A 54704-nucleotide genomic window follows, 5' to 3' on the forward strand; every position below is an offset into this window, starting at 1 on the left:
GAGAGGCAGGGTGCCTAGCGGCAGGGATCATCCGAACGACGGTTGCGCCGATCTCACAAATGCTGCTCGTGGGCACGGCATGTTGTGATCGACAATGTTTTCTGCGAGTGCCGCGTCGCAGTAGTCGTTATCGCAGGATCAGCGGCAGTGGCCGCGGATGGGGCCCGTCGGGTTCGATGAGGAAAGGCCTTGCCAGGCGCTGCTTTTCGATCTGTGTCCAGACGTGGGCGAGGACGTTCAACCCCCGGGCCAGCGGGAACGCATCTCCGGTCTGTTCGATGATGGTCTCGGTGCGAGGGACAGTCGCGGCGATGACTTTCGGATGTGTGATATCCGGCCACGTCGGCGGCACTAGTGTCTTGCGCGTGGCGGCGTGGGAGTTGAAGCGGGCCTGCAGTGCATCACGTTCAGCAATGACGGCGTCGACCGTGGCATCGATATCGACTGTTCCTGCGGTGGTGATGTTTTCGCGAGTGATGATGTCGGTGTCGTTGCACAGCACGACGTGCCGACCGCGAACAAGGTTGACGATCGTACTGGTGTCGTCGCGTTCGAGTACCCACGCGCCGGACAGTCGGGGCAAGCCGATGTCGGGTCCGACATCGATGTGCCAGATGCATACTTTCCCGGAGGGTTCTTCGATCACCGCGAGTGGAAGAAGATATGTGTGTGGTGTGGTGGTCATGGGGTGCTCCTCGGAGAATGGATTGGGTATGGGCGGGTTGTGCTCTAGGCGCTGGCCGTCATTGTTAGTTGCGGGGTGTGCAGGTCGAGCAGCCGGAGGAAATGTCGCTGAGGCGTTCAGCGCTGATTCGTCCGCATCGACGGCACCGTACGTGGTGCGGGTCGTTCGGCAGTGACGGCGCCGTGAGCGGTCCGAGGTACTCGTACCCGTGTTCTTCCGCAACAGTTTTCGCTGTTTCGTGCGGAACAGAGTCCACCTTGGCGCACGCGCCCTGCATTTCCCGGGACTGCGCCGCCCACCCTCGCCAGAAGCATGCACGGCACGTCGACTCGGCGTAGGTATTTTTGTCGAGGGTGTACTCGAACCGGTAGTGCGCCCGGACGGTGCACGTCAGGCATTCGGTCAGTTGCCAGTCGTCGGGGTGAGTGAACGATTCCAGCGGGGCAAGTCCACCGCGGCGTTGTTGCTCGATGATGTGCTGCTCGCACCATGTCGGTTTCGTGCGTGTTTTGAATGCCGCGGTGTTAGTGCAGTTGTCGATGGAGCATGCCTGGGTGGTAGGGACGGGTGTTCGACGCAGCGCCCGGGGTGGCTTTGGTTGTTGTGGCGGTTGAGGTTCCGGGCGCAGCGCCATCGGAACCGTCCGGAGACGGTTGGGTATCGGTGATGCAATAGAACCGTCGACGACCTCGGTCGAGAGTAGAACCTCGGGTTCGTCGAGGAGTTTCCCACCCAGGCAGCGAAGGAAATCGTCCTCCGTCATCACCTCGATGTCTTGGCCCTTTTCCTGCAGTTCGAACGCTCGCCGAGCCTTACCGGTGATCTTCGAGCCCGGTTGTAGGACGGCAGGGTTGATGTCGCCGACGACGAGTACGTTGGTTCGTTTGGTCGTCGACTCGTTGGCGGCGGCACCGACGCGTGCGCATTCCTCCCACGCGATCTGCCGTGTCATCGACATCAGCGCTCCGGTGAACACCACCACGCGGCCGTAGAGATACCCACCGGGGTCGGCGTTCGGGTTGATGTCAGGCTGAAGGAGAGGGGAAGAACCGCCACCTGTGCTGGGAACAGTTGCGACGCTGCCTTTGTATCTGCCGCCGGCCATTCGGCCGATGCTGACACCGACCGAGGCAGCGAGCGCGTCGAGGTCCGAAACGCCTTGGGCGGCTGCGAGTCCGCGAACGACCCCCACTACGGCGCGGGCGTCTGCGAGCGCGTCGTGGTGGTCCACGATTACTCCTCCGAGCGCGTCGAGGACGTACGGCAGGCGGTAGGTCGGTAGCGATAGGGCGCGCCGCGCAAGGACCATCGTGCAGAGAAACCGAATTTCCGGCCATTCGATGTTGTCGACGGCGCAGGCATATCGGATGACGCCGATGTCGAATCCGGCGTAGTGCGCGACCACGATGTCGCCCGCAATGAAGGCGACGATGGCTGGTAGGGCGTCTTTCCATCGAGGTGCGGTGGCCACCATTCCTGGTGTGATGCCGTGCAGTGCGATGTTGAAGTTGTCGAAATGGTCGACCTGCTCCGGCGGCCGTATCAACCAGTGCCGTTCTTCGACTGGGATTCCGTCGCGGACGCGAACAAGGCCGATCGAGCATGGTGAGCCGCGGTACGAGTTCGCGGTCTCGAAATCGATTGTCGTGTAGTCGAGCATCGGGGTGTCCTATCTCGGCAGGATCGGGTTCGGTGGGGACATTCGGCACGTCCTTCGGGCACTGTCGTGTTGTGATGCGTGGCTCGAGCACCTGTCGAAGCGCTGATCGAATGGGGGCTGGAGAGCGCGACGTGGGTGGTGTGTTCGATCAGTGCGGTGCGACATGCCACCGCTTCGGTTTGATCCACGTTGCTGCGCAGAAACTCTCGAGACACTTCCCGTCTTCGGGGTCGTCGATGATGCGGAACATCCACGGCCCGTCGAACTGGTATCCGTCCTTGACAGCGTTCGTGACGGCCAGCCCGATATCGAAGATCAACTCTTTCAACTCGCACGGATCAGTGCGGACGCCGCCTCGCCATTCCGGCCGGTCCAGGTCGGAGCGATAACCGTGTTTGGTTCTCGTGCCGTCTTCTTCGAATACCATCCGGATGCCGTAGGGCGGTCGGGTGTGGCCGGGGTGGGCGGTAAATGTCATGCGGCTGGCTGTGTACTCGTCGATTTCGTCGGCTGGGTCGAATCCGAGTTCCCACCACGTGTTCTCAGGATCGATGCCTGTGTTGGTCAACGCGACCTGGAACATCTGCTCGAGATCGAGGTGAAGTATCTTGAAGCCTGCTGGGACGGTGTAATGGGATTCGGTGCCGCCACGGCGAACGAGGAATTCCTTCTCGACCGGATACACGGTGAGGACCGTCGATTCGGGAGGCGACGAGCAAGGACCGGTGGGCGCTGCGTTCGTCGTTTTCGCCGGTACAGAGATTGTGTCGGAGGGTTCCTCGTCGACAGTGATTCCGTGCGCGGTGACGAGGGCAGCCAATCCGGCTTCCCAGCCGGCGGAGATGTTCCGGGTTTTCCAGGCGCCGTTTCGGCGATAGATTTCTAACAAAATTGCAGCGCGCTCGGTGCTCAAACCCGATGCGGCGGCAACGATATGCCTTCCTGACAGGTCGGTGAGCGCGGCTCCGAGTCCTTTGATTGCGGCGAGCGTCCCGCTCGCCGATTCGTCCAGGGCGACTGCCACACGAAGGAACTGCACGTCGGAGGGCACTCGGTCGAGGTCGAGCTCTACGTGGTCACCGTTGAGTGTCACCGCGCCTTCCTTCGAGATAGGGGCGTTGAAGAAGATCAGGTCGTCGTCGGTGTGAGTCTTTTCGTTCATTCCGAGTTGGAGCACCAGCAGATCGACCGTCCCTGGTGTGACTCCGGTGGCCGTGATGCTGATTGCCGGGTGGGGAAGTGTTGTGTTTTCTCCCCGTGTGAGTATCACAGTCATGTTGTAGCCGAACGCGTTTCGGCTTTTCCTTTCTTCGTGTCCTTGTCGAAGTGTGTCAGAGCCAGCTGGCGACGCCTCCGTGTCGGGAGCAGGTGCCGCGTCGGCTTTGGCTGAAGCTGTAGGTGCCGTCGCTGCATTGCGCGGTGGCGCCTGCGGGTGCTTGGGGCGCTTGTTGTGGGGAGGGGATGCAGTTTCCTGCGGTGTTGATGTAGCCGCCGATGCAGTCGTCCCAGCCGCCTCCGGAAGTGCCACCGCCGGAAGTGCCGCCGCCGGTCGTGCCTCTCGACGGCGCAGGCGGTGCGGTGTACTCGGGTGCGGGTGCGGGTGCGGGTGCGGGTGCAGGTGCAGGTGGCACGAAGGGCGCGATCGCGGCTTCGGTCGACGGTGTCGGTGCTGGGACGAGTGACGTCGTCGCTGGCGGCGGGGGTGGTGTCGTGGTCGTGCTGGTCGGTGCCGCGGTGGTTGTCGTCGTCGTTTTTCGGGCGGTGGTGGTGGAGGTGCTGGTCGGCGGCGGGGGAGTCGATGTCGAGTTGGTGAGGTTTCGGTCCGACACCGAGGTGGCCGGGGCTGGTGTGAGCGCGCCGCCGGTGAGCATGACGCCGAACGCGACGAGGCTGACGATGACGGCAGTTCGCCTGTTGGGGATCCGAGCCCAGCCGATGTGGCCGCGCAGGAGCGCGATCACACCGATGACGAGCGCGATCAATCCCACGAGTATCAAGAAGGTGGCCACGAATTCTCCTGAAGTCAGCAATCGTGAAGCAATATCGAGGCAAATTCAATCACGTCGATATGGGTTGAATGTGAGGAGTGTCCCGTTTTGGGTGGCGTGCCCGCATGATTTCGTCGGCGGATTTGTTTCCGTAGAGAGGTTCGACTACCGGTAGGGCCTGTCGGTCGGCAGAGCCGACAATTCGAGATCACACGTTCGTATGCGTTTGCAATGGCGCACAGATCATGTTCGGGGTTGTTGCAATTGGTATTCCCGGTGGTGCTGGGTCTGCACAGTCATCCCGAGGATCGTCGCATTCCCGCCCGACTGTGAGGCTATGAACATGCCACATCAGGGGTGGTGTGGGGCGGTTGCCTTGACGGGTGAGTGTTACTCGGGCTTCGCGTTCCGCCTTGAGTGCCGGCCGTCTTGTTTACCCTGATCTGATAACTCTCAATCCCAATTGGCAATCCAAGAGCAAAGAGCGAATTGGGCGTTCGCCAGCATTATTCGAGTGAGACATGATCTCGTCGTGTGCCGTTGTCGATACGCAGGATGAACCGGTCTTCGAGATAGGTGTGCTGTTGCGTGGTCGATGGGCGCCGAAATGTCGAAAAGACTGTGCCTACAAGACTGTTTCGCGTTGAAGTTGACGGTGGCGTGATGGAGCGATACAAGATAACGCTCGCGGACGGATCGAGCGGTGACGAGTTCTTCGAATCCGACAGTCAGGCGATTCTTGCTGCAACCGCCGCCAACGGTGGAAGCAGTCAAGGGTTGCATGTGCAGCGGTACGACGATCGTGATCGATTGTTGCCCACGAAACTGCCACCGGGTGGGCATCGCGGAACCCGATGCTCTCGGACCTGAAATCAGAGTTCTGCCGGAACCTCGCTGACCCACCACGGGAGAAGCCACATTTCCTGAGCGCGTGAGCTGGATAATAATTCGGGGGTTGGTGAAGCAGGACCTGTGGTGGATGTCGGGGTGTGGAGGGGATCCGAAAGTGTGAAAGGTGGAGGCGCGAGATCTGGGAATCGCGCCTTCCGGAGACCTCCGTGTGGCAAGAGATGTCGGAGAGTTGCCGTGTGCCAAGGATTCCACGGCCTCCGCAAGGGACGAATCGAGGCCCACCGCGTTTAGCGGCATGACCGCTGCCTGACCGCCGGCCCGAACAGAGGGGTGGAAGCACGGCGCTGGAGATTGTTCTGTTGCTCGTGGTGCTGAGTATCGGCATGGGTGCGGTGATGTGTCTGGACTTGCGATGGCTTCGCCCCCTCGGCGCGAGATGATCGCCGCCGATTTGCGTATCGGCGACATGCGGGGACCCCAAGTCGTAAATCTACTTCTGACGACTCAGATCGCATACCGGGCGACCTCTCTGATTACCTCGCGCACTCCTGTGAGCGTGAACCGAACAGTCGGCGTACGACGCGTGGGGTCAGCGCCTGACTGTTCATGGTGCCGTTACGGGTTGACACGTCGTCGTCGCAGTCGATGATTGAAGAAACGTCGGATGGGGAAGCTGACCTGAATGGCTACTTACAGAGTGATCAATCCTGCAGGCGACGTCACCGCAACGCGCGAGATCGAGAGCGCTGACGATGCGCATGCTTGGTTCGTCGATGCCCGGGCCGACAACTCGGAACTGGGATGGCGCATGGAAGTTCGCCATGACGGCGAGTGGTCGTTCTTCGACGACACCGAGGGCGCATCCAGCTGAACAGTCGCTCGACGGTTGTGACGACGATGAGGGAGAACGTTCAAGCATGAGTCAATTGCTCGCAGGAAAGAAAGTGGCATTCCTCGTGGCGACGGAGGGAGTCGAACAGATCGAGTTGACAGACCCGTGGGATGCGTTGGTTTCGGAAAACGCTCAGCCATCGATCGTTTCGACAGAATCCGGCACCATCCAGGCATTCAATCATCTCGATATAGCTGATGTCTTCGACGTGGACGCGGTGGTCGAGTCGGCGGAGTCGTCTGAATACGACGCTCTCGTCCTGCCTGGTGGCGTGGCCAACCCTGATTTCCTTCGCATGAATCCCGGCGCGGTGGCGTTCGCCCGGAGTTTCTTCGAAGCCGGTAAGCCTGTCGCAGTGATCTGCCACGGACCGTGGACGCTGGTCGAAGCAGGAGTGGTGGCCGGTCGCACTTTGACGTCGTGGCCTAGTTTGCGTACCGATATCACGAACGCGGGCGGCACGTGGGTGGACGAAGAAGTCGTGGTCTGTACTTCGGGCCCGAATACGTTGATATCGAGCCGCAACCCCGATGATTTACCGGCGTTCTGCGCGACGCTGACCGACACGCTCGGGCAGTCCCAGGTATCGACGACGACTTCCGAGGGAAGTTGAGCGGGAGGTACGTCGTGACTTCTACACCGCCCGAACCAGATCCGGACAATACCCCTGACCTGGAACCCGGAGGCGGGGTCAAGCCGGGGAGCACCCCACCCGGCGCTCCGCAGACGTCGGGATTGTCCGAACCCGAGCCTGCGACCGTCAAACGCTTTCCAGTAACCGGGATCGCAGCGATGGTCGCGGTCGCGTTGGTTGTCATCGTTTTCGTCATCGCCGCGGTGGCCATACTGGCATGATTTCTGCGTTTCGGACCGAGCGGTGTCGCACGGCGATTCGTACACGGAAGCCGAGTGTCGGGGTGGACCTGACGCCGAGGGCGAGGTTCAGTGATTTCGGAGGGAATCGATCAGTTCGCTCTTCTTGAGTTTCGAGTAACCGCGAAGGTCCAGTTCTTTGGCACGCTTCTGCAATTCCTCCACCGTCCATTCTTCGTACGGCGAAGACGTACCCCCGGTTTTGCCCACACTCGACCGCCCACGATTGGCGGCTGCGTTGGAAATGCGTGCCGCCTTCTGCTTCGAATCCCCCTTCTTTCGTAGCTCTTCGTAGAGGTCCTGATCCTTGAGTTAGGGTTGTGAATCTTGGCGAGGCACTGGTGTGTCCTTCCACTGCGTCTTGGGGACTGAGGTGTCTGTCTCGTACAGGTGCTACCCGTGAGGGAGACGATCAAACCGGAAAACAAGGCACCGTCGGTTATCACCCGAAAACTGTCGAGTGAGTAGTCGGTGGCATCAGGCACGGCCGTACCCGTGCCCAGCCCGACCCGAGTGTTTGAGGGCTGTGACCAGCGGGTACGTCGCCCTCAACGGATGATCCGTGTCGAAGGAGGGTCCATGATCATTCTCGGAATTGTCTTGTTGATCGTCGGATTCCTGACTGGCATCTCGATCCTGTGGACGATCGGCATCATCCTCGTGGTGGTCGGGGTCGTTCTGTTCGCGCTCGGCGCCGCCGGACATGCAGTCGGTGGTCGGCGGCACTACTACTGACGCTGCGGCGCTGGCTCCTCGGTCACCGCGGAACCGACGTCCATTGCGCATCTGACATGTCACGATTGAGGAGTGGGCCATGTTCGATCGGAACGCAGCGCGACACGATCACGAGGACGCTCGCATCGACGATGACACAGGACGGGAACCCGTGACCGGAACTGTTCACGATGTGAGACCGCCCGGCCGGATGTGGGTGCCGCGCAGCCGGGGCGCTGTCAGCGGCATCTTGCTCATCGTGCTCGGACTCTGGGGAGCGCTCATTCCCTTTGTGGGACCGTACTTCTCGTTCTCTTTCGTACCGGATCAAGCATGGACGTGGACCTCGGGTCGAGGTTGGCTCGAAGTGCTCCCCGGGGCGGTCACCGTCCTCGGCGGGATTTTGCTGTTGCTCAGTGCGAATCGCGCTGTCGCCGGCCTCGGGGCGTGGTTGGCGGTCGTCGGGGGCGCGTGGTTCATCGTTGGCCCGACACTGGCGCCGGTGCTGCATCTCGGGGAGGTGGGGGCCCCGTCGGCGACCGACCCTGTCATGAGGGCAGTGCAGCAGTTGGCCTTCTTCGAAGGCCTCGGTGCGGTGATCTTGTTCCTCGGATCGGCGGCGATCGGACGGTTGTCGCTGCGCAGTCATCGTGATGTCGTACGCGCACAACGTCAGGTAGAGAACGAGAATGGGCCTACTGGAGTGGGGACAGTGCCGCCCACCACCTGAGTTCGGCCGCGCCCTCCTGGTGAGGTTCTCCGCTGTCGCGGCAACCGAACAGCCCTGGGGCTACTGGCGATTGCCACCGACTAAGACGCCTCCAGTACTAAGACGCCTTCAGTGGCGTGAGCGGGGGCAGGGTTATGATGCATGTCAGTTCCGGTCGGTGCCGGGGCAACTGACCGTTACGCCGCGCCCAGTGCATGGCGGTGTCGAGCACGGGTAGGACGGCATGCCTCTCACGAAGAAATTTTCCGAGATGTACGACGACGCGTTGACTGCACTGGCCGCGGCGTCCCAACGACCTTCCAACGCCGTGAATGTGCACGGCCACAACGCTATTCGCGTCGACCTCGGGTACAACCGTCGCCAGCGCTGCCTGAACTACGTTCTGTAGCGCAAGATTTGGCGATGCCAGAGCTACCCCAGGCTGACGGACCGGATGGGTGGGTAGACATCGGGGAGGGGGCGATAGTGAGTGATACAAAGAAGATGTTCCGGCGAGAGGACCACCAGATGAGTAGCGGGAACGAGAAGGCAACGAGCGAGAACTCGTCGGCGAAAGCGGAGGTGATGTTTCCTTCCGAGGTGTCGACGAAACTCTCCGTCTTCGACCGGTTCGCCACCTACGTCAGCGCACGCACCTCGCAGGCGTGGTTTTTCGTGGTGTGTGTGGTGATCGTGGTGCTCTGGGCTCCGTCATTTTTCCTGTTGGGCACTATCGATACCTGGCAACTGATCATCAACACCGTCACCACCATCGTCACTTTTCTCCTCGTGGCGTTGCTCCAAAACACACAGAAACGCTCCGACGACGCCGTTCAGCACAAACTCAATGCCATCGCAGACGGCCTCGCGGACCTGATGAAGCAGCTCTCGAAAGAGCACCCCGAACTCGACAAAGACCTCAAAGAACTACGCATGGCGGTCGGACTCGAAGATCACAAAAGTGCGTCCTGAGCCATCTTGTCCACCGTATGCGTCCGCTTCGCCTGCCGAACCTATGATTCGGTGCCGGATCAGGCCGAACTCATGGGCACACGATCGAATCGGGAGCACATCACAGCATCACCCGAAAGCAGTCGAGTGAGGAGTCGGTGGCATCAGGCACGGCCATCCCTGCACGCAGTCCGGACTGAAGGTAGTCGATGACTTCGGTGTCGAGGCGCTCTCCGGGCACCACGACCGGAATGCCGGGTGGATAGGGGGTGAGTTGCTCGGCCGCGATACGTCCGGCAGCGTGCGCGCCGGGGACCATTTCCGTTCGGCCGAAAAATGCCTCACGTGGCGGCGACACCGTTTCGAGCTGAAGGCTCGCAGGCGAGGGTAGCTCGATGCGCGGCGTGTCGGGGAAGCTCGGTGCTGCGCCGCAGAGAGCTTCGAGGCCGTCCAGCAGTCTTCGGGCGGTCTCGCGATCGTCTGCGGTGGAGACGGTGGCGAGAATGCGCCGGTGATCGCTCATGCCGACATCGATCGAGCGTTCGGCTCTGAGCCAATCCGCGCATTGATAGCCGGTGGCACCTGTCCGTGAAACGTCGATGAGCACTTGCATCGTGTCGAGGTCGTGGGAAGCCTGGTGTCCCAGCAATTCGGAGTCGAGAACCTCGAGATCCGGGAGTTGTTCGATGTCCTCGCGTAGCGAGGTGGCCAGTGTCAGCGCTGTATCCAACAATTCGTGGCCGGTCTCGACCATCTGACGGCGCCATCCGTCGAGAGCTGAGTAGATCATGACGTTGGGGCTCGTGGTCATCAACAGATCGGCGCACGCCGACAGGTGGGCAGTGTCGACAAGGTCTCCCTGGATGTGGAAGACCGACCCTTGTTCGAAGCCCATCCCCATCTTGTGCACACTGACCACGCAGATGTCCGCTCCTGCGTCCATCGCCCAGGTCGGCAGTCCTTCGTGAAAAGGTAGATGTGCACCCCACGCCTCGTCGACGATCAAGGGTTTACCTCTGCGGTGGCATTCGTCTGCGATCGCGGCTAGGTCTGCGCAGGTGCCGTACGGACTCGGGCTGACGATCAGCGCCCCCGCCGCGTCCGGGTTCTTCTCCCACGCGGCACGCACTTGAGAGGGGGAAGGGGGATGCGAAATATGGTGCGTAGCATCCCATTGCGGCGTGATCCATCGGGGAGTGATGCCGCCGAAGATCAGGCCGGCGACGATCGACTTGTGACTGTCTCGACTGAGCAGCAGCCCTCCGGGATCGTTGCCTGCGACTGCCAGCATTGCTGCCTTGACGGACAGTGAACTACCGCAGGTCGAGAAGAACGCATCGTCCGCGCCCACCGCGTCGGCCATCAATCGTTCTGCATCTGCAAGGTATCCGTTCGATGATCGGCGGTCGTCGAGGCCGGATGTAGCGAGAACGTCGTCGTGGAACGGTTCGCGCCCTAGAACGTCGAGTACCCGCCGGTCCGTGCCGCGCCCTTGTCTGTGGCCCGGTGGGGTGAACCCGTATCGATCCAATCGACGGTACTGCGCGAGGGCCTCCAACAACGGTGCTCGGGTGTGATCCATGCAGTCCGGGCTACCCACCGTCCGGTCGAGCCAATCGAAGCGTTCGTCACACAGTCTGCCTTGGATGTCTTTTCCGGCGCCCTTAGAGTTACCGCGGACCGGGGCGAGCTGACTATCTATCGAGCAGATGCCCGTATCCGCATCGGATCAAGCTGCCCCGTAGTGACTCGCTGGGCTTGTTGCTGTGAAGCCATTGTGCGACACCTCGCTCACGTTCTTTCGGTGATGCGCGAGAGAGGCCGAGCTCACTGATCAGGGCGCTCGCAAATTTCGGCGGCGGCACAGCGGCACCCGGCGTCGCGGAGGCGCCGTCAGTGCAGAGGTGTTCATTGTTCATCGGTCCTCACCTTTAAGGGTAGACCGCTGTCGGAGCGCAGGCTCGCCTGTTCCGAGATCGATTGTAGAAGTGGATCTTTGACGGAATCTGGCTGGGTGGTCTCACATATCCGTGTTACCCACCGTCTACGGCGTGTGAACGTACACCGCTACCTGTCTCATGAGTGGCCCGATGTCCGACGGTCAACGTGAGTGATGTTCGACGTCGATGTGACGCGTTTACGCACCGGAACTACCCGACCGCAACGGAAGATGGAACATTGATGGATCTCGAAGGAAAAGTCGCTCTGGTCACCGGAGGTAGTCGAGGCATCGGCGCCGCGATCGCCAAGGAACTGGCACTTCACGGTGCCGATATCGCATTGACGTATCAACGCCACGCAGTCGGTGCCGCAGAGGTCATCGCTGCCGTCGAGAGTGCCGGACGACACGCGATTGCAATTGCAGCGGACGCCGAGGACCCGGACACCATGCCCGCCGCAGTCGCGCAGACTGTTGAACATTTCGGCCGAGTGGACGTCCTGGTCAACAACGCCGCGATCTTCGAGGTAGCACCGGTCGAGGCATTCGGTGTCAGCGACTTCGATCGGACGATGGCAGTGAACGTTCGCGCCCCCTTCTTGGCGGCGAAGTCCGCGGCAGAGCAGATGGGCTCCGGCGGCCGAATCATCACGATCGGCAGCAACATGATCGGGCGCACGGTTTTTCCCGGATTCTCGCTGTACTCGATGAGCAAGACCGCCCTCGTCGGACTCACCAAAGGGTTGAGTCGCGATCTCGGCGCACGCGGTATCACGGTCAATCTGGTCAATCCCGGTCCGATCAATACCGATATGAATCCCCAGGACGGGCCGCTGTCTCCGACTATCAACGCCTTCACAGCACTCGGCCGATATGGTCAGCCGGAGGAGATCGCAGCAATGGTGCGCTTCCTTGCGAGTGAGGAAGCTCGGTATGTGACGGGAGCGGTCCTCGATGTGGATGGAGGTTTCACCGTGTAACCATCGCACCGACCGGGGTTCGCCTTCCCCGATGTTTCGGTGACCTCGCCGAGGTTCACGGTTGGTGGCCGATATGTGTACCCAGTCGAATAGCGATGTGGGAGTTGGGAAATGCTCCGTACAGGAACGGTATTCGCCTTACTTTCCGCCGAGTGAGTCGAAGACCGTTCCCGGGGTACACCGGGGGCTGGTCGACAGAGAGTGGCTAGGGCGGCATGTGCCGGCTGCGGGTGATGGCACACTCGATGGCTGACGAGATCGTCGCACCAGCTGCGCCGCCATCGCCACAGGCTATGAACGCACCGACGGCTTCCCTCGCGGGGTCGTCGATCAACTCGCCGATCGCGGTTGTTCCGAATCCCCTTCTCCAGCAGCGTGGGCGGTGACAACCTCGCTCATCCCGCCACCGCCACAACGGGCGGAAACGAAGAACTCGCCTACCACTGCAACAGCATCGCCCCACTTCAACAGCATCGCCGCGATCTTCGATGTCAACTGCATCTTGCAGGCAATGCCCTCATCACGGCACAGCTGATCATCAACGCACCTGGTTAGCGTCGTCGAGATAGTCGCGTTCGTCTCCGACGTTTTGTTACGTCCGCCCCGTTGATCCGCCGATCGTTGCGATGGTCTGCTGGGGTCATTCGGTTGTGAGGCAACCTCGGCGGAACGCGTAGCTGGCACCCGATCCGAGGCGGGCCCTCCACACGCTTCGCTGAACTTACGACACTGTCCAGAGGATCGTGTGTTCGAGGTGTTCGTCGAACAGTCTCGGCAATGCAATATTCGGCTGGCGGTGCTCGCGGCCGAGGTGGTGGATACGCTTCCCACGCGGTAGACGTAGGCGAGGGGTGTGCAGGGAGGAATGTGAGGGCGATGCGAGTGGACTGGTTCGTGTCGGTGCGGGACGAGGAAACCGGTGTCCACCGCTACCGCGGCGGTGCAGGGTTTGACCGTGCGTCGGTGATCGAGCAGGTGGTTCGTGCGGGGCGGGACATCGCTTACCGCGCGGACGGTTCGGTTGTCGGTGCCGTCGGCGAGGTTGTCATCGACGGCACTGCAGTGGGTGCGATCGCTTTCGGGGACCGCGCCGTCAGTGTTGAGGAGCTTTGCCGCGAGATCGGTATGCAGTTCGACAGGGTTCGGTCCTCTTCCGGCTTTCGACGGGACGCTAGGTGATCGCCGAGTGGGATGCTTCCCACTGATGTGCGCTTCGTGGGGTTAGGGTGGATGTCAGTTCTTCGTCATGGCTGTGGCAACGGGCTGTCTTTTACCTTGTGCTGTCTGCATGGGGCCTCGAATGAGTAGGACTGCGCTATGCCGTTGACGAAGAAGTTCTCCGAACAGTACGACGACGCGCTGACCGCGTTGGCTGCGGCGTCGCAGCGACCCGCTGCTGTGGTGAATGTGGACGGGCAGTACGCCATTCGTGTGGACCTCGAGTACAACCGCTACGTGTTGGCCACCAATTCTGCGCGAGGGTTGTGGGACGAGCCCGATGTGAGCGGTTCGTGGTGGGTGCGGATCGTGCAGACCGGTGACGACAATATGGAAACTCTGCTCGCGCAGGCGCAGATGCCGTGGCTTATCGACGCGTTCGATGCGGCGATCGACCAGCTCGAATCGGAGGGGCATGTGATCGCTGCCGATGCGGATTTCGGCGCCATCGCTCACGCCGACGTGGGGTCCCCGGCTTCCGGGACGCGCTTGGAAGGCGAGCTCTCTGCGGGCAGCTGACTGAGCTGAGCGATCTGTTCGGCCAGGGCCGCGTTCCGGTTTTCCAGGTCGAGGATGACACCGATCGCGGTCAGGTTGATGCCGTCGGCGATCAACGCGCTGATACGTGTCAACGTGGCCAGGTCTGCTTCGCTGTAGCGGCGGGTTCCCCCGCCCGTGCGGGCTGGGGTGAGCAGTCCGCGGCGCTCGTAGAGTCTCAATGTTTGCGGGCCGACGCCGGACAGTTCCGACATCACGGAAATCCCGTACACCCCGCGGCGGTCGTGGGCAGCATGGACGTGCGCTGCATCTGTCACTGCCACAGCACTGCTCCCTCAGCCCAACTGGATATCACTGGACTTTAACACGGCTCATCACTATCCCTTCGCTGGCCGATGCTGCAAATCTGATGGTCAAGACTGCAGATTTTCGCGCAACCGAACTTAGTCACGGCAAGAACGTACCCGCCCGGTAAGAATGGAAACACGCCTGAATGTGCAGGTGAGCTCAAGGGGAGATTGCTCACGGCACCTTCGTCTCTGCTTTCTCTGCCGCTCAAATTGTCGCTTATCTGCATCGGTTGGTATAGATTTACGACATCGGATCAGACAGCTGTGTGTGAGCACGTGGACCCCGGGAGTGTGAATGACAACTGCCATGACCTCCGCATATCAGGTCGGGCGGGCCTCGGCGCATCGGCGATCGCCGATCACGACCCCTGTCGCCTCCCGAGGTTGGTGGCGGCGGGTGACGCTCGATCTCGTCCTGGTGATCGTGATCGCCGGAATCTTGGGCGCAGTCGGATCCGTTCTTGCCGGCCCGCTGACGGGAGTGGCGTTCGTCCTGGTCGCGGCGGCCTCATTCCGCGTAGTCCTGCAGGCGATCAACCCGTGAGCGCGACTGTGAAGGAGAAGGCGATGGCCGCAGCACGATACGCACAGGTCGCGGGCTTGCTGGAAGAGTTGGCGTGCTTGCCTGGGGGTGATGCCCGCTGCGAGCGTCTGCGCAGGCAGATCATCGAGCTATGTCTACCGCTGACTCGCCATATCGCCTTGCGGTATCGCGGCCGCGGACAAGCGCACGACGATCTCGTCCAAGCGGCCAGCGTCGGTCTGGTCAGTGCGGTGAACCGTTTCGATCTGGCCAAGGGCAAAGACTTTCTGGCCTTCGCGATTCCCACGATGGTGGGGGAGGTGCGTAAGCATTTCCGGGATCGTGGATGGGATGTGCGGGTTCCGCGCTCGTTGCAGGAAAACTATCTTGCGCTCAACAAAGCACGCACCGCGCTCACGCAGGATCTCGGGCGTGAGCCGACGGTGCCGGAGCTGGCGAAAGAGCTCGGAGTCGAGCCCGCGGAGGTCGCGGAGATCGTTGCTGCCGGCGATTCCTATCACGCAGCGTCCCTCGATGCAGCCGCTGTCGGTGACGGGCGATCACTAGCAGATACGTTGGGAGATTTCGATGCTGCGCTCGATGGCATCGACAATCAGGAAACGCTGCGGCCGGCGCTCCTCGCTCTGCCCGAACGTGAGCGCACCATCGTGATCTACCGCTTCTTCGGGGAACTGACTCAGGCGGAAATCGCGGAGAAGATCGGAGTGTCGCAGATGCATGTCTCCCGGCTCCTCGCCCAAAGCCTCGCGAAACTGCGAAGCTCGTCCTCCTTTGCGCCCCGGCCGGTCGCGGTCACAGCCTGACCTGTCTAGGAAGAACGACGAGGACCGAATGCATTTTACTTTTCTCTACGACGGTGCTGCGCAGGGCACAGCGGAGTATCCGACCTTGGAGGAAGCCGTTCGGAGTATCGAGTTGGGGCAAGTGGATCGCACGCTCTGGAGCATTCAGTACACCGATCGCGAGGGTGGAATTCGGGTCTACCGATTCCCCACGGACCGCGAAGTCAGTGATGAATGACGAACGCGCAGTACTGAATACATCAGTACTGACTTCAACAGTCCAGCTCTCAACACGCTGAGCTGTATCCGATAGCCATTCCGGAGGATTGCGCCAGTCATGGGTTTGGTCCGCCCCGTGGGCGCGCCCGGATGCCGGGGCACGGAGGAAGTCATCGCCGTCGCCGCTATCTGTCAGGTGTGATCGTTCTTGTCGCGGTTGGCGCTGTGTTCCCGCCGCGCACGAGCAGCCTTCAATGCGCGGATGTTGTCGGCCTGTCGGCATTGCACCCGCATCAGAGCCGCAGCGGCGCCGCCTGCCACGATCGCCCAGGCGACGGAGGGAACCCACGCCCCTTGGGTCAGGCTCACGGCGACGCCCACGACGGCGATGATCAGGGTGGCCCACAAGAACATGGCGCTGAAACTGGAGATAGGCCTCACGAGTCACTCCCTCACATGTGTTGTCAGGTCAGGATTCCGTAGAGCTAGGTCGTCCGCTGCGGATCGCATCCCCGTGCGCGCCTTCCATTGCGGCGTTCGGCACTGTCTCGACTTCGGCATGACGTCGATTGCTTTCTTCGCGCCGCGGCGATGTTTCGCTACTCGCAGGGATACGCCAAAGCTTCGGCGAGTCACCGTCTTCGGTGTTCGCGAGGGTGCGTAGTCCGTCGGCGTCTTGTTGGAGGGTGGTGACGAAGGGCGCTCTCACGTTTTCGTCGAGGCCGTCGGGCAGGTTCGCTCCTTCCCTGACCATTTTCGCGGTGTTGTCGAGGAACCGGGCGATCCGCAGCAGCAGTGGTCGGGGCATGGGAACGGTACCGGCGCGGGTGCTTGTGCGGGCGTCGGCGGCGATTATGCCCAGAGTCGACAGGTGGGACAAGCCGTCGGTCAGAGAGTGCTCTTCGAGGTTCCCGTGGGCGACTTTCAGTGCTTCTGCCAGGGCGGCGATAGTCAGCCCGAGTGCGTTGGTGGGCATGGGGATGGTGCGTTCGAATTCGGTCAGTCGTGCGCCGGGTGCTTCGTCGGAAATGGCTGTTGCCAGGGAGTTGGCGAAGATGGCGAGGTGTTCGTCGGTGAAGTGTCGTTGGGCGGTGCGGCGGGTGACGTGCATCAGGCGGGCGTGGTCGTCGAGTTTGTCGTTGAGCAGTACGCGGGCCTGGGAGTCGGTGATCGTCAGCCCCAGGCCGAGAAGCGTGTCCCGTAGTTGGGTTGTTCGGGTGTCGAGCCAGGTGCTGTTCGGACTCATATCTGGCTCCAGTTTCTCGCGAGATCCTACTGCCGAGCATAAGCCGTGAGCTCGCTTTGTGTTGGACCTCGGGGTGTGGTGGCATTCGCGTCCGGTGCGAAGGTCAATGATGTTGTGGTGCTGGGGGTGTGGTGGTTTCTCTTCAGCTGGGTGGGTAGGTGTGGTGGGAGGGTTCGGTTGACCGGCTGGCTGTTGATTCTGTCGGTATCGCCGGGTTCGATGGTTCCGCCGGTTGAGTAGGCAGCCGGGGGAACCGTCCAGGGGGCCAGCTCAATGATCGTCGTGCATTCCGGGGAATTCCCTGGTCTGGCGACGGTCGTGGTGCTGGTGCGGTGGGGTTCAGGTGTCGAGGAGGATGTGGCCGAAGTCGGTGCGCAGGCTGTGGGGGAGTTGGTAGTTTCCAGGGCACGGTCGAGCAGTGCTGCGGCGAGGTCGCGGAGTTTGACGTTGGTTCTTGTGATCGCCAGACGAGGATGTCGAAGGCTCGGTCGGCGGGAATGTTGTAGATGATCATCAGCATTCCTTTGGATTGTTCGAGGCGTCGCGGGTGTGGGTGATCTCGGCGGCGATGTGGTCGCCGGTGGTGTCGAGGATGCGGTGTCTGCTGCTGAAGGGTCCGCCGGCGGTGCGGATGGCGTCGAGGGTGTGGGCGAGGTGGGGGCGGTCGTCGGGGTGTTTGTGGGAGAGGATCGGTTCGGTGGTGGGGGTGACGGCGCCCGGGGCGTATCCGTGCATGCGGGCGACGGCGTCGGACCATTGCCAGCGGTCGCCGTGGCGGTGGTAGCGGAACCCTCCGACACGGTGCGGGGCACCGGTCTCGGTGGTCGGTTCCAGTGCGCCGCCGCTGTTTTCGTTGTCGGTTTCGGGCATCGCACGCACCCTTTTCGTGTCGTCGCGGCATGGTTTTTCGTCGCGGCATCGTTGCGCGGCAGCTGTATAGAGCGCCGGTCGATCCGGGTGAGGAGACGTCAGGTGGGGGTGATGTCGTTGTCGGCGGCGAAGACGAGGCGGTCGTCGTCGAGGGCGATGGCCCATCGGCGTGTCGGTGCCCAGGTGCGGCCGAGCTGGCCGGGTGCGAGGAGGGAGTCGGCGTAGTCGTCGACGACGGTCCCCGTCTCGACCCGTTGGTCCGGCTGATCGGGGGCCGGGGGTGTGGTGACGGTGACACGGGTGCCGATGGTGATCGGGGTGGGTTTTCTCTCGGGGCCGGGCATGGTTCTGATTCTGGCAGGACGCACCCGCCGCGGCATCCCGATCGCAGGACTCCGCCTGCAGCTACCGAGGGTGCGGGCAGTCCTACGCCAGGCCCCGTCTCGGCGCGATGCGGCGGACGGGGGTGGTGTGACGGAGGGGGGTGGTGTGGGTGGCTCATCGGGTGGGCGTGTGAGTGCTGCGCCCGATGAGCCGTGTGCCCATACCTGGCAAGGAGTGAGCACCCGGGCAGCATATACGGCCGACCGTCCGCGTTGCTCGGATTGTCGCATGCGAGATGAGAAGTGTTGTGCAGCCTGCGAAGTGACCGCATCAACGTCGACGGTGGACCGAGTGGATTGCACTGCAAGTCAGTTCGCAGGCTGCCTTTTCGACTGCACTCGTTGTGTGGTTTCGGACCTGTTTCCGGAGGCCTCGAGGAGGATTGGTTGTCGGCTGTACACAGCGAGCTCGGTTTCTCTCCATCGCATAATTTCGCGTGTCTGACGTTTCCAAAAGCTGTGACCTGGGTAACAAACGCAGGGTCGATGAGGAGGTAGTGATGGATGTAATCGTGTGGGCCGAATCCGAGGAACGTGAGCGGTGGTGGCGACAGGTCATGGGCATCGCACCCGCAAGCGAGCGAGGCTCGGGTATTGAGGCCGCAGAGCTAATCACAAGCGGATCGTCAATGACGTCGCGGAGGCCCGTATCGGCAGTCAGATCGATTCATGGCGTGACCGCTGCCTGAGTGCAGCTACCGGAACGCATGCGTCCGGCACACGTCTGAGCATTCTGTCTTGTGTTGTGTGAGTATGCGATTCGATGTCGGAAGGAGCGTTGGCGATGGTGAACGTGGTTCTGTTCCTCGTGATGCTGGGTATCGGTCTGACCGTGGTGATGTGTCTGGACTTCAAATGGATCCGGATCCCCTCGCGCGTCGATCGCCGACGACACGCTCCGCATGGCCGCGTGGGTATCAGAAAGCCGTAGCGCCCCGGGGGAACCGTGCCGTCGACGAGCGATCGCGCTTCCGGTGGCCGGCGTCTTCTTCTGCCGCAGCAGCCCCCCGGCGTTCTGGTTGCGGGGGAGTTCAGGCTTCGTCGGGGCGCGTCCGATCGGGGCGTTCGATGTTTCCTCGCCAGGCGCCTGTTTCCGGGTCGCGGGATTTCGATGAATTCCTTGAAGTTCTTCATGTCGGTTTTGGCGCGGTGGGAGGATTCCGAGTTTGTCTGCGGCGTTTTCGACGAAGCCATCGGGGTCGTTGTCCATCTGCGCTGTCACCCGGTGTGGGTGTCGTCCAATCGTTGGAAGGTGATCACTCCTGCATGCTTCGCTCCTGCGTCGGATTTCCAGGCGATGCGTTCGTCGGGGTGCTGTTCGGTGATGGTGGCGTCGAATTCTCTTGTTTGTCTGGCTATTTCGACGGACCAATGTGTGTGTACGTTGTCGGTTTGTCGTATTTCTCGTACTCCGGACATGAAGTGGGGGAACGATGCGAATTGGGTCCACTGGTCGTAGGCGGTACGGATGGGGACGTTGACATCAACGGATTCGGTGACAGTACTCATGGGCTTCGGGCTACTCACTCCGACAGCTGATACACATCGGGCGTTCTCGGGGTTTGCGCTCCGTGGGCCGCGAAACTACTTGGGCGGTGGGATGAGTTTGTCGATTTACAGAATGCGGTGTGTGGTCGATACAGGACGGGGTCGAGCGGCGCCGTACTGTCCTTCTAGTTCGAGCCCCCACCGTCCGATCGGGGTCCTCACCCAGCTCGCTTCAGTCGTGCAGCACAGGCCGGACGATGTCCGAACCTCGTCGGTGCGAAGGAACTGTCCCTGCTGGTCCACCCCTTGGGGCGATACTTACCGTACTGGCGCTATGCCGCGCTACCGGGCGCTCTGTGTTCACGGGCCGGTATTCGAGGATGTCGGCTGGTTGGCAGCCCACTGCTTCGTCGATCGCGGCGAGTGTGGAGAATCGAAGGGCTTTGGCTTTGTCGTTTTTCGAGGCGGAGATGTTTGCCCCGGTTATCCCGAATTTGCCCAAGTGCTCGGTGACGCGCATCTGTTCGTTGATCTTCCTTGACCGCCTAGTTGAAACGGAAATCGTTGATGTGATTCTCGACCGCCACCACATTAGGATGCAGGCCATAAAATTCGTCAGAAGGTTCTCGGCCATGGCGCCGAGTTGGGTTGGCACTCTCGCATTTCCACGTGTCGTCGCCTCTGTTGTGGAGCTCACATGGTGGGGTGGGATCAGGGTGATCGGTGATTGCGGGTTGAGGGGGTGAATGGGATGAGGCGGCGTAGTCCGAATCGCCACTGGACGGCATGTTCGAATGCGGCGATGTGATCATGCTGGTTTCCGGGTCCCCACCCGTTGAGGTTCATCTGGTTTCCACAGGCGATGGGGGGTAATGACCAGGCGTTCTGGGTCGCAGGGAAGATGGCGGTGTCGAGTTCGGTGATGGTGTGTACGTAGATTTTTCCGAGGCGAGGGCTCTCGATGCTGACCCAGATCCTGGCCGCAGCGAGTTGTTCTTGGATATCGCTTCCGAGTTGGCTTAGCGCGGAAAGGGTTTCGGAGCTGTCGGAGGTGCGGCGCCGAACGCGGTAAGGGTACTCGGCTTTGGCGACGAGTGCGCGGGTGGCAAGGGCGTATCCCTCACGGCGTTTCCCTGCGGAGTCACGGAGGCCAGCGATGCCAGCGGTGATGAGGCCGCCGAGAACAGACGATCCGAGGGCGAGGGGGATTACCGGAATGAGATTGGGTAGGTCGGTCATCGGTTCTCTTCGTAAATGTTCGTCGGTGGTGGGGTTGGGATGTGTGGCCATGATCGGACAGCCCGGCGCAGAGTGCGGCTGGATATCGGGTGGGTGTGGGGTGGGAGTGCGCTCGCGTTTTCGTGGGAGGTCGGGGCGCCGTGGGGTGCGTCTTCGGTGGCCCAACGATCGGAGCGGCGCCAATGTTCTTCGAGGAAGAGGTGACGGTGGACACGATCGAGATAGTCTTCGAGGCCGTCCTCGGGAAACCATCTCAGCGGTCGCGGGTCGGTGGGAAGCCATAGGCAGAGTTGTCCGCCGACGTGGCCGAAGTCCGCTCCAAGGGGAGAGGGATATCGGTGCTTCCATTTCCGCGGGGGTCCGAGGGGGAACGTCAAGGGTTCGTCGTACTCCCGCAGGCTTATCCGAGCTCGCTCTTGGCTGTAGCCGGCATTGTCGAGTTCCGGCGGTGGGGCGAAGGCGAGATCGAGGACATATCCGCCGATGTTCGGAGCCCATGCTCTCTCTACGGTGATTCCGACGTTCGTCGTCGTCAGTTGTGTGATCGCCTGCTGGGGGTGGGCGATCAGATCTGTCAGAAGGGTGCCCATGCTCGTCCCGGTCGAGTAGGTTGCCGGCCGCTGGGGAAGGTGGAAGGACGACCGGTGCTGGTGCGGCTTCCGACAGTGTTCCATGCGCCTAGGACTGCCTCCGGAGTTCGGGAACCTGCCGCAGGAAAGTATTCGCCGAACAAGCTGTGCCAGACGTCGATGGATGCCTCGATGTCTCCGTCGTTTTCGAGTTGATGTGCCTCCCTCGCCCGAGTAGCGAAGTCGGTGAACGTCTTGACGGCAACCGCACGCTCGGTAGATGTCCACTTGACCGTCACGTCGTCATCTCCGGCGGGTTCGATTACCGCACCGCTGACGGCGTCCTTTGCGTGTTCGAGTGCCTCCACGATTGCCCGCTTGTCGGCAACCTTGCGCGAGATCGAGCCGTAGACAAGGGATTCGACCACGATGCCCTTGACGAAATCGAGCGTTTCATCGTGATTCTTGATCAGTGCCTTGAGCTGTCGGACCTGGTGAACGAAGCGTCCGCCGGTAGCCTGATTGCGATTGGCGACGGCGCGTATCTGACGGCGCGTATTGCTAGGCTCCCAATGCCGCTGATCGCGGTCACCTATCAGCACGTTGTCTCCGTCGAGTTCGAAAGCCGGAACAAGATCGATGTCGAAGTCGAGATCGGGGTAGGTCACTCGTAGCGCCTTTCCCGAGGGGGCGTCGCCCTTGTCGAATTCTGCTTCAGGCCATGACCGTGCGACGGCTCGGCGGAACCAAGCCATTGCAGTCGCAGGACCGTCCGGTCCTTCAAGTTTCTCCCAGTGTTCGGGTTTGAGGACGACGACGATGTCGACATCCTTCAGCGGTGCGAGCATCGTCTTGCGGGCGAACGATCCTTGCAGAAAGCTCGACGCAACGAATCCGGCGTCAGCAAGGCAGTCTCGAATGGTATTGTGGCGCTCTTGTGCCTGTTGCCGTTGGTTCGGATCGAGATTGAGGTTGTGGTCGAGTTCGGCGAATGCGCCGTCGACGGTCTGGCTCATGAGTACCTTCGTTCAAGAGTGCGGCGGCAAAAGCCATCCGGCTGGTTGAGTGTGAGAAGCTCCGGTCTGGGAGACGCGTCCGCCGGTCTCAGCGCGATCTTGCAGGGGATTTGTTCTTCGTCTGCGTTCGAGGGATGCGAGACGGTCCTCGATCTAGGGCATTGAGGCTAGATGCTGCTGTGCATCCAGTCGATGACTTCTTTCTTGATTCCCAAGGCGGCCCACAGGCACCCGTCGACGTGCATCACGACGACTTTGTCGTTGGAATCGATATGGGCCTTGATCCCTTCACACAGCTCCTCGGCAGTCTTCGACGTTCTCACGAAGAAGCTGCTTTTCAGCGGCTTCGCCCAGCCGTCGTGGGACTTGAGGTAGGTGATCAACTCCGCATAGTCCTGACCGGCCTCGATGAGGTCGTAATTGACCCAGTAAACCGCCATGTTTTTCTCCTTGCCTCGGCCCGGGTCGCCTGGGTATCGAACTTCAGACCAACCCTGCCAGCAATTATAGGCTGAAGCCGATATCGTATGCAACCTATACCCCGCGCCTGCCCGCTCGACGGTCCGAGGTGACCGATCGCCGCTGGTGAGTCCTGGACGGCCACGCAGGTCAATGGGCACCATCTGATCCCGGTGGCTGACCGGCGACGGCGACAATGCCTCCGGCAATGCTCCGGACACTTTCGGTCGAGGGCATTGGTCACGGCGCTCTCCGAGAGTGTCGAGAAGGCCGTATAGCCTTACTGCAGAACCACTGCGGAGGGAGGCGAATGGGGAGCTCAGGCGATGAACAAGGAGGCGGAGAATCGCGCCCGACGGGGAGATGGCTATGGTTTCGCAACAATTACGGCGTTCCCCCAAAGGGGCGTGAGGAGTTTGACAAGTTGCCGAGCGTGGCTCAGGCCAAATTGACTATCGCCATGAACCGGCACCTCGTCGGCGAATCACGCCTCCTGGGCATCGATCATCTCGGTGGCGCCATCTACGAGATTTGCGTGCGTGTGATGAATACGCCGTACTGCGTCCTCTTCATTTTCTGGGGCCCGCACCGTGTAGTGCTGACAGCGTGCAAGAAGAGCCAGCGCGCAACTTTCCCCCACGATAAGGAGCGGGCCGAGTTGCGCGCCCGGCGATGGATCACTCTTTTTCCGGAGTGTTGTGCAGGCTAAGCACATCGGAAGTCACGCAAGGCCCTCGTGTGGCGCCCTCATCGAGCCTAGTATAGGTTGCAACCGATGTAGGAGCGCTGTCTGTACAAATTACCTCTATGTGGTTTGAGCACGTCACGCTCGATGAGTCAAGGAGACCGAATGAACGAAGCGACTCGCGAAGAGGCACTACACGCGATCCTTGCGGATGATCTCGAGTTTCATACCGAGGTGGCCTCCGCAACGAACCCTGCTTTTCGGGCAGCACTCGATGACGCTGAGCGACTGCAAGAGGTCCTCGACAAGCTGGTCAAACTGAGGAAGGCGCTCGGATTGACACAGTCCGAGGTGGCACGCAGGATGGGCGTTCGCCAACCGACGGTGTCGGGATTCGAGACAGAGTCGAGCGATCCGAAGCTCTCATCTTTACAGCGGTATGCGCGCGCTGTCGAAGCTGAAATCCAATTCGTGGTCTCAATGCCGGCGAATTGCGATTGGGTCGCTGATCGGGGACGCGCGTACAGAGGGGTGTCCGCATCCGCGCCTCGTGCAGAGGTTAAGCAAACCGCTCTTGCGTCGAGGTGGCTGGCATCTGCAATTGAAAACAATTACGGACTTGCTGCATGAATGATGCACAGTCGCTTGTAATCCAGGAACAGGCATACAGAATCAACGCGCGCGCAGAAGTCCGTGATGTTCGTATGCTCAGTGCGCAAATCGAACTTAACGAGATGCCGTCTCCGGGCGGATCGCTGACCTATGATCTAGATTCGGAACCCGAAGTTCAATATTCTGCCGGTGACGATTTTTTTGTCGTGCGCGTCAATTATCGACTAGTGATAAGAGATGTTGAGAAATGCGATAATGAGTCATCCGAAAAAGATTCGAGTGCGGATCCGGAGAATCGTATCGCTGAAATTGTTTTCTCGCTTGCAGGACTATTCGCCTTGTCCATGCGGGAAGGCGACCCACTGCCTGCGGACGAGGAGCTTGAGGCATACAGCCTGACTACCGGGCAGCTTCTGCTGTATCCCTATGCTCGGGAGTATATATATGACTCGACTGGGAGGCTGGGGCTTCCGGCTCTGTCAGTGGGAATGCTCAAGCTTCCAGTCAAGCGAGGCTAGGTTGTGGGTCAAATTCCATTATTCGACTGTGATTAGTGTTGATTTCTTCGAGTGCTCGTTATCGATTTGCAACTTCCGTGCTCACGGTTTGGCGGGCGGCAATGCGCATTATCGGCTGGCGGTAAAATATTGTATTTTCCGGTTTGAAACATCGGTAAGGCGCTCGGTTTCGTAAATTTATCGTTTGAGAAGCGCCGGTTTTTGGGAAACGGGTTATGCGGAATAAACATATGACGGAATTTCCTGTGCCTTGTTTTCGCGGTTTTGCGGAGAACATCGATTAAACCGGGGATAGGAAACCGTCAGCAAATCTACGTGCGCGCGAATCGCCAAGGTCATCGCGGCATCGATTGCGGGGGAGCCCGACGGCTCTCCGGTAGAACCACCCCGCAAACGAAGAAGTGTCCCCTGCCGCCCGCGCATCTACTGCCTCCAGGTAGCGACGGTCCATGCCTTTCGGGGTGAGTTCATTGCACGGAGAGCGCCCACAGACAGAGGTGCCGACGGAGGTTTCGAGGACGAAGGCCAGGATTACGGTGTCACCCGAACCTGGGGGCTTCGCCCGATTGAACGGGGCAAGTCCTTTCCGCATCCGGTTGCGTCAGGCCGTCGTGCTCGACAGCCCAGCTAACGTGGCGAACAGTGCGAACGCTGGAATCGAAGCGACTATCGTGGCTAGTCAATCAACTTAAGGCGTCAGAGCAGGTTTTAGGTTGATTGACGTGTAGTTGAGTCGATGGTAGGAGGATTAATGTCTTCGATGGGCGACCTGATGACGGAAGCGCTGAGTAGGCTCCGTGGTGCGGACCTGAGAATTGGATCTGGCGACCTCGAGGACTTACTCGTCATACTTCCGGACCGCCGCGCCGTGTCTGTACAGATGAAGGCATTCACCTCACCGCCGCGACCAAGCATGGTCGAGCAACTCGTCCGGATTCAACGGGAGCAACATCCCGAGAAAAAGTTACTGCTCGTCGTACCTCGGTCGACCCCCTATCTGCGGGAACTGGCAGCGAAATCGACGCTTCATCTCCTTTCGCTGGAAGATCACATCGTCGCCATCGACGGCATTGAGCGCTCCGGCGACGTCGAGCCCGACGCCGTGCCCACCCCGCGGCGACGCGGGCGACGTCCCTGGCTGCGGTGGGCGCTCGAACGGATCCTGCTGCTCTCGGATCAGCCCCTGGCCTTGAACGTATTGGCCGACAACCTCGGTTCGTCCCCGCAATCGGTATCCAAGGCATTGAAGGGCCACCCGTATGCTCGGCGAACCGACAGCGGCTGGATTGTCCACGACAGACGCGCCTTGCTCGAACACTTCCTCGACGATTATCCCGGAGCGGGAGGGGCCTCCACCTACTGGTACGGGCTCGATCCCCCGACGCGACAGATCGACCAAGCCCAGCACCTGAGCGCCGACATGGGAGTCGACTGCCTGCGGACCGGCGACATCGCAGCTGATCACTATGCGCCGTGGCGCCTGCCGGTGACAGCAGCGGTCTACACCCGAGAGCTGCTCGACTTCGTGCCGGCCGGATTCACATCCGCAACACGCACCGAACACACACTGGTGGCAACCGTGCCCGAAGATCCGACGGTGTGGCGCACGGCCACTGTATTCGCAGGCAGCGCACCGGCTTTTGTCGACCCGATCCTGGCGCTGCACGACGTGAGTCGGAGTCAAGGAACGGACGCGCTGGAAGCCGCCGAGCATCTACGAGATGCCATCCTCGGGGATGCTCTGCGTATCGGTAAGGAGCGGTAGTGACCGAAATCTTCATCGGTGCCGCATCGAACGCTGCAGACCTGGGGCTGCGGGCCCTCTCGGATCTGGCTGCTGCGGCCGAGGGCTATGAATACCGTGTCATCGGTGGACACATGGTTCACATCCTCAGCCATGTCTACCCCACAGTGGAAGCGACTCAGCGCGCCACCGTCGATGCCGACGCCGGAATCTCCACAGAGGTGGCAGGCGGACCTGATCTCGACAAGGGACTCCTCGATCGCGGATACACGCGGGTCAACGGCAACCGGTGGGAAGCACCTTCCGGAGATCCCGACAACCCTCTTGCCGTGGACCTGCTCGTGCCGTCCTCCTCGGGCAAGAAGCTTGAAACCAAGATTCTCGGCGAGCACAAGTACGGGTTCGACGCCATCCCGGGATTGGAGTTGGCGCTGAGCTCGACGCCGCGCCACGTGACAGTTCATGCGCGTCTGTACAGGGGCGAGTCGGAAACCTTCGAGGTATGCGTTCCCGACGTGGAAGCAGCGATAGTGCTCAAAGCCCTCGCATGGGATAGTCGCTATGCGCCCAAAGACATCGAAGACCTGTGTTCTCTCATGGCCATGGTCCATCACCACCGCGAAGAAATCGTCTGGCGACTTGATAAACCCTGTCGAGGAGCCAGAGGGGATGCCGCGCGGGTGCTGCGGGGGTTGTTCGACATGATCGATCGAGGCAGGCGAATCGCCGGACTGCGCATGCCGGCAGCCCAGTTCGGCGCCCTCATTCAACGGCACGTACATATGTAGTGGCACGGTCAGCGGGCCTTCGGACGCGTCGTCGTCGTACGCCTTGTCGAATCGCACATTCAGGTGAGCGGGTTTCCGCCTGACACGCCGACGACTTTCCCAGTGGTGTAACTGGGTTCGCCGGTGGTGAGAAATGCATAGTGCCCTCGGTGAGATGGTGTCGCACGATTGTCGGAATCTGGATGGCGATCTCGTCGAGATGGCCGTCTATCCGTGAATTGAGCACGCCGAGAATGGCTTACCGTGGTGGCAACACGGTCCGATGCGGTCGCGGTCGCGGATTTCGTAGCAAGGAAGTAACGCACACAGCCTGCGACGGATCCTCGGTCTCCTACCGGAGCCGCCGACTACGACTCGGAAGAGTTGTGGGCGTCTGGTTTTCGTGGGTCGATGGTGCCGGTGCATCCGTTGGGGCAGTCCACGAATCCTTCTCTGGTGGCGACGGGTGCCGGGTGTGGATCTGCATAGAATTCGAGCACCGTGATCGTGAGGGGCACGCCGCAGTGGTTGCAGTTGCGGCCGTGTTCGGTCACGACGACGGGAACGGTGCTCATGGTTTTTCAGGGTAGGAGATTGTGCGAGCATCGCATCTCGAAACGCGCGCTCCCATTGTCGACGTCCAGATCCGTGGGGTGATGCGAAAAGCCATCGGCTGGGGGGTGGTAGGTGGCTGATCCGCCTGCGTCGGCGAGGCCTCTTGGCCGGATGCTTCTTGCTTTCATCGTGTTCCGGTTGTGTTGATGTGTCGGCATTAGGGGAAGTGGCCTTCCCCGCTCGGGAACTGTGGTGGGGGTGGATCTCTCCTCCTTTCTGCTGTGGTGCTGCTCGTTCTGGCGGTGGTGGGCCGGGTGTGGGTGATTCGCACGCCGTATGCGGTGGGCCTGGATCAGCGGTGGTCATGGTGGATATCGTCTGCGCCGTGCACCTCGTCGCCGCGGTCGCTGTGGCGATGTTGGTGCCTCAGGTGTCTTTCCTCGACAAGAGCGGAGAGTTCGAGGTCATCGTGCTCGACCTCCTTGAGAATCAGGGAGCTGTTCTGCCGGGGAGTTGGAGATCGGCCCGTTCGATATCCTTCGCACCGGTATCGCACCCCCGATGAGGTCTACTTCATCGACAACACAGAATGTTCACCACGATGCAGGGGGTGGGTGTAGTCACCCACCGAGGCACCCTCTGGGTTCGGCGACCTCTCTGCAACGCATCTCAGCGGCCCGGGTACGCGTTCCCTGCGGTCTGGCGTGACGAACTGCCAGGCGGTCCGGACTTGGCACCTCGACACGTATCCGACATTGCCATGTCGCCATGTCGGATGTGAGCTGCATGCCAACTGGCAGTCAGGGTGCAGCCACGAGGGCTAGGCTGCTGCCATGTCCGCGTGGATCGAAGTGCTGACGGCTCTGACGGCCGGCCCGGTGTTCCTCTGCGTGGGACGATTCAGGAAGTATGTGCGCAGGATGCTTCCGAGTCTTTCACGGGCGGGTTCGCTTACAGCGGGCAGCCTCCGATGATGGTGGTGCCGGGTCATGGCTGCCGGGTCTGGCGGCACGGGAACAAGATCCGCGTCGAGAACATCGACGGAAAGCCCATTTTCGTCAGTGATGGGGTTCGGGCGTGGGATTTCACCGGCCGCTCTGATCGGCCCCTGGTCGGCTCGCCCGACCGCGTGATCTATCTAGGTCCCAGTCAGTTCCTGTTGCATGGCCGCACCGTGGCTGAATGGACCGGGAACGATTTCGCTCAACCCGTCGGGGATGGAGTTCGCTGGACGCGATTGTTGGACGGTGCAACCCACACCGCCGGAAGGCAAGCCGTATCCACTCCGGATCTGGGTCGATGTCGAATCCGGACAGATGCTCGGCTACCGCGTCGACGAGGTAGGGGAAGGCTCACAGTTCGTCGACCTTGCTGTCGGCGGAACACTGGATGAGGAACTGTTCGTGTGGGACGGTCCTGCCCTCACACAGGAGGAGCGCCAGCAGTCGCTTCGAGAGGAGCATCGAGCCGCGCGACGCGAGCAGGCGCTGTGGTTCACCGGCAACGTGAGCAGCGCCGCGCTGACGGTGCGAGTGCCCGTCGATTTCACCCCGGACAATGTTCGCTTCACGGATTCCGGAGGTTTCGATGCTTCGAACGGTGCAGCGATGCTCTCCCGTCGCCCGGGAAGCACGCAAGGATGGCAACCGAAATGGGGCGTGCCCCACTACGTCTGGTCGACCCCACAGTGGGACTGGGCAACAGGGACGATCCATGTCAATCTGGACAGAGCCGCGGTCGAAGAACTCCGACAACACCTGCATCCGGGTAAACTGGTAGACCGCGATCGAAGGATCGATCGGCCGGGGCGACGGCGTACCTAGCGCATGCCCTTAATCGGGTCCTGCCTCCAGGCCCAGTAGTTCATGACCAGGTGGTAGCGGCACCGGGGTCCGCCGAGATTTTCGACAATGAGGTCGCCATCACGGCAACCTGGGGTGTGGCCGGGGGAGTAGACCCAGCCCGACTCGCTGTCGAAGCCTCGCCGTTCGTCGGTGAAATGCACTTCGCCTGTGGGCGTTTCGTAGACACGGTCTACTTGGAAGCGGCTGATGCGCTGACTTTCGAGCGTGTGGGAGACTGAGGTGGCAGCCTCGATCTCTGCATGGGTGGCGCCGCTGACATGGGCGCGATTGATCTCGATCGGCAAAGGGGCCGGTCCCTCGTCGCAGTGGGGAGGGACCGGCCCGATGTGCCGTCAGCTTTCGTCTCAGGAGGGCGTGCTGTTTTCGGAATGTCGATGGCGGAGTGTGTATGTCAGGTTCAGAATTCCTGACAGTAGTAGTCCGCCGCCGATGTAGCCGATGAAGACAGGCGAGAAGATTTCGTTGTCGAGGCGGTGGCTGTTCCACCACAAGAGCCCGAAAACTACTGCGGCCAAACCCAATGCGGTGGAAGCGACCTGAAAGGCCAGTCCGCGGGACGAGAGAACTGTGGAAAAGACCGCTGCCAGTCCTGAGAAGATGCAGAGGAAGATGAATACCGCGAACCAGGTACTCGAGCCGATCGCCTTCCCTGCAATCACAGCGGCGACGATACCGGCGGCGAGCAGTGTCAACTCAGGGATCGGCTTGCGGTTGTCCGTATGGGAGGTCACTACTTAAATCCTATCGCCGAAGTGTTCAAGATCGAGTGGCGGACTGTCTTCCTTTGCTCAGTTGTTGAGGTGACCTCCCCATTCGCTCGGGTGGCGAAGTACGACTACCTCGTAGTAGGACCGGGCAGTGGTCTTGCATGCATTGCGGGTCACGACGCTCCATCCTCTTGAGTACACGTTGTCGCATACGGTGAGGAGATCGTCTTTGAACTGACGGTTGCACTCGACATATGCGGCGGAATTGCCTTCGTTAGCTTCGTAACACATGTCGTGTCTCGCACAACCGCCACTGAAATCAGCATTTGTCCCAGGGGAGGGGAACTGGTCAGGAGAGCTCGTGCAGTAATCATGCAAGCTTCCCAGGTCAGGATCGTAAATGTAGTTGGCCGGCACGCTGATTCCGCCGTCGTTCGACGAGCGTTGCGCCATTCCCGAGCCGCTCCCGTTAAGCACTTCCTCCAAATCGAAACCATTGTCAGCGGCATATCGTTCGAGGGCGTCCAGAAGTATCTGGTTGACCTGTTTTCCGACCAGCTCGGCAGAGCCGACGTTGTCCAGGGTCTGCGTCAGGTTGATCTGACCTGTTTGGAAGTTCTGGACAACATCGCCAGCGGTATTGAGGTATTCCCCGCTGCTGGGATAGCCGTATTGACCTGTCTCATATCCAGACAAAGACCACAGACCTTGAATCAACCCACCGATTTCGTGGGCACCGGTGGTCGGGTGCCAGTAGACGACGCCTCGCTCGAAGTGATTCATGCGGCCCTGCCCGTCGGGCAGGATTGTTTCATCTGAGGTCGGGTAGCCGAGTAAACCGTCGTCGCCCTCAGCTCCGAGGCCGTTCCATTTGTCTCGAATTGCACCGCCGACGAAGTACGCCTCATTCAGTCTCCAGTAGACGGTTCCGCCTTGGAATTCCTGCCTGCGGCCGATTCCATCGGGGTTCACGATTTCGTCGGTGGTGGGATACTTCAGCGGTCCAGCTTCCCATCCGTTGCGTTGCCAGGCGGCGAAGAAGTGATTGGCCACTGGGTGGGCGCCGGATGCAGCGGACCAGTAGATCGGTCCGTTCTGAAATGTCTGGCGACGCCCGAATCCGTCTGGGTTGACCAATTCGTCTGAGGTCGGCCACAGCAGGAAGCTGAACTGGGCGCCTAACGCGTTGTACTTGTCTCGAATCGCGCCGCAGACCCACTTGTCCGATGGCCAGTACTGCTGGCAATCCGGCCCCGGTGCAGGCCCTCGTGCCGCGGCACTTTGTCGTTGCTGGAGTTCGAACTCGCGCACCTCGGCTCGATCGGCATCCTCTTTGGTGAACGGTTCCGGCCATTCCTCTCGGTCGGAGCGCATCTGATCGGGAATTATTGTGCTGTTGGGGTTTTCGGTAGGAAGGCCGCTGTAGGGGATCTTGGCACCCGGTGGGGGTGAAGTCGGGGCTTCTGACGATATGTCTCCCGTTTGTGGTGCAGTCACGCCGGTGGGAGTAGTCGAGGGTTCGCTCGTGGCCGTCTTGGTAGTCGTCTCGGCGCAGGGAGGTGATGTGGTCGTCGACGTCGTCGTCGGGACGGTGGTCGGGGATGTCGAGCGGCCGGTGGTCGGTGCGCATAGCTTTGGCGTGTCATCCTCGGGGGAGAGGTTCACAGTGCTGGTCGGCGCCGATGTGGGTGTGATGGAAGGCTGGTTCGGTGCCGGCTGGGCCAGGGCTGTACCCGCACCTGTCGCGCAAAGCAGCGCGGTCAAGGACAGTGTGGCGAACGACAGGGCCCCGCGCGGTCTGCGCTTGCGGCGAGGTGGTGCAAAGGCGTTGGAAAATCTCACGAGATACCCCCCTTTTCTCGAAGTCGCGGTGGACGCCGCTCTTCGTAGTCTTAAAGAGAACCTCATCCTCCACAAAAGAAACATGCATCACTTTGGTAACGAAACTAACGACTTGCGAGTGCCCCAAAGCTTCGATAGACTGACCGCCCGGTTTTTGGAATTTCGATGAAACGCAACAACTTTGACCGAACCGGCTCCGCGACAGGGCAGTTGTCGCTGTGTGCATCCATGCGACCAGGCAGATCTTGTCGCCCCATGTCAGCCGTGTCGGTGGCGACGCGCTCGCCTGAATCCACTGGAGAGAGCTCATGTCCAGGGCCGGCAGGTTGTTGGTCCACACGATGTGGAACTAACGATGTGGAACTGCGGTGAATTGTTGGCGGGCATGTCGCGGCGTGTCCGTTGCAGGCCGCTGCACTTCGGGCCTATTCAACACCCCAAGTCGAGAGAGAAACCTGATTTCACGAAACGGATGTACTGGTGAAGGTGTTCATCGGGTGGGCGAGGGATAGTCCAAGCCAGCCCTGATCGCAGAGACGGTTTCGCGAACTCTCTTCTGACTGTGAGCCGGTCGACGTGACCGTAGTGATCGCGCCGACCGGCGAGCTATTACTGCAGAGGGTTCGGTCGGTTCACGGCGGAATTCGGTCGACCTCGGGTCCGGAGACAACGAGTCGGGTGGGTTCGAACTTCATCACCTGGTGTGCAATCAGTTCCGGGGGCCTCCGAGTCGGTGGGCAACCAGTGGGTGCACTATTGGTGCTGAGTCCGGATCCGGGTAATTGCGGCGACATCGCCAAGTTCGTGGACGACGAAATGAGCCGTTTCGGCGAGCGGCACTGTCGAAACCTTTCGTGACATTGCCGCCAGTCGTTGCCCGCCGGCACCCGACTCGAACTACCGCCGAAGGCAGAGCGCTCCGAAGGAACTGTCAGTACCGATCTGCGCCTGCTCGTGGCGCAGTCCGTCGCAACCTGCTCGGCACCGGCGACACCTCCCGTACGTTGTCACGTGCCGAGCATGTGGTCATGTGTGAACGAGGAGATCTTGGCGGTGTACGCGAATTACGAACAGTGACAGTGGACGGGCGGGTTCGTACAGGGATTGCTACGCTGCCTCCAGCAATTCACGTATCTCGCTCTCGGTGATGTGGCGGGGTTGGCAGAAATGGTGTGGTCGAGCATCGCTCTCGAGCGCCGTGAAGCACTCGCCAACCTCAGCCTCGAACATCCACGCATTAACGTCCGACCACATTGGCTGAACGTCGACGGACCGACCATGTTGGAAGCCACGAAGAAGTACCATCTGGAAGGTATCGTTGCCAACAATATTTCCTCGATCTACCAGCCCGGCAGGCGATCTCGGGGTTGGTTGAAGACCCCGTTGCGGGCTAATTGTGAGGCCGTATTGTGCGGATTCGTCCCTGGCTCGGGTGGCGCAGCAGGCGGAGTCGGTTCGTTGATCCTCGGGGCCCACGACGACTCAGGATCGCTTGTCCATGTCGGAAATGTTGGCACGGGCCTGACGGATCGACAGCGCCGCGAACTGCGAGCCAAGCTCGTCGAACTCGAACAGTCCATCAGCCCGTTCGCCATCGAGCCGCCGAGAGCCGTGACCCGCAATGCATCCTGGTCAAGGCCATTTTTGGTGTGCGACGTGGAGTGCCGGGAGTTCACTGGCGGTAGCCTGCGGCACCCATCCTTTCGAGGGCGGCGCGACGACAAGACCGCTGATGAGGTCAAGGTGCCATTATTCGATTCAGATGCAACATGACTCTCGATCTGTGGCCACTTGTTTTCCCAGGAAACGGCGCGATGAGGAATCGGATCGACCGTGCGCCACCAGCTTGTTCAGGCATCGCCACACCTAAGCGCATCAATGTTGCAGCGGATGCAACACTCATTTTCTCGTTTGAATGCAGCGATCACACTTTGGAGGCTCGGATCGAAATGCGGTTCAGGACCCCGACAAACACTCGGAAGTTCTCGCCCCCACATGTCCCGTTGACGGAGGGCCGATCGACTGTTCTTCGGTGTGACCAGTAACCGCTAGGCTGCGGCTATGACAGCCTGGATCGAAGTCCTCACGGCGCTGACTACCGCCCCGGACCTTCCCCTCCGAGGGACGATTCACGAGGTTCGTGTCGAGGGTGCTCCCGAGTCGTTCAGCGGTGGATTCGCCTACAGTGGACAACCTCCGATGATGGTGGTGCCGGGTCATGGATGCCGGGTCTGGCGGCAAGGCGACAAGATACGGGTCGAGAACATCGACGAAGAACCTGTTTTCATCAGTGATGGTGTTCGGGCTTGGGACTTCACCGGCCGTTCCGATCGCCCCCGGGTCGGCTCACCTGATCGCGTCATTTATCTCGGTCCCAGCCAGTTCCTGCTCAGACGACGAAGCGCGGCCGAATGGGCCGGTCACGACTTCGCTCAACCGGTTGGGGAGGTGGAGGTCGCCGAGTTCGTTGGACGGAATTGTTGGACTGTGCAACTCTCGCCACCTGACGGTAAGCCGTACCCGCTCCGCATCTGGGTCGATACCGAGTCCGGGCAGATGCTCGGCTACCGTGTCGATGAGGTTGGGGAGGGCTCACAGTTCATCGATGTCGTTATCGGCGAACCGTTGGATGAGAGGTTGTTCGTTTGGGACGGCCCGGCCTACACGTCCGAGGAGCATCAGCAGTTGCTCCGCGACGAGCATCGAGCCAAGCAACGTCAGCAGGCGCAGTGGTTCACGGAGAACGTGGCGGATGTCCCGTTGAGGGTGCGCGTGCCCATCGATTTCACCCCGGAGGATATTCGTGCAACGGATTCCGGAGGTTTCGATGCATCCAACAGTGCAGCAATGCTTTCCCGCCGCCCGCGCAGCGCCGAAGGATGGGAGCCGAAATGGGGTGTGCCCCATTATGTCTGGTCGACCCAGCTGTGGGACTGGGCGGCAGGGACGATTCACGCCGATCTGGACAGCGCAGCGGTTGACGAACTCCAACAGAGTTTGCATCCAGGCGAACCGGTAGATCGCGGCCGAAGAATAGATCCTCCCGGGCGTGGACGAATCTAGTCCATCCTTGGTCCGGGTGCCTTAGCCCGTGATCGAGGTGTCCATTCCGGGGCGGAATACTGCACGTTTCGAATATTGCACATCCGCCAGTCGACCTCCCCGGTCGTCACTGATCTGGATCAGGAACGTATTCGAGGGGGCTTTCAGATGATCGCAGGTGGTTGGATCTGGTGGCTTCCACTGCCGTGGGAATGGCGGATAGCTCTCTCCGAGGTGACTCCGTGCGAGTTCGGAGGCACACAGTGTTACTGAAGCCCCGGTAGATATGACGAAACCGCCGGAACCTGAAGGTGTCCAGCGGCTTCACAGGGTCGGTGCCAGTCTTGCGCCTCTCGGCAAGTGGCCGCTCGAAGCGGCATTTCTGGGGTGGTACCCGGGGCAAAGAACCGAACACCGACAGCCTCTACAACGAACCAAGGCAGAGAGTTATTCCGGTGCGCTGACCTGCATCGAGGTCAGTCGTCACTGCCGGCCAGGAAGGTCGACGTCGACAAGAAGTCGGGGGTGATCTGCACGCCGGTGTAGTTCGCGGCCATCGCAAAGGACGCTTCGATGATATGGAATTTCCCGTCCGGTGACGGTCCTTCACTGTCGGGGTCCAGTCCGACTTCCCTCATCCGCGATTGCCACCCCTCCGGCATCGGGTTCAGCCCTGCATCGGAACCGAAGAGGGGGTCGAACTGCACGGTATGAACTCCGTCCTGCCACAGGTCGAAGGAGGATGCTGCTTCGACGTCGCGCGAGTGTGTGAGCACTTCACGTCCCACCGACAAAGGCACCATCAGTTCGTCGTCCGAGCCGGCCCACGCCATCGGAGCGATCGCGATCGTCCAGCTCCCCAAGGCTGCGGCGCCGACGACCGAATACTCTTCCCATTCGATGTCGTTGATGCCTTGCAATCCGCGGAATTCCCCCAGGTCACGCACGGTCATCGCTTCGATCACGGCTGCCGGCGTTGCGTCGCGCACGTAGGTCACGTGCAGCCCGTTCTCGGTCCACGGATAGTCGCGGAAGAGCCACTCGAAGTCGCGATAGGTCTTCATGCACGAGTCCTTCCAGACGGCGTGTGGACGAGAGGTCAGGATTCCCGCATCGTCACCCGGGCGAGCATCTGCTCCATCTGCGGCCACCCGAGAGCGAGGTTCGATCCGTTCATCTGGACTCGTGTGTTCCACTCCGGAGCGAAGGCATCGAACATGATCCGGGCAGCAGGAGCGAGTACGTTCCGCTCGACGGCGACAAGGTGTCGGCATCCCAACGGAATTCCCCGTCGACGGAATCGGGTTCACCGAACACCGACGTCAGACGCTCGGACACATAACCCAGATCCGCCAGCTCCGACGCAGTGTAAAAATCCTTGCTCATTACTTCCTCCGAATCGCCGATCGACCGTACACTTCATCGTGCCGCAACATCGCGCCGGACGGGCCTCACGGACGCGTGAAAGTGGCCGGGAGAGGGGTGTGTGACCGGTGTAGGTCGAATCCGGGCAGGTGTGGTTCTCTGACGCTGACAGATGCACTGCGCCGGAAGGCGAGACGACTCCAGGAGCGGCGATGTTGGCGATGAAAACAATCTGCGAGAGGTGCCGCACCTCCCTCGACAACGCCTCCGCCGCAACAATATGCAGCTACGAATGCACCTTCTGCGTCGACTGCTCAGCGGCGATGGACAACGAGTGCCCGAACTGCGGCGGCGAGTTGACCGCGCGTCCTCGTCGCATCGCGCAAGGCCGAGTGATTCGTCGGGGATGGGCAGGTCGAATCGGTAGCTATCTCGCCCAGCGCAAGCCTTCCGGGGTCCTCGAGCTCACCGATGCCGAGCGGGATCTGATTTCGCAGATCAAGGCCACCGACGGGGAAAGGTTGGCAGCGATCGAGGTGCGTCATATGCGTCCCGACTGCACACCGCGAGAAGCTCTCATCACCGTTCTCACACTTCGCGGGGAAGACGTGTTCCGAACCCCTGCCGGCCACGCGCACGAGGACGAAGGTCGCGCCGACGGGAAACCGCAGACGCTGTGACCGACGAGCACACCATGCCCGCACGCTCCAGATTCCGCGCAGCCGGGGACCGGGCAGCAGCGCGTCTGCGGAAACGAGCCGAGTGGGCTGCCGTCGCGGCGCAGCGCCGAGCCGCCCATGACCGGGCCTACGAACAGTGGGGCACCGGCGCGCTGGCCCCGTACCGGATCACCCGCGCACTCGACGCCGCCGAGCTGTACGGCCCCGACGTCGACATTGCATGCGGGGCACAGGAGCCGGCAGTCGACGAATGGGAGGCCGGCACCCGCTACCCCTCGTTCGAGCAGCTCCTCGCCCTGGCCGCGCTGACCCACCAATCCCCGGACTCGTTCATCGCACGCGAAGGCGACGAGGACCTCGACCTCCGAGAGACCACGATGTGGTGCCACATCAGCAAAGCCGAGCAGCCGCGTTGGCGACCCCCGATCACCGAATTCACCGCCGCGGCCGTCGAGGAATGTCCTGGAACCAACGACTACCGCGCCACCCACCTGTTCTGACATGCCCACACGAAACGGAGAAGAACCTTGCAGCACGTGGCACTCGACGAAATCCAGATCACCCCTCAGACCGAACCGGCACCAGCGAGCAGCGAGGTTTTCGCATTCATTGCCCGCGAAGGACGCACACTTGCGGTCAACCTTTTGGTCGGTGCGGAAGATTCTCGCAGCACTCCGAGGGCTCGGCGGGCGCGATGGGTTCTCCGACGACGTTCGACACTGTCGTTCACTACGGGGTAATCGCGTCGACCGTCGCGGCATTCAAGGGGGAAAGGACATGGCCGACGGTATAGCCCCTATGTCCCATATGGGGTCCGTCGATGCAGTACGGGCAAGACGGAGCCGCGAGTGACGACGCATGAGCGAGACAAGAAGTGCTACAGGTGTAGTGAAAAGTCATGGCTAACAGGGGGTTTGATGATGACAAGTGATGAAAATGAATTCGACGCAGCGCTCAACCGGGGACGCGTCTACGACAATGCGGCGCAGTTGCGCGCTATCCCGGAGGGAACGCCGATCACTGATTCTGAAGGTCGGCACTGGATCCGCGGATTCAACGATCCGGCCGAACGGTGGTGGCGTCGCCGACAGGCTCCGAGGCTGATCCGGGTGGAAATCGGGGGCGGTCACGACCGGCGCCCGTCGTCGGAGATCCCTCTCCCCGCCAGGCGTGCAGTGATCGAAGATTTCTGGCCCACGACCCTTGTGGAGGGCTCGGGGATACCCATGTCGATCGGGGCGATTGCTGGAGGCTGTGTCGGTGGTGACCCCGGCCTCGCGCTCTGGACTGCGGCAGAGAACGGAATCAGCGCACTGACCCCCAGGACGATCGAATCGATCCCCGCAGGATACGTCGGTGGTAACCCCGAACTCGCGTTCTGGGCTGCGGCGGAAAACTGAATCAGCGCAGCGGATGGAAGCAACCCCGTATCAGCTGAGCGCTCACACGCGCTGGGGTTCCTCCACGGCACCCGACATCGCGAGCGATGCATAACGCCCAATTCGCGGACTACCTGTCGACCCCGATTCGCCGCGATACCGGCGAATATCGGGAACCCCTTCACCTCGACGTCGTGGAATGAAACAGACGAAAAATTCGTTGGCGAGCAGCTGAGAAGATAGAAGTCATCGGCATCTCGACAGAGGAGAATTTCGTGCAGCAAGGCGACCAAGTGAGAATCGGGACCGAAGGCGTCTCGGTGTTCACGATCGTCAGCGTCGACGAGGACGCTCACACCGCAATCATCGAATCCACCGCGGACGCACCCGGCAAGTGCCCGTTTCCTGCGAAGCTGGCCAATCCTGTGCCGGCATCCTGACGGCGCGAACGAACTAGGCGAGGAAAGGTGCCGTTCGCTGCTGGCACGCTCGGGGTGTCGCACGGTGCCGTACGAACAGGGTCGTCCGATTCGCGGGTGTATTCCGCTGAGGAATCGTTCGGCGAACGAGATCCGATCACGCATACTGAGACCGTGCCTCGCAGGTAGGCGATAGTTCACCGGGAATCAATCTGAGTAGTGCTATGCCGAAACGCAGAGGGAGACAGCTATGTCCGCAGAAATCGCCGCTGCGCTCATCGGAGCGGGGTTAGGCATCTTTGCCACGTTCGCGGGCGCACTGATCCAACACAATCTCTCGCGCGGGCGTTTCGAGTTCGAGAAGGAAGAAAGACGACGAGAGACTCAGCGACGAGCAATTGCCGAGCTGATTACAGCCGGTACTGACTTCGCCGAAAAGGTACACCTACTAAGCCCGGACGTTGAACGGTCCGTCACCGCGGAGAACCATTCGCCCGAATGGATCGAATTCACTGCCGCAACGCAGGAAACTCTCGGCCTCATCCACGGCCCTCGAAACGCTTTCTACCAAGCACTTTTCAACGCACGTGTAACGGTGATCGACTCCCGGGTATCGGACAAGGTAGAGGCATATGGCGACGCCGTAAGCGAATTGCAGAAGCTCGTCACACACTCCATCCATGCGTTGGAACGCACCACCAGTTACGAACCGGCGCGTGCTGAGACCGCGATGCCGGCGTACTTCGACGCATTCAAGGCACTCATGGAAGTCAGTGAGGAACGACTTCGACTTCAATGAGCAATGTCCGATCGCGTGCCACAGCAGGGGAAGACGAAACAGATAGAGCGGCAGAATGATCGATAAATACCTTGCAGACTCTTGCCTGGCCAGGTGTGATAACGATTTGTGACACGGTGCACTGGCGTCTTCGTTTCGTTGTTCAGTTGGCGGGACGCTGAGGGTCCAAGAGGCTGGCTGCGAGAACCGCGCCATGAATACGACTGGAAAGCAGATGTTCTTTCGTAGTCGCTAGATGTCTTCGCAGCAGCGCACTTGCCATGTCGGCATCTCTCGCCAAGGCTGCATCCACAATCTCTCGATGCTCTGCCTGAACGTCGCGTTCATCGTGAGTCATGGGTACTGACCAGCGTCGGTACAACTCGGCTTCTTGGCGCAAGCTGAGCGCAATGTCGAGAAGCCGCTTCGACGGGCACCCGGCGAGCAGCGTCCGATGAAATGTTTCATGTCGATCCGTCCACTGGGCAACGTCGTTATCGCTCGCGCCTGCACGAGGTACCGGCAGACGACTCAGTAGATGATGACTACCGACGACCTCCGCTTCCCACTCTGGCGACCCGTGGGTTACCGATTGGCTCAAGACTGTCGATTCGACCTCCATGCGAGCAGACGTAAGATCTGTCAGTACGTCTGCAGAGAGCTCGACCACGGCATACCCTTGCCCGCCCTGGTTGGGCTGGGATGCAACGAGGCGCTCGAGTTTGAGGTGCATGAGTGCCTCCCTCGCTGCGCCGACGCTTGTTTTGTAGCGCTCGCAAATATCTGGAAACTTCAGGCGCTCTCCCGGCGCGAGACGAGCGGCGAAGATATCTGCCTTCATCTGTTCGTAGACGAGCTGGGAGCGGGTGCGCGAGGAATCCCTGGTTGGCATCAGGACAGGTTATGACCAGAAATCACAATATCCAAATACTTTCGAAAGATAGTTGACATCTCGAATGTTGGTCGAGCAGGATGTGACGGACCCGGGACCCGACCCCTGCACGAGGAGTGAGCATGCGCATTGCACAAATCAACGGCCGAGCTGCGATGATTATCCGCGCAGATGAATACGTCGACATCGCAACGGCAACCGGTGGACGGTTTCCTTCGGATATCGCTTCGCTGTATGCGCACTGGGATGAACTGAACGCGTGGGCGAGTGAAACTGATTGTGTAGGATCGGTTTTCGACAGCTCGATGCTCGAGTGTCCTGTATCTGGTGCACGTCAGATCTTCGCGATCGGACTGAACTATGCGGACCATGCACGAGAGGCAGGAGTCGTGCCGCCTTCAGAACCCGCGGTTTTCACGAAGTTTCAGACCTCACTGGCGGATCCACTCGGCGTGGTCGTTCTTCCTGACGGCAACGTGGACTGGGAAGCTGAACTAGTTGTGGTCATCGGCGTTGGGGGACGGAATATCTCAACAGAGAGGGCATGGGACCACGTTGCAGGACTGGCTGTTGGACAGGACCTCTCGGAAAGACGCCTTCAGAAAATTGGTGCCCTGCCACAGTTCAGCCTCGCCAAGTCGCACGCCGGGTTCAGTCCGGTCGGTCCGTACCTAGTCACACCCGACGAGCTTCCGAACCCCGACGACCTCGCAATTGGATGCTCTCTAAACGGTGAAGATGTCCAGAAATCACGGACTTCACAACTTGTGTTCCCCGTCGCGACGCTGCTCTCGAAACTCTCGGCGGTGGTCGAATTGCTGCCTGGTGATGTCATCTTCACAGGTACTCCCGCCGGTGTAGGAACGGTAATGACTCCACCGCGCTTCCTCAAGCCAGGAGACATGCTCACAACTTACGTCGAAGGCATCGGAGAAATATCCCAAACCTTCGTGTCCGCAGAAGGTCTATAGGAGGTAATGATGGGTCTGCACAGGATTCAATCAGTCACGCTCGGCGTGCCTGATGTTGCGATGGCAACGGACTACTACGAGGATTTTGGTCTCACCCCGAGCGGAGATGGATGGTTCTCCACGCGTGATGGTGGCAACCAGCTTCGGTTGGTTCATAGCGACAGACGACGACTCGTTTCCGTGGCAATCGGCGCCGACGACGAGGACGACCTCGGACGCATCGCGAAACAGCTTGAGCGAATCGAAGTTTCGTCATACAGCAGTACGAATGCGATTGAGGCAACCGAGCCTGTCACTGGTGTACGAGTCAAGGTGGAAGTATCGGACAGAATCATTCAGCCCGATATCCCGGCCCCCGGGTACAACACGGTCGGCTCGCCGGCACGTTTGAATCGGCGAGCGGAGGGGATCGAGAGGGTTGGGCCGGTACGGCCACGCAAACTTGGGCACGTAGTCATCGGTTCGATCGATCAGGCGGTCAGTCAACGATTCTTCACCGAAGGGATCGGGCTAAAAGTGAGCGATGAAATTCGGAATGAAGCTGCATTCATGCGCTGCTCAACAGATCATCACAACATCCTCGTGAGTGCGGCTCCGGTGAATTTTGTTCACCACACATCGTGGCAGGTCGACGACATAGATGAGATCGGCCGCGGTGCTACTCATATGCTTTCAGAAAATCCCGAGCGGCACATCTGGGGGCTGGGTAGACATCACATCGGATCGAATTTCTTCTGGTATTTGAAGGACCCCGCAGGCAACTTCACAGAGTACTACTCCGATATGGACTGCGTGGTGGAAGATGCACTCTGGCACCCGCGGGTGTGGGAGGAGGCCTACGCATTGTTTAGCTGGGGGCCAAAGCCACCTCCCTCTTTCCTCAACCCCGAAGACCTCGCTGGGTTGATGTCCGGCTCACACTCCGTGTGAACGAATCGGTACGAATTGTCTCGATTGCCGCGCTTTGTGCGGTTTCGCTGGTGCGGTAACGATTCATCCATCCAGTAGGGGCTTGAACTGCGAGTAGGCTACCTAGCGGTTGAATGAAATTCGGATAAATCAACTGCACGGCCCGATTCGGATCCGGTTTGAACTGGTTGCTGTGAAGATCTCGGCAATGGAATCACATTGCGAAAATTCTGCTCTTCTATTGTGTACCGAAATTTGCACTAGTAGTGCGATCAATATTCGACAACATATGTCGAACAATTTTGTCGACGAGTACAGGAAGATTTGATAGTGAGACATTCTCCTAGGGTCATTGTCAGCTGCGCACTCACAGGCGGAATTCATACCCCCAGCATGAGCGCCGGACTGCCGGTGACGGCCCAAGAGATGATCGAACAGGGCATCGGCGCAGTTGAATCTGGCGCTGCCATTCTCCACCTACATGCACGCGATCCAGCGGACGGACGGCCAGATCCGCGCCCAGAAACCTATAAGCCGTTCGTTACAGAATTACATGAGAAGACAGACGCAATACTGAATATTACTACCGGCGGCAGCACTCGAATGTCCGTCGACGATCGGTTGGCGGCAGCTAAACACTTTCAGCCTGAACTCGCCTCACTGAACCTCGGTTCGATGAATTTCGTATACTCCGGCGCGGCAAAGCGGGACTTCGACTGGCAGTATCCGTGGGAACGTGAATATCTACTCCAAAGTGAAGATACTATATTCTCGAATACTTTCCGGCAAATAGAATCCACATTGCAAATGTTAGGAAAAGAAGCCGGGACAAAATTTGAATTCGAATGCTACGATGTCGGACACCTGTACACTCTCGCCTATTTTGCCGACAGGGGATTAGTGGAACCTCCTTTCTTCGTGCAAACCGTGCTCGGAGTCCTCGGTGGTATCGGTCCGGACCTGGATAACTTGCTCTACCTGGTCCGGACGGCGGATCGACTGTTCGGTGATGACTACTATTTGTCGGCGTTCGGGGCAGGAAAAAATCAAATCCCAGTCGTTACTCAATCGATGCTGTTGGGAGGGAATGTCCGCGTAGGTTTGGAGGACAATCTCTTCATAGGTAAGGGGGAAATGGCCCCCAATAATGCAGCACAGGTTGATCTTGCAGTCTCCATCATGCAAAATCTAGGTCTGCAGTTAGCTACCCCGGACGAAGTACGTAACCTCCTCGGGCTGAAAGGCAAGGCGTCCACAAAGTTTGGGCGACCGTGACTCCGGCGGGGAAATGTTCACTACTTCTTGCCTATTTCAGTTCCTCGGATTCTGCCGTGATGAAAACAATCGTCGTCGTGATTAGCGGCGGGTTCAGGTCCACTGAGAGTCATACTTCATGACTGACAACACGATGTGCAAAGTGCAACGAATACTGCTGGCCCTGAACGATGACGAAGACTCTAAAGTCGTCAATACATTGCGAGGGACCCGATCTCCCCGTTTCGCCGTTCGGCACAACGGTGTGGTGAAATCATTCCGCCAGGCCACCGGTCCTGGAACCATCTTGTTGATTCACGCCAGCTATCGCTCAGTGTATGACCGTGATTCTCTCTATGAGAGTCTTCTGGACAAAACAGACATTGAGGTGGTCACGGTCGGGGATTTCGGCGCCCCAGATCTGATCGATTTCGAATCGCAATGGGTGAGTTGGTTCGCGAAGCATGAAGCGGCGGCGATACTCGTCTTGCCAGATCACGACATCTACTGCGCGGTAAATGCTTTGGCGAAGATTCCCGATCTTGTGCGAGCGTATCGCGACGAATTTCGGAGAGCCGGCAGGTTCTGACTCGATGCTATAGCGAGAATTCGTGCGCCGACTGACGCGATGCACCGACATCGAAGACAGCCTGACCGTTTGAAGGACTTGAGGGTTCTGCTGACGCAATCTGCTGGGCGCCGGTCGACCGGCGGAATCACTCACCTTTGTTCGCCGCTGAAGAGGGCCTCGACGAGGTTACGGCCAGTTGGTTATCAGGCTCTTGTCTCCGCCTACGTGGACGCGAACAAGCGGGCCGGGAGGTTCGCGAATGTTCAAGATCAGATTAGAAAGTACGCAGCTCCTCAGACGCGCCGCGCAGGTCTCGGCGCCCCAGGTCGCGGGGATCAATGCCGGCCATGCAACTTGTGCTGCTAGCCTCGATCTTGCATGAGAGGTCGCTGTCGGTCTGATCGGTTCACCGATCAGGCTTGTCAGTCCCGAATCGATATTCGGGCGTGATGGGTCGGCCCGTGTCCAATCGGGATACTGCCGGATTCCACTTTCCGGGTCGTGTTCTTTCTATTCTTGCCAACAAGATTCGCCATGACTCAGGTTGGCGCCGACAATGCCTCGAGCCTGTCCAACGCCGAGAAGTGATTAGACCGGACCACGGTGCACGCTCCGATAGTCTCAGACGTGTTTTCCTGGCATGCCGGGCGATGTGTCCGGCGATCGAGAACAGTCGTAGGCGCAATCGTTTCGGCTCCCACCTGCGCGCATCACAGCTGGTCAGTGCCAACATCTGCATCCACGCTGTCAGCTCGGAAGCGAGTGCGACGATCGCCAACCAGATCTGATTCTGCGAAAATCCATGCAGCGGCAGGTTCGTCAAACCTATGTCCTTGGCCGTCCGGATGCGGTCTTTGCAGCGGGCCCGGCGGCGGTGCTGGCATGTCCCCGGTGAACGGGTCCATCGTGTTTTAGAGTCTTGTTGCCCGTGACGTGGGCGGATAGGACGATGAGGAACATGGCTGGACGGAAGAGGAATTCGGCAGAGGACATCGTGCGCAAGTTGCGCCGTGCAGACGAGCTCACCGCGGCGGGGAAAACGCAGGAAGAGATCGCCGCCGAGCTCGAGGTGTCGGCAGCGACGTTGTACAACTGGCGCCGCCAGTACGGCGGCATGGACACCGACGCAGCGAAAGAACTCAAGGAACTGCGGGAGCAGAACGGCAAACTCAAACGACTACTCGCCGACGCCGAACTGGAGAAGGACGCCCTGCGGGAGGTGGCGAAGGGAAAATTTTGAGCCCGGCTGACAAGCGGCGCGCCGTCGACATGCTCGTCACAACGATGAGAGTGTCGAAGCGGTTGGCCTGCAGAGCAGTTGGGCTTGCCCGGTCCACCTACTCCCGTACACCGATCGCGCAGACTCCCGCCGACCCCGACGCGGCCCTGAGAGCGATTCTGCGGGATTACGCGCGAACACACCCGCTGCATGGCTTCCGTCGTGCCTGGGCGCATCTGCGACACGATCAGGCGATCGCGGTGAACAAGAAGAAAGTGCACCGATTGTGGAAAGAGGAAGGTCTGCAGGTGAGGATCTACCATCCACGCAAACGAGGCGGGGTCAGCTCATGCCCACAGACCGAAGCCGACGCACCGAACGTGGTGTGGGCTATGGACTTCCAGTTCGATCCCACCGTCGACGGCAAATCCGTCAAGATTGCATCGATGATCGATGAGCACACGCGCCTGTCGCTGATGAACATCGTGGAGCGTTCGATCCCCGCGCAGCGGTTGGTAGAGGAGCTAGGCAAGACGTTCGCACTGTAGGGCGGGCCGCCGCTGGTATTGCGGATGGACAACGGCCCAGAATTCATTTCTGTTGCGCTACAACAGTTCTGCGCGAACCGAGTTGGGATCTCGTACATCCCGCCGGGAGCTCCCTGGAACAACGGGCACATCGAATCCTTCAACAACCGCCTTCGGAAGGAGTGCCTGAACCGCAACCACTGGACGAGCCTGCTCGAAGCACGCGTGGTGATCGAGGATTTCAAGGACGACCACAATCATCGGCACCGCCACTCGTCGCTGGGCTACCTCACGCCGGCCGAGTACGCTGCCCAATGCACCCACACCCACCAACCCGTGGACGGGGTGCGAGATCGACGGAAACCAATCAAATCGCGGCTCTAAAGCTCGGTGGCCCGACTATCGGGGACCTGCCAGTGCCGTAACTCCAAGGTTTGTAGGCTTCCGACCATTGTGTTGGTCACCAACGTGGTCAGTCGGAGACCGTTTCGGTCGGTCAACCGCAGTTAAGCGCCGGGATGAGGTCGCTCTTTGCGGACGATGAGCCGCATTCCTGCAGGCCAGCCCGACGCGTGAACGAGTCCGGTCAGTTCCGCGACCCAGGCGCCGTCCGAGGCTAGAACTCCGGATTGATCAGCGATGTATCGTCCTCAACCGCTCCCACGACCCACAGCTCCAAGGACGTTATTTCGCAACGGTATCCAACTTCACTGGCAGGATAGGATCAATCGCCGGAACAGCCCTCGGAACTGACCCCTCACCGGTCTTCCGAGAGCCATTCTGACGCCGAAGGAGATAGAACGTCGTCGGCACGTACCTGCGCGGCTGGGCTATTGTGCCTGCAGCTCATACCGATGTCTTGATCAAATGCGGTTCCAGTTGTTGCCGCAGAGATTCGACGAGCGCTCCGGCGTCCGAACGCCATGCGATCCCGTATACGTAAAAGTCAGGGCGGACGAGTACGACGTCGGAGTCCAGTCCGTCGAGCCACCGTGTCACGTCCGCATCAATGTCTATCACGGCTTCTGCCACTTCCGCCTGCGTGATGTGCAGCGTACGTACACCTAACGCGGAGAGGAAGGAAGAGTGAGAGGGGCTTAGTTCAAGACGGTGAATAGGAACGCGGCTCATTAATGTCCAGCCCGACCCGATGATGTCGTCGAGAAGTGCGGTCCGGCCCTGGTAGCAGACGCGCGGCTGGACGCTGAGAGTGCCGGCCGCGGCGGTCGGCTGACCGTCGATTGCGCGGTGCAAGAAACCTTCGGTCAATGAGGGGAACTCTGGAAGTGTAGGGGCTCGACCAGATCTGAACGATTCATCGCGTTCCGCGGCGAGCGCAGGATCGGAGATACAGACAATACGACCGAGCTCCATGGACAACTCGATGACCGTCTCCACGTGCGGTCGACGTTCTTCTGTGTAGCTATCCAAGAGCGTAGCCTCTGCGCGTCCGGACAGCACGAGATCAAGTTTCCATCCTAGGTTGGCGGCATCCCTGATCCCGGAACACATTCCTTGTCCCATAAAGGGAGGCATCAGGTGGGCTGCATCGCCAATCAGCAATACGCGGTCCCGGCGCCACTGGTCCGCAAGCTTTGATTGGAAGGTGTACACAGTGCGTCGAATAATCGTGGCGTTGTCCGGAGTGATCTTCCAGCGGGACAGCAGCTCCCAACAACGAGACTCGGCGGTCATCTGTTCTGCGGTCTCGCCAGGGAGGAGCATGAACTCGACACGAGAGTGAGATCGACCAAGCCAACGGAATGTCGATACCGGGCGTTCGGGGTCGCAGTACTGGCCGGCGCCAGGCATATCGATTTCCATTTCGGGATCGTGCGGCTTGAAATCGACAACAAGCCAGTCTTCTTCGAATCCCAGGTCGACCCAACTTACGCCAATACCGTCTCTGACCACAGAGTTCGCTCCATCACTGCCGATCAGGAAGCCTGCGGTGACGGTACGACAGGGGCCATCTGCTTTCCATTCGCCTTCTTCGCTTGTTCCGTGCTCGATTTCGACTTCGACATGATCGTCAAACTGCCGGACCCGAGTTGCCCTCCACCCGAAGTTCAACTCCACTGAAGGATGTTCTCGCACGGCGTCCAGTAGAGCTGCTTGAAGATCTGGCTGGAACATCAGATAATCGGACTTCCAGCCAGACGGTGAACGCTGAGTCCAGTCCATGTGCAGGAGTAGCTCGCCGTTGCCGTTGAACCAGTCGTAGCTGGGAAGTGGAACGGCGTGAGGCTCGAAAGTCTCGGTGACACCGATAGATTGCAGGATACGCATGATCTCGTGGTCCACGTGGCCGGCGCGCGGCAGTGGGTATGCGGTGGGCCAACGCTCGAAGATGCCAACCCGGTAACCCCTGCTTCCGAGCAGTGCGGCCATCGTCTGGCCCGAGGGGCCGAAGCCGATGTCGATAACGTCGTAGTCCCATGGTGTTGTCGGTTGGGTATGCACGAAGACCTCAAAGGGGGAGATGGGGAACCTCGCAGAAGCAGACGCTCAGCAAGGTTAAATGGGCAGGAAGTTGCTGCGGTACAGATGATTTCAGCGACAAGTAGCAACGTCGAAGCTGTCGGGTTTGATTGCTCTGTTTTCATCCCCGCATTTGCCGGTAGACAACGGCCGTCCGACTACCAGACCACGTACAGAATTGATAACTTTGTTTGTGAAGACGTGACCGCAGCGCAGGTCTCGTAGTCCGCTCCATGTGGACGGACTACGAGACCTGCGTAAGATTCCCAGATTTGCATCATCGGACGGAGATCTCCGCGTGTAGTCTCCGTCGTGTGGGTTGTGCGGACAGCTGTTGGGCTGATCCCGAGAACCTACTAGTCGGTGGTCGAAGCCAAGTGATCTTCTGGGCGGAAGAAGCGCGATTGAATTTCCTCTGGAGTGAGGTCGTCGCGGCCACTAAGATCTACATCCGCCGAGAATCGATAGTCGTACCCTCCGACGGGCAAATGGCATATCTCCCACCAGTTTCCATCGAGATCCTGAAGATAGAAAGAGTAGGTACCGTGCTGGCGGATGGGGTTGGTCATCTTCTTGATTCCATACTCCTCCTTCACTTCCTGGATAGCGACGTGCGCTTCCCGCACCTCCTCTTCACTGCTGAGGTCGATGCCATTGTGATTCAGCATCGACATCTCCTCGGCGGCTGCGGTTTCGACGACGGCGTAGCAATGATTGCTTCCCAGTCGCACCATCAGCGCATTCAAACCTTGCTGCGCGACTTCGAGCCCTAGTACCTCCTCATAGAAGCGGCGAGTGGCCACCAGGTCACGGCATTCGAGGGTGCCGTGTGAAAGGAAGGTCGTCTTCAGTAGTGGCGGACGGGTGGAACGATGAGTGATACCAGGCATTGTAGATTGCTCCTTTGAAATTGAGTTGATCGAGCAGAGGGGTCGGGCAGGGTCAAAATCGAGTGGAAGTGGGTTGTACGACTTCATGAAGAGAAGCGGGTTCGAGGTCCGTACGAGGCGCGGTGTCGTGTTTTGCCGACCCGGAATAGGCGGCCAGCACTTCCTCTCGATAGGTGCGAAGTCGATGAGGAGACGACATCAAGAGGGCGGCAGTCATCCGACCAGCGTTCCGGTAAACGACGACGCATCGTCTTTCCTCGAGGCTTCCTTCCGCGATCGAGATTTCATCGTCCGGGTTCGGGTGCCCGATCAGCTGGAGTTTGCAGTCGTACTGGTCGGACCAGAACATGCTGGTCTCGGAGAACCTTGTCGCAGTGCCAGGTGGAGCGAGCAGTGTCGCGGCAGCGATCTTAGCTTGACGTATCGCGTTGTCCCAGTGTTCAACACGGATATATGAGCCATCGCGGCTGCTTGGCCATCGAGCGACATCTCCAGCTGCGACTATCCGATTTCCGATGGACAAGTCGCGTCCACACAGGACTCCATCGTTGACGGGGAGCCCGCTCCCTTCCAGCCAATCGGTTGCCGGCCGCGAGCCAACTCCAACAATGACGACATCGGCAGGAATGACTTCGCCTTGTGCGAGGCGCACACCAGTCACTCTTTCGCTGCCTGTGAACCCTGCAACGCCGGCGCCAAGCCTTAGGCGTGTCCCGTTGTCGCTGTGGAGTCCTGCAAGCGTTAATCCGACCCGTTCACCAAGAACTCGGCCCATCGGTGATGAGCTGGCTTCGATCATCGTGACATCGAGCCCGAGTGAACGGCAAGAGGATGCCACCTCGCTTCCGACAAATCCTGCACCAACAATCGCGACCCTTGGCTTGTGCTTCAGATCTTGGCGCAGATTCAGCGCGTCCTCCATGGTGCGGAGAGTATAGACACCACTCGGTGTGTCTCCCGGTAGTTTTCGTGCTGTGGCGCCTGATGCAATGATCAGACCGTCGACACTATGGTTGTAGGTTCGTCCGGTGGCCTGATCGCACAAGGTCAACTGTCGCTGGGTTAAGTCGAAGTGCGTTGCGCGGACGTTCAGCTCAAAAATCAGGTCCGGTACGTCCCACCTCATGCGAATGTCAGCCACCTCGAGGCTGTCGTCGGTGAGGAATCGTTTAGACAGCGCGGGACGTTGGTAGGTACCAATCGGTTCGTCTCCGAACAGGGTGATGCCCCCCTCGAAGCCTTGGCTTCGCAAGCTTTGTGCTGCGGTGAGTCCGGCGATTGAAGTGCCAACCACAGTGACATGGCGAAGACGATTCTCCACCATGGTCATCATTCCTCAGTCAGCGAGAGTGCCTGAACAGGGCACGCTGATACTGCCTGCTGTAGATCGGCACGCATGCTGGCCGGCGGGTTCTCCGTGAGGAGGACGAGTTGGCCCATGGCATCGAGGTCAAGTGCATCGGGTGAGAATCCGGCACACATACCTGTAGCGATGCACAGGTTCCGGTCTACGCGCAGTTTCATAGCTAGTGCTCCTTTGAAAATTGTTGTGGACCTACGCCTTGGCTATACGCGGAGTCCGTACCACCACGAGAAACAGGGCCAGGCGTGCCAGCCGTCGAGCCGTCGCGTCTGAAGTGATGTTTCTCGCTTACGAGATTCATCTCACTCGAATGGCCAGAAGCCGTCCAACATTTTCCTTGTTGGATTGACAGCCAGCTGCTGTCACGACTCAGAGTCGAGTTCTTTTTGTTGTCAGGCGCCATGTTGAGCGCACATAGAAGACATTTCCTGCACATAGTCGCGATCAGTGGTGAAGATGTGTCGGAGTGATGCTCGATGTCCCCCCACCGTTTTTCGACAGCCAGCCAGCACAGAACGCGAAGGGACGTGAGATTTCTTGCGGCGGGCAGAGATACGGGATTCTCGGCGGACAAGCTGGTGAGAAATCAATCGTTGTCTATCAAACAGCGCACCCGGTGTTCTCGTGGGGGTCGACCGTGCGCTATGAAACCTTCCGGGGGACGGATCCCTTTTGTGTCGGAACCTTGGCATCAGACGGAACGAGTGCTTCGAATCCATGTCAAGCGCGTAAGGGGTACTCTCTGTCAGTCGATCCTGTTCTCGAGCGTCCCGAGCCCTTCGATGGTTGCCAGAACCACGTCGCCGCTGCCGAGATAGGCGTTCTGGTGCGCCGCGGCGGTGCCAGCCGGGGTGCCGGTAAGGATGATATCGCCCGGGCGCAACGTGACCAGGTTAGACAGTGAGGCGATCTGGGTGGGAACGTCGATGATCATGCGTGAGGTGTTGGAATCTTGTCGAAGCAGTCCGTTTACCGATAACTTCAGGTTCAGATTCGCGGGATCGGAGACGAATTTTGCCGGAATCAGCACAGGGCCAATGGGTGTCAAGCCGTCAGCATTTTTGGTGGCTGTCCAGTCAACGCCGAAGAAGGGGTGTTGCAGCCAATCACGGTCGCGGACAGATATGTCATTGGCGACTGCGTACCCCGCGACGTGGGACAGTGCGTTATCCGCTGAAACGCGGCGAGCCGTGCGGCCGATGATCACTGCGAGTTCGATTTCCCAATCGACTTGCGCTGAGCCTGTTGGCCGATGCACCGTTCCGAGATGTGAATTTAAGACTGTTGGGGGAGAGAGGAAGTGAAAAGGCCTCACGTCGTCAATGGAGGCTCCCATCTCCGAGACATGATCACTGTAGTTCGCGCCGGCGCACCAGATCGCGGGTGATGTGGTTGCCGGTGGCAGGAATTCGACCTCCCCGACGAGCACTGGGGTCGCCCGAGGTTTGTCCAACGCCGCGGATATCGCGTCGATGAGCAAGTCCCAGTGAGGAAATGCGTCGTCGAAGGTGTCGGGAGAGGAATCAGGTAGGAGCAGGGGGAGCAGATATACGTGTTCGGCGACGACAGCCGCGAGAGCCGATTGGCCGTTGTGGGCGACGTTGGCTAGTCCGAAGTTGACCACTGAGCGTTACTTCCTCAATCTAGTGTGGGTGGTTCGATGTATCAGAATTGCCGAGCACGTGCGGGCCTGTCACGCAACCGAATTGCTCATCGTCGATGTGTCGGCACTAGCAGGGACAGTCGCACAACTGAGCCAGGAGGTTGTGCGCGTCAACCGACCCGTTTGCAGATACACAGCCATCCTCCGATCGCCCGACAGCAGTGTCCAACACTCTTGACCCGATGTTGACAGCCATCTACTGTGAGTAGCTGTGGATCTGGGAACAACCATCGATCTCGATCTGCGACTAGTTCGCTACGTCGTCATCCTGGCGGAGGAATTGAACTTCGCGCGTGCAGCTGCTCGCCTGCAAATTGCGCAGCAGACACTCTCGGCGCAAATTAGTAGCTTAGAGAGACGCTTGGGAGTGAGACTGTTCCTTCGCGACCGTCGCCACGTGGAAATCACTGCTGCAGGTTCCTTGTTCGTCCTGCGTGGCCGAGTTTTACTAGCTGGCGCCAGAGCATTGCTGGAGGAACTGAACAACAGTGCACCGCCCCTCCGTGTGGATGTCATTACGGAAGGTCTCACCGCTGGGATCATTGCCCAGGAACTGAGCTGCAGGATGCCGGACACGGAGCTCCATGTGGTGCAGGGCCAAGGCCTGACAGGGGTTCTTCCCCAAATCTCCGAAGGTCGGCTCGATCTGGCCTTCGGTCGGGTCCCGGGTGGAGGTACTGCGTTGCCGGCAAGCCTGAGTTTTCTCACAGTGCGATTTGAGTCTATCGGGATCGTGGTCCCTGACGATCACGAATTGGCCGGCTACGAGAATGTGCCAATGACGGTCCTTGCCGCTCACCCGTTGGTCATGCATACGGCGGAGGAGGCGTCTGAGTGGGAGAGTTGGATCGATGAGGTGGTCGACGCTTTCGGGCTGTCTGTTGGTTGGCGTCTGCACGGACACGGCCGAGGATCGGCGAACGCAGCAGTCCTCCGTTACCGTGCACCCTCATTCGCTCCGATCGAGGCGCCTACGCCGTCCGGCATAGTGGTCCGGAGGATAATAGATCCCGTGCCGGTGGGCCGCGTTTCGGTTGTCTGGAGATCGCAGGGACGTACTCCTGCCAAGCTTCGACGTGTCATTGACCTGATCCATGAAATCTCTACGGAACGAGATTGGCTTACCCTCCCCTCCGAGAGATACTGGTTAGATGAGGACGACAGGCACTAGCCTCGGCCAGTGAGGGCGTGCGGTCTCGCGCGGGCATTGTGTCGACGGCGGTCCTCCGGGGCTGATAGCTCCTTATCGGTGGTGTGCTGCGTGTTCACTTTCTACTTTAAATATCTTGTCTTGCTTCGTGATTAGGAATCATCGGATTGCGGAGCTGGGTCGTTTTCGGATCGATGGATGGCCTAAGTGCGGGACGAGCATCGCGCGACGGCTGAATCTTCGACAGTCTGCGGCTTTCAGTCACACGAAAATACTGTCAGTGATCCAGGGAAATCTATTGACGAGCAGTGTGTTTGGCGGAACTATTGTCCCAACCTCGGTTCGGGCAACCCCTAACCAAGGTTCGCTGATCACCAGTAGGTCGTAATTGCCTGTAGCGCAGAGGTATTGACCTGATTCGAACGAACAGGATCGCGCACGGTGCGATCGGATTCGTGCATGAAGCATGCCTTCTCAGAGAGAACGGAAGTATCTGTGACCTTGTATGTGATGAGTTTCGCGACGGTCGACGATCCGGGTGAGGCGCGTGAGTACATACCGCGTGCCCACGACATCATCGAGTCTTTTGGCGGCGAGATCGTGATTCGAGGCCGATACGAAGAGACGTTAGAAGGACTATTCGAACCATCCGGTAGGCCACCAACTACAGGAGTCGTCCAGCGCTGGCAGGATCGAGAGGCGCTCAATCGTATGCTCACCTCGCCGCAGTAC

At 59.9% G+C, this 54704-nt stretch carries 63 protein-coding genes and 5 pseudogenes (1 of these 68 only partly in view); 37 read left to right on the forward strand and 31 right to left on the reverse strand.

The window, feature by feature from the left end:
* Positions 1-127: 127 nt before the first annotated feature.
* From QRN54_RS19355 to QRN54_RS19370, 4 genes are all read right to left on the reverse strand, one after another.
* Positions 128-685 (reverse strand): hypothetical protein, encoded by a 558-nt coding sequence (locus QRN54_RS19355; RefSeq protein WP_285182844.1) that lies wholly within the window; start codon positions 683-685, stop codon positions 128-130.
* 64 nt (positions 686-749) lie between these two features.
* Positions 750-2345: an exonuclease domain-containing protein gene (locus QRN54_RS19360; RefSeq protein ID WP_285182845.1), complete on the reverse strand. Its 1596-nt coding sequence runs from the start codon at positions 2343-2345 to the stop codon at positions 750-752.
* Positions 2346-2493: 148 nt separating this feature from the next.
* A complete protein-coding gene (locus QRN54_RS19365) occupies positions 2494-3621 on the reverse strand; it encodes a TerD family protein (protein WP_285182846.1) in 1128 nt (375 codons plus the stop codon).
* A 55-nt stretch (positions 3622-3676) separates the two neighbouring features.
* The gene (locus QRN54_RS19370) at positions 3677-4354 is read right to left on the reverse strand and encodes a DUF3761 domain-containing protein (protein ID WP_285182847.1); all 678 of its coding nucleotides are present in this window, start codon (positions 4352-4354) and stop codon (positions 3677-3679) included.
* 642 nt (positions 4355-4996) lie between these two features.
* Between QRN54_RS19370 and QRN54_RS19375 the strand changes: the two genes are divergently transcribed.
* The 4 genes from QRN54_RS19375 (at position 4997) to QRN54_RS19390 (ending at position 6932) form a co-directional block, all read left to right on the forward strand.
* Complete coding sequence (locus QRN54_RS19375) at positions 4997-5203, forward strand: hypothetical protein (RefSeq protein ID WP_285182848.1); 207 nt, start codon at positions 4997-4999, stop codon at positions 5201-5203.
* A 664-nt stretch (positions 5204-5867) separates the two neighbouring features.
* Positions 5868-6056 carry a hypothetical protein gene (locus QRN54_RS19380; protein WP_285182849.1) on the forward strand — a complete coding sequence of 63 codons (189 nt, stop codon included), beginning with the start codon at positions 5868-5870 and terminating at the stop codon, positions 6054-6056.
* A 46-nt stretch (positions 6057-6102) separates the two neighbouring features.
* Positions 6103-6690 carry a type 1 glutamine amidotransferase domain-containing protein gene (locus QRN54_RS19385; RefSeq protein ID WP_285182850.1) on the forward strand — a complete coding sequence of 196 codons (588 nt, stop codon included), beginning with the start codon at positions 6103-6105 and terminating at the stop codon, positions 6688-6690.
* Between the two features lie 14 nt (positions 6691-6704).
* Positions 6705-6932, forward strand: coding sequence for a DUF6480 family protein (locus QRN54_RS19390; protein ID WP_285182851.1), 228 nt, complete (start codon positions 6705-6707; stop codon positions 6930-6932).
* 87 nt (positions 6933-7019) lie between these two features.
* Here the strand turns inward: QRN54_RS19390 and QRN54_RS19395 are convergent.
* A pseudogene (locus tag QRN54_RS19395) lies at positions 7020-7289 on the reverse strand (DUF7218 family protein).
* Positions 7290-7529: 240 nt separating this feature from the next.
* Here QRN54_RS19395 and QRN54_RS19400 point away from each other — a divergent pair.
* The 4 genes from QRN54_RS19400 (at position 7530) to QRN54_RS19415 (ending at position 9345) form a co-directional block, all read left to right on the forward strand.
* A complete protein-coding gene (locus QRN54_RS19400; protein ID WP_007734736.1) occupies positions 7530-7685 on the forward strand; it encodes a DUF6131 family protein in 156 nt (51 codons plus the stop codon).
* A 79-nt stretch (positions 7686-7764) separates the two neighbouring features.
* The gene (locus QRN54_RS19405) at positions 7765-8394 is read left to right on the forward strand and encodes a hypothetical protein (RefSeq protein ID WP_285182852.1); all 630 of its coding nucleotides are present in this window, start codon (positions 7765-7767) and stop codon (positions 8392-8394) included.
* A gap of 223 nt (positions 8395-8617) precedes the next feature.
* Positions 8618-8782, forward strand: coding sequence for a hypothetical protein (locus QRN54_RS19410; RefSeq protein WP_285182910.1), 165 nt, complete (start codon positions 8618-8620; stop codon positions 8780-8782).
* Between the two features lie 119 nt (positions 8783-8901).
* Entirely contained in the window at positions 8902-9345 is a 444-nt protein-coding gene (locus tag QRN54_RS19415) for a low affinity iron permease family protein (protein WP_285182853.1), read from the forward strand.
* 100 nt (positions 9346-9445) lie between these two features.
* Here QRN54_RS19415 and QRN54_RS19420 read toward each other — a convergent pair whose 3' ends face one another.
* Positions 9446-10906, reverse strand: a complete 1461-nt coding sequence (locus tag QRN54_RS19420; protein ID WP_285182854.1) for an aminotransferase class I/II-fold pyridoxal phosphate-dependent enzyme — start codon at positions 10904-10906, stop codon at positions 9446-9448.
* Positions 10907-11505: 599 nt separating this feature from the next.
* Between QRN54_RS19420 and QRN54_RS19425 the strand changes: the two genes are divergently transcribed.
* From QRN54_RS19425 to QRN54_RS19440, 4 genes are all read left to right on the forward strand, one after another.
* Positions 11506-12243, forward strand: coding sequence for an SDR family NAD(P)-dependent oxidoreductase (locus QRN54_RS19425; RefSeq protein ID WP_285182855.1), 738 nt, complete (start codon positions 11506-11508; stop codon positions 12241-12243).
* 375 nt (positions 12244-12618) lie between these two features.
* Positions 12619-12798 carry a hypothetical protein gene (locus QRN54_RS19430; RefSeq protein ID WP_285182856.1) on the forward strand — a complete coding sequence of 60 codons (180 nt, stop codon included), beginning with the start codon at positions 12619-12621 and terminating at the stop codon, positions 12796-12798.
* Positions 12799-13119: 321 nt separating this feature from the next.
* Positions 13120-13422 carry a hypothetical protein gene (locus tag QRN54_RS19435; protein WP_285182857.1) on the forward strand — a complete coding sequence of 101 codons (303 nt, stop codon included), beginning with the start codon at positions 13120-13122 and terminating at the stop codon, positions 13420-13422.
* Positions 13423-13560: 138 nt separating this feature from the next.
* Entirely contained in the window at positions 13561-13980 is a 420-nt protein-coding gene (locus QRN54_RS19440) for a hypothetical protein (protein ID WP_285182858.1), read from the forward strand.
* Here QRN54_RS19440 and QRN54_RS19445 read toward each other — a convergent pair.
* On the reverse strand, positions 13914-14276 hold the full coding sequence (locus QRN54_RS19445) for a MerR family transcriptional regulator (RefSeq protein WP_502944065.1): 363 nt from the start codon (positions 14274-14276) through the stop codon (positions 13914-13916). The two genes, QRN54_RS19440 and QRN54_RS19445, sit on opposite strands and share 67 nt — an antisense overlap.
* Before the next feature lie 328 nt (positions 14277-14604).
* On the opposite strand from QRN54_RS19445, the gene QRN54_RS19450 reads away from it, so the two are divergent.
* Genes QRN54_RS19450 through QRN54_RS19460 form a run of 3 tightly spaced genes read left to right on the forward strand, consistent with a single transcriptional unit; the run spans position 14605 to position 15873 of the window.
* Complete coding sequence (locus tag QRN54_RS19450; RefSeq protein ID WP_285182860.1) at positions 14605-14853, forward strand: hypothetical protein; 249 nt, start codon at positions 14605-14607, stop codon at positions 14851-14853.
* 23 nt (positions 14854-14876) lie between these two features.
* Complete coding sequence (locus QRN54_RS19455) at positions 14877-15656, forward strand: SigB/SigF/SigG family RNA polymerase sigma factor (RefSeq protein WP_285182861.1); 780 nt, start codon at positions 14877-14879, stop codon at positions 15654-15656.
* Positions 15657-15684: 28 nt separating this feature from the next.
* Positions 15685-15873: a hypothetical protein gene (locus QRN54_RS19460; RefSeq protein ID WP_285182862.1), complete on the forward strand. Its 189-nt coding sequence runs from the start codon at positions 15685-15687 to the stop codon at positions 15871-15873.
* A 173-nt stretch (positions 15874-16046) separates the two neighbouring features.
* Here the strand turns inward: QRN54_RS19460 and QRN54_RS19465 are convergent, their stop codons facing one another.
* The 4 genes from QRN54_RS19465 to QRN54_RS19480 form a co-directional block, all read right to left on the reverse strand.
* Positions 16047-16295, reverse strand: coding sequence for a hypothetical protein (locus QRN54_RS19465; protein ID WP_285182863.1), 249 nt, complete (start codon positions 16293-16295; stop codon positions 16047-16049).
* A gap of 28 nt (positions 16296-16323) precedes the next feature.
* Positions 16324-17100, reverse strand: a complete 777-nt coding sequence (locus QRN54_RS19470; protein ID WP_285182864.1) for a hypothetical protein — start codon at positions 17098-17100, stop codon at positions 16324-16326.
* A 513-nt stretch (positions 17101-17613) separates the two neighbouring features.
* Entirely contained in the window at positions 17614-17970 is a 357-nt protein-coding gene (locus QRN54_RS19475; RefSeq protein WP_333837363.1) for a PAS domain-containing protein, read from the reverse strand.
* A gap of 98 nt (positions 17971-18068) precedes the next feature.
* Entirely contained in the window at positions 18069-18314 is a 246-nt protein-coding gene (locus tag QRN54_RS19480) for a hypothetical protein (RefSeq protein WP_285182865.1), read from the reverse strand.
* Between the two features lie 802 nt (positions 18315-19116).
* Here QRN54_RS19480 and QRN54_RS19485 point away from each other — a divergent pair.
* Positions 19117-19284, forward strand: coding sequence for a hypothetical protein (locus QRN54_RS19485; RefSeq protein WP_285182866.1), 168 nt, complete (start codon positions 19117-19119; stop codon positions 19282-19284).
* 100 nt (positions 19285-19384) lie between these two features.
* Here QRN54_RS19485 and QRN54_RS19490 read toward each other — a convergent pair.
* The 6 genes and pseudogenes from QRN54_RS19490 to QRN54_RS19515 form a co-directional block, all read right to left on the reverse strand.
* Positions 19385-19862, reverse strand: a pseudogene (locus tag QRN54_RS19490) (SRPBCC family protein).
* Positions 19863-20073: 211 nt separating this feature from the next.
* Entirely contained in the window at positions 20074-20475 is a 402-nt protein-coding gene (locus QRN54_RS19495) for a helix-turn-helix domain-containing protein (RefSeq protein ID WP_350318882.1), read from the reverse strand.
* 77 nt (positions 20476-20552) lie between these two features.
* Entirely contained in the window at positions 20553-21080 is a 528-nt protein-coding gene (locus QRN54_RS19500; RefSeq protein ID WP_285182867.1) for a periplasmic substrate-binding domain-containing protein, read from the reverse strand.
* A complete protein-coding gene (locus tag QRN54_RS19505) occupies positions 21077-21670 on the reverse strand; it encodes a hypothetical protein (RefSeq protein ID WP_285182868.1) in 594 nt (197 codons plus the stop codon). The genes QRN54_RS19500 and QRN54_RS19505 overlap by 4 nt, the downstream gene beginning before the upstream one ends.
* On the reverse strand, positions 21655-22665 hold the full coding sequence (locus QRN54_RS19510; RefSeq protein WP_285182869.1) for a nucleotidyltransferase domain-containing protein: 1011 nt from the start codon (positions 22663-22665) through the stop codon (positions 21655-21657). Before QRN54_RS19510 ends, QRN54_RS19505 begins: the two co-directional genes overlap by 16 nt.
* Positions 22666-22832: 167 nt before the next feature.
* The gene (locus QRN54_RS19515; RefSeq protein WP_285182870.1) at positions 22833-23105 is read right to left on the reverse strand and encodes a hypothetical protein; all 273 of its coding nucleotides are present in this window, start codon (positions 23103-23105) and stop codon (positions 22833-22835) included.
* 869 nt (positions 23106-23974) lie between these two features.
* On the opposite strand from QRN54_RS19515, the gene QRN54_RS33640 reads away from it, so the two are divergent.
* From QRN54_RS33640 to QRN54_RS19530, 4 genes are all read left to right on the forward strand, one after another.
* Positions 23975-24439: a helix-turn-helix domain-containing protein gene (locus tag QRN54_RS33640; protein ID WP_350318883.1), complete on the forward strand. Its 465-nt coding sequence runs from the start codon at positions 23975-23977 to the stop codon at positions 24437-24439.
* Entirely contained in the window at positions 24436-24939 is a 504-nt protein-coding gene (locus QRN54_RS19520; protein ID WP_285182871.1) for a SecB chaperone, read from the forward strand. Before QRN54_RS33640 ends, QRN54_RS19520 begins: the two co-directional genes overlap by 4 nt.
* A gap of 751 nt (positions 24940-25690) precedes the next feature.
* A complete protein-coding gene (locus QRN54_RS19525) occupies positions 25691-26704 on the forward strand; it encodes a hypothetical protein (protein ID WP_285182872.1) in 1014 nt (337 codons plus the stop codon).
* Positions 26704-27471, forward strand: coding sequence for a hypothetical protein (locus QRN54_RS19530; RefSeq protein ID WP_285182873.1), 768 nt, complete (start codon positions 26704-26706; stop codon positions 27469-27471). The genes QRN54_RS19525 and QRN54_RS19530 overlap by 1 nt, the downstream gene beginning before the upstream one ends.
* Before the next feature lie 347 nt (positions 27472-27818).
* Here the strand turns inward: QRN54_RS19530 and QRN54_RS19535 are convergent, their stop codons facing one another.
* Positions 27819-28025: a hypothetical protein gene (locus QRN54_RS19535; protein ID WP_285182874.1), complete on the reverse strand. Its 207-nt coding sequence runs from the start codon at positions 28023-28025 to the stop codon at positions 27819-27821.
* Between the two features lie 296 nt (positions 28026-28321).
* On the opposite strand from QRN54_RS19535, the gene QRN54_RS19540 reads away from it, so the two are divergent.
* Positions 28322-28570 (forward strand): hypothetical protein, encoded by a 249-nt coding sequence (locus tag QRN54_RS19540; RefSeq protein WP_285182875.1) that lies wholly within the window; start codon positions 28322-28324, stop codon positions 28568-28570.
* Positions 28571-29252: 682 nt separating this feature from the next.
* Complete coding sequence (locus tag QRN54_RS19545) at positions 29253-29828, forward strand: hypothetical protein (protein WP_285182876.1); 576 nt, start codon at positions 29253-29255, stop codon at positions 29826-29828.
* Here QRN54_RS19545 and QRN54_RS19550 read toward each other — a convergent pair.
* From QRN54_RS19550 to QRN54_RS19560, 3 genes are read right to left on the reverse strand one after another with little or no spacing between them, the layout of a single operon-like run.
* Complete coding sequence (locus QRN54_RS19550) at positions 29825-30154, reverse strand: hypothetical protein (RefSeq protein WP_285182877.1); 330 nt, start codon at positions 30152-30154, stop codon at positions 29825-29827. The genes QRN54_RS19545 and QRN54_RS19550 overlap by 4 nt on opposite strands.
* A gap of 60 nt (positions 30155-30214) precedes the next feature.
* Positions 30215-30601 carry a hypothetical protein gene (locus tag QRN54_RS19555; protein WP_064689828.1) on the reverse strand — a complete coding sequence of 129 codons (387 nt, stop codon included), beginning with the start codon at positions 30599-30601 and terminating at the stop codon, positions 30215-30217.
* Between the two features lie 57 nt (positions 30602-30658).
* On the reverse strand, positions 30659-31888 hold the full coding sequence (locus QRN54_RS19560; RefSeq protein WP_285182878.1) for a phospholipase A2: 1230 nt from the start codon (positions 31886-31888) through the stop codon (positions 30659-30661).
* 214 nt (positions 31889-32102) lie between these two features.
* Between QRN54_RS19560 and QRN54_RS19565 the strand changes: the two genes are divergently transcribed.
* The 3 genes from QRN54_RS19565 (at position 32103) to QRN54_RS19575 (ending at position 35482) form a co-directional block, all read left to right on the forward strand.
* Positions 32103-32588, forward strand: a complete 486-nt coding sequence (locus QRN54_RS19565; protein ID WP_285182879.1) for a hypothetical protein — start codon at positions 32103-32105, stop codon at positions 32586-32588.
* Between the two features lie 998 nt (positions 32589-33586).
* Complete coding sequence (locus QRN54_RS19570) at positions 33587-34192, forward strand: ATP dependent DNA ligase (RefSeq protein WP_285182880.1); 606 nt, start codon at positions 33587-33589, stop codon at positions 34190-34192.
* A 288-nt stretch (positions 34193-34480) separates the two neighbouring features.
* Positions 34481-35482 (forward strand): LolA family protein, encoded by a 1002-nt coding sequence (locus tag QRN54_RS19575; RefSeq protein WP_285182881.1) that lies wholly within the window; start codon positions 34481-34483, stop codon positions 35480-35482.
* Between the two features lie 455 nt (positions 35483-35937).
* Here QRN54_RS19575 and QRN54_RS19580 read toward each other — a convergent pair whose 3' ends face one another.
* Together QRN54_RS19580 and QRN54_RS19585 are read right to left on the reverse strand one after the other, a co-directional pair.
* The gene (locus QRN54_RS19580; protein ID WP_285182882.1) at positions 35938-36525 is read right to left on the reverse strand and encodes a DUF6461 domain-containing protein; all 588 of its coding nucleotides are present in this window, start codon (positions 36523-36525) and stop codon (positions 35938-35940) included.
* 109 nt (positions 36526-36634) lie between these two features.
* Positions 36635-36847: a hypothetical protein gene (locus tag QRN54_RS19585; protein ID WP_285182883.1), complete on the reverse strand. Its 213-nt coding sequence runs from the start codon at positions 36845-36847 to the stop codon at positions 36635-36637.
* Positions 36848-37038: 191 nt separating this feature from the next.
* Here QRN54_RS19585 and QRN54_RS19590 point away from each other — a divergent pair, with 191 nt between their 5' ends.
* The 5 genes from QRN54_RS19590 to QRN54_RS19610 all read left to right on the forward strand — a co-directional run bounded on the left by QRN54_RS19590 (position 37039) and on the right by QRN54_RS19610 (position 40103).
* Positions 37039-37506 (forward strand): DUF1272 domain-containing protein, encoded by a 468-nt coding sequence (locus QRN54_RS19590; protein WP_285182884.1) that lies wholly within the window; start codon positions 37039-37041, stop codon positions 37504-37506.
* Between the two features lie 14 nt (positions 37507-37520).
* Entirely contained in the window at positions 37521-38006 is a 486-nt protein-coding gene (locus tag QRN54_RS19595; protein WP_285182885.1) for a helix-turn-helix domain-containing protein, read from the forward strand.
* A 417-nt stretch (positions 38007-38423) separates the two neighbouring features.
* Positions 38424-38906, forward strand: coding sequence for a hypothetical protein (locus QRN54_RS19600; RefSeq protein ID WP_285182886.1), 483 nt, complete (start codon positions 38424-38426; stop codon positions 38904-38906).
* 272 nt (positions 38907-39178) lie between these two features.
* Positions 39179-39325 carry a hypothetical protein gene (locus QRN54_RS19605; RefSeq protein WP_285182911.1) on the forward strand — a complete coding sequence of 49 codons (147 nt, stop codon included), beginning with the start codon at positions 39179-39181 and terminating at the stop codon, positions 39323-39325.
* A gap of 229 nt (positions 39326-39554) precedes the next feature.
* The gene (locus tag QRN54_RS19610; protein WP_285182887.1) at positions 39555-40103 is read left to right on the forward strand and encodes a hypothetical protein; all 549 of its coding nucleotides are present in this window, start codon (positions 39555-39557) and stop codon (positions 40101-40103) included.
* Between the two features lie 142 nt (positions 40104-40245).
* Here the strand turns inward: QRN54_RS19610 and QRN54_RS19615 are convergent, their stop codons facing one another.
* Positions 40246-40974: a GntR family transcriptional regulator gene (locus QRN54_RS19615; protein WP_285182888.1), complete on the reverse strand. Its 729-nt coding sequence runs from the start codon at positions 40972-40974 to the stop codon at positions 40246-40248.
* 122 nt (positions 40975-41096) lie between these two features.
* Between QRN54_RS19615 and QRN54_RS19620 the strand changes: the two genes are divergently transcribed.
* From QRN54_RS19620 to QRN54_RS19635, 4 genes are all read left to right on the forward strand, one after another.
* Positions 41097-41945 (forward strand): fumarylacetoacetate hydrolase family protein, encoded by an 849-nt coding sequence (locus tag QRN54_RS19620; protein ID WP_285182889.1) that lies wholly within the window; start codon positions 41097-41099, stop codon positions 41943-41945.
* Between the two features lie 9 nt (positions 41946-41954).
* Complete coding sequence (locus QRN54_RS19625; protein WP_285182890.1) at positions 41955-42875, forward strand: VOC family protein; 921 nt, start codon at positions 41955-41957, stop codon at positions 42873-42875.
* 309 nt (positions 42876-43184) lie between these two features.
* Positions 43185-44129: a 3,5-dioxohexanoate:acetyl-CoA acetone transferase gene (kce, locus tag QRN54_RS19630; RefSeq protein ID WP_285182891.1), complete on the forward strand. Its 945-nt coding sequence runs from the start codon at positions 43185-43187 to the stop codon at positions 44127-44129.
* A 118-nt stretch (positions 44130-44247) separates the two neighbouring features.
* Positions 44248-44697 carry a hypothetical protein gene (locus QRN54_RS19635; protein WP_285182892.1) on the forward strand — a complete coding sequence of 150 codons (450 nt, stop codon included), beginning with the start codon at positions 44248-44250 and terminating at the stop codon, positions 44695-44697.
* A gap of 521 nt (positions 44698-45218) precedes the next feature.
* Here the strand turns inward: QRN54_RS19635 and QRN54_RS19640 are convergent.
* Positions 45219-45559 (reverse strand): annotated as a pseudogene (locus QRN54_RS19640) (transposase); the annotation flags it as partial.
* Between the two features lie 78 nt (positions 45560-45637).
* Here QRN54_RS19640 and QRN54_RS19645 point away from each other — a divergent pair.
* Positions 45638-46809: pseudogene (locus QRN54_RS19645) on the forward strand (IS3 family transposase).
* 32 nt (positions 46810-46841) lie between these two features.
* Here QRN54_RS19645 and QRN54_RS19650 read toward each other — a convergent pair.
* The 6 genes and pseudogenes from QRN54_RS19650 to QRN54_RS19675 all read right to left on the reverse strand — a co-directional run.
* Positions 46842-47036: pseudogene (locus QRN54_RS19650) on the reverse strand (IS1380 family transposase); the annotation flags it as partial.
* Positions 47037-47271: 235 nt separating this feature from the next.
* Entirely contained in the window at positions 47272-48888 is a 1617-nt protein-coding gene (gene mhpA / locus QRN54_RS19655; protein WP_285182893.1) for a bifunctional 3-(3-hydroxy-phenyl)propionate/3-hydroxycinnamic acid hydroxylase MhpA, read from the reverse strand.
* 374 nt (positions 48889-49262) lie between these two features.
* Entirely contained in the window at positions 49263-49796 is a 534-nt protein-coding gene (locus QRN54_RS19660; RefSeq protein ID WP_285182894.1) for a VOC family protein, read from the reverse strand.
* A gap of 52 nt (positions 49797-49848) precedes the next feature.
* Positions 49849-51120, reverse strand: coding sequence for an NAD(P)/FAD-dependent oxidoreductase (locus tag QRN54_RS19665; RefSeq protein WP_285182895.1), 1272 nt, complete (start codon positions 51118-51120; stop codon positions 49849-49851).
* A 5-nt stretch (positions 51121-51125) separates the two neighbouring features.
* Positions 51126-51320: a ferredoxin gene (locus QRN54_RS19670; protein ID WP_285182896.1), complete on the reverse strand. Its 195-nt coding sequence runs from the start codon at positions 51318-51320 to the stop codon at positions 51126-51128.
* A 584-nt stretch (positions 51321-51904) separates the two neighbouring features.
* Positions 51905-52639 (reverse strand): fumarylacetoacetate hydrolase family protein, encoded by a 735-nt coding sequence (locus QRN54_RS19675; RefSeq protein ID WP_285182897.1) that lies wholly within the window; start codon positions 52637-52639, stop codon positions 51905-51907.
* A gap of 394 nt (positions 52640-53033) precedes the next feature.
* Between QRN54_RS19675 and QRN54_RS19680 the strand changes: the two genes are divergently transcribed.
* Both QRN54_RS19680 and QRN54_RS19685 read left to right on the forward strand, forming a co-directional pair.
* Positions 53034-53993, forward strand: a complete 960-nt coding sequence (locus QRN54_RS19680; RefSeq protein WP_285182898.1) for a LysR family transcriptional regulator — start codon at positions 53034-53036, stop codon at positions 53991-53993.
* 474 nt (positions 53994-54467) lie between these two features.
* Positions 54468-54704: the 5' portion of a DUF1330 domain-containing protein gene (locus tag QRN54_RS19685; RefSeq protein ID WP_285182899.1), read on the forward strand. The gene runs 90 nt beyond the window's last position; the window shows 237 of its 327 coding nt (coding positions 1-237); it begins with the start codon at positions 54468-54470; its stop codon lies off the right edge, out of view.

This window comes from Rhodococcus sp. MEB032, from assembly GCF_030208925.1.
In the GTDB taxonomy this organism is placed as follows: Bacteria; Actinomycetota; Actinomycetes; order Mycobacteriales; family Mycobacteriaceae; genus Rhodococcus_F; species Rhodococcus_F qingshengii.

Excerpts from the sequence above, each read along its gene's own strand:
- QRN54_RS19355 (WP_285182844.1), bottom strand. The coding sequence starts at position 685 with ATGACCACCACACCACACACATATCTTCTTCCACTCGCGGTGATCGAA.
- QRN54_RS19360 (WP_285182845.1), bottom strand. The coding sequence starts at position 2,345 with ATGCTCGACTACACGACAATCGATTTCGAGACCGCGAACTCGTACCGC.
- QRN54_RS19365 (WP_285182846.1), bottom strand. The coding sequence starts at position 3,621 with ATGACTGTGATACTCACACGGGGAGAAAACACAACACTTCCCCACCCG.
- QRN54_RS19375 (WP_285182848.1), top strand. The coding sequence starts at position 4,997 with ATGGAGCGATACAAGATAACGCTCGCGGACGGATCGAGCGGTGACGAG.
- QRN54_RS19380 (WP_285182849.1), top strand. The coding sequence starts at position 5,868 with ATGGCTACTTACAGAGTGATCAATCCTGCAGGCGACGTCACCGCAACG.
- QRN54_RS19385 (WP_285182850.1), top strand. The coding sequence starts at position 6,103 with ATGAGTCAATTGCTCGCAGGAAAGAAAGTGGCATTCCTCGTGGCGACG.
- QRN54_RS19400 (WP_007734736.1), top strand. The coding sequence starts at position 7,530 with ATGATCATTCTCGGAATTGTCTTGTTGATCGTCGGATTCCTGACTGGC.
- QRN54_RS19405 (WP_285182852.1), top strand. The coding sequence starts at position 7,765 with ATGTTCGATCGGAACGCAGCGCGACACGATCACGAGGACGCTCGCATC.
- QRN54_RS19410 (WP_285182910.1), top strand. The coding sequence starts at position 8,618 with ATGCCTCTCACGAAGAAATTTTCCGAGATGTACGACGACGCGTTGACT.
- QRN54_RS19415 (WP_285182853.1), top strand. The coding sequence starts at position 8,902 with ATGAGTAGCGGGAACGAGAAGGCAACGAGCGAGAACTCGTCGGCGAAA.
- QRN54_RS19420 (WP_285182854.1), bottom strand. The coding sequence starts at position 10,906 with ATGGATCACACCCGAGCACCGTTGTTGGAGGCCCTCGCGCAGTACCGT.
- QRN54_RS19425 (WP_285182855.1), top strand. The coding sequence starts at position 11,506 with ATGGATCTCGAAGGAAAAGTCGCTCTGGTCACCGGAGGTAGTCGAGGC.
- QRN54_RS19435 (WP_285182857.1), top strand. The coding sequence starts at position 13,120 with ATGCGAGTGGACTGGTTCGTGTCGGTGCGGGACGAGGAAACCGGTGTC.
- QRN54_RS19440 (WP_285182858.1), top strand. The coding sequence starts at position 13,561 with ATGCCGTTGACGAAGAAGTTCTCCGAACAGTACGACGACGCGCTGACC.
- QRN54_RS19450 (WP_285182860.1), top strand. The coding sequence starts at position 14,605 with ATGACAACTGCCATGACCTCCGCATATCAGGTCGGGCGGGCCTCGGCG.
- QRN54_RS19455 (WP_285182861.1), top strand. The coding sequence starts at position 14,877 with ATGGCCGCAGCACGATACGCACAGGTCGCGGGCTTGCTGGAAGAGTTG.
- QRN54_RS19460 (WP_285182862.1), top strand. The coding sequence starts at position 15,685 with ATGCATTTTACTTTTCTCTACGACGGTGCTGCGCAGGGCACAGCGGAG.
- QRN54_RS19470 (WP_285182864.1), bottom strand. The coding sequence starts at position 17,100 with ATGAGTCCGAACAGCACCTGGCTCGACACCCGAACAACCCAACTACGG.
- QRN54_RS19475 (WP_333837363.1), bottom strand. The coding sequence starts at position 17,970 with ATGCCCGAAACCGACAACGAAAACAGCGGCGGCGCACTGGAACCGACC.
- QRN54_RS19480 (WP_285182865.1), bottom strand. The coding sequence starts at position 18,314 with ATGCCCGGCCCCGAGAGAAAACCCACCCCGATCACCATCGGCACCCGT.
- QRN54_RS19485 (WP_285182866.1), top strand. The coding sequence starts at position 19,117 with ATGTCGGAAGGAGCGTTGGCGATGGTGAACGTGGTTCTGTTCCTCGTG.
- QRN54_RS19495 (WP_350318882.1), bottom strand. The coding sequence starts at position 20,475 with ATGGCCGAGAACCTTCTGACGAATTTTATGGCCTGCATCCTAATGTGG.
- QRN54_RS19500 (WP_285182867.1), bottom strand. The coding sequence starts at position 21,080 with ATGACCGACCTACCCAATCTCATTCCGGTAATCCCCCTCGCCCTCGGA.
- QRN54_RS19505 (WP_285182868.1), bottom strand. The coding sequence starts at position 21,670 with ATGGGCACCCTTCTGACAGATCTGATCGCCCACCCCCAGCAGGCGATC.
- QRN54_RS19510 (WP_285182869.1), bottom strand. The coding sequence starts at position 22,665 with ATGAGCCAGACCGTCGACGGCGCATTCGCCGAACTCGACCACAACCTC.
- QRN54_RS19515 (WP_285182870.1), bottom strand. The coding sequence starts at position 23,105 with ATGGCGGTTTACTGGGTCAATTACGACCTCATCGAGGCCGGTCAGGAC.
- QRN54_RS33640 (WP_350318883.1), top strand. The coding sequence starts at position 23,975 with ATGAACGAAGCGACTCGCGAAGAGGCACTACACGCGATCCTTGCGGAT.
- QRN54_RS19520 (WP_285182871.1), top strand. The coding sequence starts at position 24,436 with ATGAATGATGCACAGTCGCTTGTAATCCAGGAACAGGCATACAGAATC.
- QRN54_RS19525 (WP_285182872.1), top strand. The coding sequence starts at position 25,691 with ATGTCTTCGATGGGCGACCTGATGACGGAAGCGCTGAGTAGGCTCCGT.
- QRN54_RS19535 (WP_285182874.1), bottom strand. The coding sequence starts at position 28,025 with ATGAGCACCGTTCCCGTCGTCGTGACCGAACACGGCCGCAACTGCAAC.
- QRN54_RS19570 (WP_285182880.1), top strand. The coding sequence starts at position 33,587 with ATGGTGTGGTCGAGCATCGCTCTCGAGCGCCGTGAAGCACTCGCCAAC.
- QRN54_RS19575 (WP_285182881.1), top strand. The coding sequence starts at position 34,481 with ATGACAGCCTGGATCGAAGTCCTCACGGCGCTGACTACCGCCCCGGAC.
- QRN54_RS19580 (WP_285182882.1), bottom strand. The coding sequence starts at position 36,525 with ATGAAGACCTATCGCGACTTCGAGTGGCTCTTCCGCGACTATCCGTGG.
- QRN54_RS19585 (WP_285182883.1), bottom strand. The coding sequence starts at position 36,847 with ATGAGCAAGGATTTTTACACTGCGTCGGAGCTGGCGGATCTGGGTTAT.
- QRN54_RS19590 (WP_285182884.1), top strand. The coding sequence starts at position 37,039 with ATGTTGGCGATGAAAACAATCTGCGAGAGGTGCCGCACCTCCCTCGAC.
- QRN54_RS19595 (WP_285182885.1), top strand. The coding sequence starts at position 37,521 with ATGCCCGCACGCTCCAGATTCCGCGCAGCCGGGGACCGGGCAGCAGCG.
- QRN54_RS19600 (WP_285182886.1), top strand. The coding sequence starts at position 38,424 with ATGATGACAAGTGATGAAAATGAATTCGACGCAGCGCTCAACCGGGGA.
- QRN54_RS19610 (WP_285182887.1), top strand. The coding sequence starts at position 39,555 with ATGTCCGCAGAAATCGCCGCTGCGCTCATCGGAGCGGGGTTAGGCATC.
- QRN54_RS19615 (WP_285182888.1), bottom strand. The coding sequence starts at position 40,974 with ATGCCAACCAGGGATTCCTCGCGCACCCGCTCCCAGCTCGTCTACGAA.
- QRN54_RS19620 (WP_285182889.1), top strand. The coding sequence starts at position 41,097 with ATGCGCATTGCACAAATCAACGGCCGAGCTGCGATGATTATCCGCGCA.
- QRN54_RS19625 (WP_285182890.1), top strand. The coding sequence starts at position 41,955 with ATGGGTCTGCACAGGATTCAATCAGTCACGCTCGGCGTGCCTGATGTT.
- QRN54_RS19635 (WP_285182892.1), top strand. The coding sequence starts at position 44,248 with ATGACTGACAACACGATGTGCAAAGTGCAACGAATACTGCTGGCCCTG.
- QRN54_RS19660 (WP_285182894.1), bottom strand. The coding sequence starts at position 49,796 with ATGCCTGGTATCACTCATCGTTCCACCCGTCCGCCACTACTGAAGACG.
- QRN54_RS19665 (WP_285182895.1), bottom strand. The coding sequence starts at position 51,120 with ATGGTGGAGAATCGTCTTCGCCATGTCACTGTGGTTGGCACTTCAATC.
- QRN54_RS19670 (WP_285182896.1), bottom strand. The coding sequence starts at position 51,320 with ATGAAACTGCGCGTAGACCGGAACCTGTGCATCGCTACAGGTATGTGT.